We start from the raw sequence: 40,604 nt of genomic DNA on the forward strand, positions 1-40,604 counted from the left end.
TGGGCGTTGACGGAGTCGAACCGCCGACATTCTGCTTGTAAGGCAGACGCTCTACCAACTGAGCTAAACGCCCGAAAACTCGGTACTACTAAATTGTAGGTTGGCGGAGCGGACGGGACTCGAACCCGCGACCCCCGGCGTGACAGGCCGGTATTCTAACCAACTGAACTACCGCTCCAACCGTAAAACTTGGTGGGCGTTGACGGAGTCGAACCGCCGACATTCTGCTTGTAAGGCAGACGCTCTACCAACTGAGCTAAACGCCCTGAAATCTGGCTCATCTGAGACGCTGTTTTTGCTGCGTCGTTCAGCGAGGAGGCGAATTAAAACACAGGCTGGGCGGGGCTGCAAGGGGTTATTGCAAGAAAAATGCAGGTTTTCTACAAGCGTCTGTTTTTGCTGCACGTGATGCTTGCCGCATTTTGTCAGACAGAGTGATGCGTGATGTAAACCGCTCATGTATCATTGCCCGATTGTCCCTAATCGGAACCTAAGCATGAAGCCGACCTTTCTTGATTTTGAGCAGCCCATTGCCGAGCTCGAGAACAAGATAGAGGAACTGCGTTTCGTCCAAGACGATTCCGTCCTCGATATCTCGGAAGAGATTTCGCGCTTGCAGAAGAAGAGCCAAGAGCTGACAAAAACCTTGTACAGCAAATTGACCCCTTCCCAAATTGCAATTGTGGCGCGTCATCCGCAGCGTCCTTATACGCTGGATTACATTAACAGCCTGTTTACAGACTTTCAGGAGCTGCATGGTGACCGTTCTTTTGCCGATGACCCGGCAATTGTAGGTGGCCTGGCGCGCTTCAATGAACAGCCTGTCATGGTGATTGGCCACCAGAAAGGCCGCGATACCAAAGACAAGATCTACCGGAACTTCGGTATGCCGCGCCCGGAGGGCTACCGCAAGGCATTGCGCCTGATGCGCACAGCAGAGAAGTTTGGCTTGCCGGTGATTACTTTTGTCGATACCCCAGGTGCGTACCCAGGTATTGGTGCAGAAGAGCGTGGCCAGTCCGAAGCCATCGGCCGCAATCTGTACGAAATGGCGCGCTTGAAAGTACCGGTCATCGTCACCGTGATCGGTGAGGGCGGTTCCGGTGGTGCGCTGGCGATTGCCGTGGGCGACTATGTGAACATGCTGCAGTACTCTACCTACTCGGTGATTTCGCCGGAAGGCTGCGCTTCCATTCTGTGGAAAACCGCCGAACGCGCAGCGGATGCAGCCGAGGCGCTGGGTATTACGGCGCCGCGCCTGAAAACGCTGGGTCTGATCGACCGCGTAGTCAACGAGCCGCTGGGTGGCGCGCACCGCGATCACGCCGCCATGATGACGGCGCTGAAGCGCGTACTGCAAGACCAGCTGAAAGAGGCCAATGGCCGCGGCGTGGACGAGCTGCTGAAAACTCGCTTCGATCGCCTGATGAGCTACGGGCGCTTCAAGGAAAATGCAGCCTAATCTGCTGAATGCCTTGATCCAGAATTGGCCGGACACTTTGTCCGGCCATTCTCATTTGGACGTGGCCCTGTCCGGCGGGCTGGACTCCATGGTGTTGCTGGACTTGCTTTGCCGCTGGCGCGACGAGCAGGGTGGTCTGCAACTATCCGCCACCCACGTACATCATGGTATTAGCCTGCAGGCCGATGCGTGGCTGGTGCATTGCCAGCAGCAATGTGCCCTGAGGGGTGTGCCGCTGCGTACCGAGCGTGTGCGATTGCAACGGCAGGGGGGCGAGAGCCTGGAGGCGGTAGCACGCGATGCGCGCTATGCAGCTTTCGCTCGCTCGCCGCAGCAGGTGCTTGTGCTGGCGCATCATGCCGACGATCAAAGTGAAACGGCGCTGCTTCAGCTGCTGCGTGGTGGCGGGGTAAGAGCACTGGCTGCCATGCCAGTGCTGCGCCAGTGGCAGGGCAAGTGGCTGTGGCGCCCGCTGTTGACATTTAGTCGTGCCCAGTTGGCCGCCTATGCCCGGCAGCATAGCCTGCAGTGGGTAGAAGACGACAGCAATGCGGATGCGGCCAACTATCTGCGCAATTATCTGCGCCTGCACACCTTGCCCGCGTTGCGTCAGCGCGTAAGCGGGCTGGATGCCAGGCTGGCCCGCAGCGCGGCCCAGATGGCAGATGCAGCCAGTGTGCTGGATGAAATGGCAGCACTGGATGCCGCGCAGTGCCTGTCGGGTAATGTCCTGCAGCTGCCAGGCTGGCAGGCCTTGTCGGCGGCAAGGCAGCGCTTGTTGCTGTTGCATTGGCTAGGCCTGCTGGGCTGGTCCTCGCCGGCACCGGCTGCCATGCTGGCTTTTCAGCAGGCTGTGCTGGCGGGGGAGGCAGCCAGACTGCAGCTGCCACAGGGGCAAATACTACGCTACCGGCAGCAGCTGATGGCGGTGGCCTGGTACGATGGCCCGCTTGTCTTGCCCTTGGCTTGTCAGCCGGGCGAGCCCTTGGTGACACCACTGGGCAAGCTGGCGTGGGTGCGTAAGCAAGGTGGCTTGTTGGAAGGGTGCACAGGGCCGGCCATGTGGCTCGCGGCGCGCAAAGGGGGCGAAACCCTGCCACAGAAGGTTGGCCGCGTGGCGTTGAAAAAGCTGTTCCAGACGCATGCCGTCCCTGCTGCACTGCGCGACGCTTGGCCGCTACTGCATCATGCAGACGGCACATTGCTTGCCGTGCCAGGGCTCGGTATTAGTCTCAGCTATCAGGCGCAGGGGGAGGGGTGGTGGCCGCTGTGGCAGCCCACCGCGGTGTCCAGGCCGGCTAGCGGTTAAAAAAGCGGGTTGGCAATGAGCCAGCCCGCTTTTTTACGTGCGCGGTGTACCTAGCCCAGGTTTTTCGGGCCAAACGCGCCAGGTAGCAGGGCGTCCAGTGTGGTATCGATGATGTCGCTGCCATCGCAAATGGCGTGCACCTTCATGGTGGGGCCGAACTCGTTCAATACCTGGCGGCAGCCACCGCAGGGCGGGGTAGGTGTGGCGGTGGGCGTATAGATGCACACGGCCAGCACTTCTTCCATGCCTTCAGCTCGGGCCGTGAAAATGGCGGTACGCTCGGCGCAGTTGGTCAGGCCATACGAGGCATTCTCTACATTGCAGCCGCGCACGATCTTGCCGTCTGCCGTCAGGATGGCAGCGCCTACTGTAAAGCGGCTATAGGGCACATAGGCATGGCGTGCCGCTGCACGAGCTTCCTTGGCTAGGGTATCCCATGGGATGGTGTGTTCCATCAATGCTCTCCACGCAAAAGGGCGAGGGATAATCCTGCCGACGGGCAGGGCTGTCAATCATTTATTGCGATGAAACCAGCCGACAGCTTGCTGTGTTCGTCATGCCGAGCCTGACGTGCAGCCAGTAGCGCTTCGCCCAGCGCCCGGGCAATGGCTGGTTCGGCGCGCCAGTGGTGCCAGTAGAGGGGGAGGTGTAGCGGCGCACCGAGTGTCACCAATTCGGCATTCGCAGCCACATGGTCCAGAAAATCTTGTGGTATCAAGCCATAACCCAGCCCGGCCTGGATAAAGTCGAACATGGTATCTGGCGTGGGCATGCTGGAAAAGGGAAAGCTACCCTGATAGGCAGCGAGCGTTTGCAGGTAGTCCGCATGCCGCGCTTGCTGGCCATGTAAAACGACAGCGTGCGCATGGGGCAGCGAAGATGGGGTCACACCATCAGCGAAATGGCTTTCACGATAGGCGGGCGTACAGACGCACTGGTAGCGAATCATGCCCAAGTGCAGGCACTGGCTGCCATGTGTGGTTGTGCCGTCATGACTGAGCCAGCCGCACAAGTGGGTCGAGTTTTGGCGGGTGGCGGGGTCGGCCAGGTGTTCGCCAGGCAGGATGCGCAGCTGCAGCGCATGCTGCTTTATCAGCGGCAAAAGCGCCGGCATGAGCCAGCTAGACAGGCTGTCGGCATCGGCGCCGATGCTTAGCATATTCAGCGTACTGATACCTGCCTCTGGTTTCAGATGCTGCATCAAGTCCAGCTCCAGCAGCTTGATCTGTTTGTAGTGTTGCAGCAGTGTTTTTCCTGCGGCTGTCGGCTCCAGTGGCTGGCTGCGGACCAGCAAAGGCTGCCCCACCATCACTTCCAGCTGCTTTATCCGTTGCGATACCGCCGATTGGGTCACGCCCAGCTGTGCTGCCGCGCGTTCAAAACCATTGGTTTCTATGACGGAGGCCAGAGTCTGCAGAAGTTTGCTGTCAAGCATGGTGATATCGAGCCGTAGTTGTCATGTGTGAATAGAAGGTGCTTATGCAACAAGGTTAAATTGTTTGTCATTGATTGTTTGAAGTCAATCATTTACATGGCGAACGGCTTAAAGTTGGGTGGCAGTAGTGGTATTTGCTGAGTTCTATTTTACTGCCCGTGGTCATCTGATTGCTTTGATTGAAGGTGATAGGGTGCAGTTGGGTGAGGGGGATTGCATGCGCAGGCTCTAGCCAAGCTGGGAAAATATGCGTAATATGCGCAACTCTTGAAGGCGACAAGCCCAAGTAGGAAGCGTGGCCGAGTGGTTTAAGGCAGCGGTCTTGAAAACCGCCGAAGGTGTGAGCCTTCCGTGAGTTCGAATCTCACCGCTTCCGCCAAACATTTTTTGGTATGTGCTTGATTTTTAAGGCTGTTTTTCATTTTATCAGCCAGCAAAAAACAACGCAAATATCAAAGCTACTATCAAAAAAGCGATGCTACCGTGCATCGCTTTTTTGCTTTTCAGCCCCGGCACACGGATTGCGCACCGTCCGACACTGCAGGCTGCCAAAGTTTTACGCTCCTCGATCCAGGCTGTTTGCCGGTGATAACGTAAAAACGCCACCGTCCCTACTACCGGCCACGGCCCGGCACAACGCGCAGCCATCCTCCTCGCCCGTCTTGGGCACTCCGTGTTGATTTCGCCTTACTTGCCACATTGCGGGCAGGTGCCGCTGCGCCTTTTCTACCTGGATCAGGAGCTTCACCATGACGACCCCCACTTCTCTGCAGCCTTTGTTCAAACGCGTCGCCCAGCAAGACCGCCACGACGATCTGCTGGCCGTGATCGCCACCCTCAGCAGCAAACCTTTAGACACCGTGTACCAGCAGGCCGAAACGCTTGGTATGCCCAAGATCGGCCCGTTTTACCCGTGGCTGGATGAAACCTTGCTCGGCAAGCTGTTGGCGGCCAACAACCTGAAAGGCGGCGCATGGAAGCCGTGCACCAGCTACACGGAGCTACCGGAAATCGCCATCGTGATGACCGACTACCACACCGACTGGGAGGTAGGCCGGTGCGTGCTCTACCACCGCAACACGGGCCAGGACGGCAAATCGGCACAGCCCTACGTGATCGACCCTTACCCGCACGCCGACCCCAAGCTGTACCTGCGCAGCGGGGTGGGTGACATCGCCAAGCTGCGGCCCGCTTGGTATGTCGGGGTCACCGAACTCTATCGCGATGCCAAAGGCTAAGGACGTTGCACCATGCTGCTTGAAGACTTGTACTTCCAGCAGCTGCACCGCATCGAGCTGGTGGAACCGTGGCGTCTCGATAACGGGACGCCCGGCCTGCTAGCCGGTGCCGTGTTGCTGCACTTTGAGGATGGGGTGTTGGCGTGCTGGTCGCCGCTGCGCTACAGCATGCGGCCAAGCGGGACCGCACTAGGTATCGCGGCTAGTGGCGTGCTGACTTCGCCAGGCTACAGGCTGAGCGTGCTGCCAGTAGAGGCAGGCGATAAGCGATTCGACCTTTCTTTGCCACGCTACAGCATTAGCGGCCACGCGCTGCAAGACCTGCTGGGCACCGATACCGCGCCCAGATTGATGCTGGCGGACATGGTGCTAGACGACGCCATGATTGCCTTGCGGCTGCGTTTGGGCTTAGGTCAAAACAGCACGTGGCAGCTGGGCTACTTTCCGGCACTGGACGGCAGTGTTGGCTTCAGCCCACAGGGCTATACCCTTACGGTACGCACTTGGCGCGTTGAAAACGCCGACTCTCCCGCTAGCTGGTTACTGCCAGAAAGCCCTTATCCCTTCGTCTTGGCAGGCCGCATCTGGCCATCCGCCCATCCCAATCACTGGCCATTGGCCTTACGCAAAGCCTGGCAATCACAGCCAAACAGCATCACCTATCACACCATCCTGCGCGAAGCCCTGATCGCACGCTTTCAGCAACATGACCAGCTCAGGCGACGTTTACTCGCGATGAAGCTGCCGGAATCGGTCAAAGGACTGCCGGAAGGATTGCTGCTTGAGGTGATCGCGGCACTCAGGACTTGGCAGCGACAGATTGGGCAGCTTTAAGCAATGCCAGTGACACCAACAAGCCGTACAAGCCATTCGGAACGGCACAACGCCTTAACCAGGGTTATGCGACTGCTGCCCTTGCTACCACTAAAGAGCAGTTTCGAGGTCGATTATGAAGCTGCTGACCCGGATGTACTGGTAGAGATCGCCGAGCAAGGAGAACTGGTACTGCAGCATCTGGCGAAAGGCTTGTGTGCTGTGGGCAGCTACTTGGTTTATGTGGCCAACGCGGCGGAGAGCGAACCGGACCGTATTTCTGTGGCAGAACTCGGAGGGTTGACTGTCGAGCTATCCGAGCTGGTATCGACACTTTTGCCACTGGTGCAAGCATGTCGATATCACACAGTGGATTACGAACCAGACAGCCATAAGGCCTTATCTCCAGCCCACTTCCGCGCCCGATAGCAGCGAACAGCAAGTGCCAAACCCCGCTCAATGCTGTTGGGGTGGCTGCTCCAGCTCTGCTACCAACTCACTCATCGTCACGCCCAATGCACGCGCCAGCCTTTCGATGTTGCAGATCGATATATTGCGTAGCGCACGCTCTACAGAGCTGATGTAGTTGGGATGCAGCTCCGCAAGTTCTGCGAGCTTCTCTTGCGTTAGCTTCTTTTCCAGCCTGATTCGCTTGAGATTTGCAGCAAAAACAAACGGAGAGTTGCAGTTATCGGGGAAGTTTGGCATCCCCGGAGTCTTTGTTAACCCAACCCAAAGTTCCACACACTTTGAGTTCAGTCCGATACACTCGCCTTAAAACCAAACCCAAAGTGTTAGGACAGGAGAAAGCCATGCATCACTTCAATAGACTGATTTCACTCGCCGTCTGCAGTGCGGCGATCTTGCTCACCGCCTGCAGCAACAAGCCGGGGGATGCTGACATCCAGCAAGACCTGGCAGCCACTTACGAATGCCCGATTCTGCAAGTGTCGGATGTGAAGAAGGTGGATGGTGCGGAAACTGACGGCAAGGTGTATGAAGTAGCGTTTACCTACACCGTCAGCATCAAAGGCGGCGCCGAAGCAGCCGGGAAGATGTTTGCCGAATGGAGCCATCTGGATGCGCAGATGCACCCCACGCAGCTGGCATTGGAGAAGGCACAGTATGAAGCTGATGTGCGAATAGCGAGTGGGCAGATAGGTGGCGACCGCAACACCGACCCGGAAGTAAGACGGCTAAGCCAAGCCAAAGAACAACTAGAGAACCGGATCAACACGCTGGTGCCATGCCAGAGCTTGGAAGCCCTGTCCCGGCTGCAGATCATGCGCAGTGCCGCCGAAGAAGCTGCCAAATCCGGCCAAAGCCAGATAGCAGTGCCCGTCGCCATCAAGATGCGCGGTAACGGTCATATGGGCAAAGCAGAGAGCGGCTGGCATTTTGTAGATACCCCAGCCCTGAGTACCGTGGAAGTCGTCACCGAAACAGCCAACTACCCTCGCTTCAAACAGGCAGAAGCACCAGCCACAACACAGCCATCTACCGCCGAACTCGACCCGCCACCCGCACAGCTAGCCAGCATTGCCGCCACGCCAGGGTATGCCGACAGTACGGTAGATAACGGTCCTAGCTTTGACTGCGCCAAAGCCAGCACCACCGTGGAGAAGATGATCTGCACCGACCCGAAGTTGGCCGCAGCTGATAGAGATACCGCCGCAGCCTACAAGGTAAAACTGGCGGCGAGTGCAGATGAGAGTGGATTGAAACAGCAACAGGCGAACTGGCGCAGGTCAGTGCGGGATATTTGTACAGATACGGACTGCTTGGAGGGTGCTTACAAGCAAAGGCTGGCGGAGTTGCGCTAGTAGGACACAAGAGGTCAGAATCATCAAAGGAGCGATTCCTTCCAACTCCAAATCAACGGTGGCCGCTCCCAAACGAAAGCGGCCACAATCTTTCAACCAGCTCGACAGACTAGCGTGATTTAGTCAGTTACGTACAACCAAGCCTGCCGCCACATCCCGGAACGAAGCTAATGCCGCTTCGAGATGCTCAATGATCTCCTGCTGCAGCACATCCGGCGGTGGCAAATCATCGAAGTTATCTAGGCTGTCGTCCTTGAGCCAAAAAATGTCGAGGCTGGCCTTGTCACGCGCCATCAGCTCATCGTAGCTGTAGAACTTGAACCGTTCGGTAGCCACGCGCTCGTGACGATTTTCAGGGTTGTAGCAACTGATGAAATCCTGTAGATCGTCGAGCTTGAGCGTGCGCGTCTTCAGCGTGAAATGCTTGTTGGTGCGCAGATCGTAGAACCAGATGCCCTTGGTGTGGACCTTGCCGTCCTTGGGCTTAGCATCAAAGAATACCACGTTGGCTTTCACGCCCTGCGCATAGAAGATGCCGGTGGGCAGGCGCAAAATGGTGTGCACATCACAGTTCTGCAGTAGCTTGCGGCGAATTTTTTCGCCTGCGCCTCCTTCAAACAACACGTTGTCTGGTAGCACCACAGCTGCTTTGCCGTCCACCTTGAGCATGCTGACGATGTGTTGCAGGAAGTTGAGCTGCTTGTTGGACGTGGATTCCCAGAAGTCCTGCCGCTCGTAGGTCAGGGCTTCTTTGTCTTCCTCACCTTCCTCATTGGTGATGGTCATGCTGCTTTTCTTGCCGAAGGGCGGATTGGCGAGCACGTAATCCACTTTGCGTTTGGGCTCGGAGATCAGGGCATCAGCACGCTCAACTGACGGTTCCCCATCCAGTTCGCCAATGTTGTGCAAGAACAGGTTCATCAAGCACATACGGCGCGTATTCGGCACGATCTCGTTACCGTAAAAAGTTTCCTCACGTAGAAACTTTGCCTGTTTAGCATTGAGTTTTTGCAGATCACGATTAAGCCAATTGGCATTACTTTTAATCCACTCACCAGTACCGGAAAGCCATTCGTTAGCTATCAGGAAAAAACCGCCGGTGCCACACGCGGGATCCGCGATTGTTTTCATCGGTTGGGGACGCATGCAGACTACAATGGCCTGAATAACTGCCCGTGGTGTAAAGTACTGCCCAGCGCCACTTTTAGTATCTTCAGCATTCTTCTGCAACAGACCTTCGTACAGATCGCCTTTCGTATCTGCGTCCATACCGATCCAGCTTTCAGCATCAATAAGCTGAACCAGACGTGACAACTTCGCCGGATCTTGAATCTTGTTCTGCGCCTTGAAAAAGATCGCACCCAGCATACCGGACTCGTTACCCAGCTTGTGCAGGGTGGTGATGTATTGTGCTTCCAGCGGTTCTCCGACTTTGGAAGTAAGACTGGCCCAGTCATATCCTTTAGGAATGTGCGTCTCGCGGTTGTAAGGCTCTTGCGCATACTCATGTGCCAGCTTCAGAAACAGCAAATAGGTGAGCTGTTCAAGGTAATCACCATAACCCACACCATCGTCTCGAAGGGTGTGACAGAAACTCCAGACTTTCTGGACAAGGGTGCTTGTATTCATTCAATTCCCAATAAATATCTGGCTCTTTAGCCAAAAAAACCGACGGCGATTTAGGAGTTTACCGAGATCCCGCACACCATATCTTTGACAAACATTTTAACGCGCTCATTATTATCCACAAAATGATATATAAGCATTTCAAAAACTTTTGGCTTCAAAAAATCCAAGCCAACTGGATTTTCAATAATGGTATAACGGTGATAACTTTCCAGCGCATTAAGAATCTGATTATCGTCCAAGTCTTTTGAGTAACGTTTTGCCTTACAGTGATTCATAAAGCTTTCAATCCAACGATTGAATCCTTCATTAAGCAGGTCTCGAGAGTATCGAGTCCTAATGCAAAAAACTTGATCCCAAGTTTCCGTCTCCTCTGTATCTGGCTGAAAATCAATCCACCACGCCGGCAGCCTCAGTCCTAGCCCGGCAAAAGGTATGCTTCTGACCAGACTAATATCCGTTAGTGGAGCATCATATGGATCAAATGCTTTCCGCCTATCTCCGTTACAATCAGTAAGCACATCTATATCATGTTTGTAATCTCTGTTGCAGCAACGACACATCGGCACTAAGTTTTTCATATTAGCTGCTGCGAATGGATAAATACTCTTTGGCAAATAATGGTCCTGATCTTGTCGCGCCTCCTGCGGCGACATAACTCTTTCGAACCCGCAAAATATGCAAACTTTCACACTTAGCGAACGGAATATCAGACTATACTGTCGGTCCCGAATTCCAAGATCAGTAAGACTATCAAATGCAAAGACAAAAAGATCGTGCACAACTTTATAAACAGTCGGAAACGATGTCTTCAAAATTGGAAGGGGTACTGTACCATCAAGCAGGCCGTTCAGGTCATTTTGCCTAATAAGCTCTTGGTATATTTCAGCACGCTGAGCAATGCTCAGGGGTTTAACTTCGGACTCATAGATTTTGAGTCGATCTTTTATCCCGGAAAAATTTTTCAATCTGGAAGAATTATCTTTGCCAAGTGCAGAAGGAATTAATTTAGACCAGCTTGGAACTGTCTTTTTCTGGTCCAATTTATCGTGAATAGTTCTGATCATCTCAACCAGTGATTCATGCAGCCAGTTTTCATTGCTAGCTGCTACCGGATAGCTTCCTCGCATTTAGTGCGCACTCTTTGAATTTAGTTCTCTCATGCGATCAGCAAGAAATATTTTTTCGACAGAGTCCCCAATCCTCCCCATTGCACTCTTAATATCCTCAAGGCTACCAGAACGAATCAAATTTTCAATTTCATCTCTTGGGAGACTGGAAATGGGTGGGCTTATATCAAAACATTCGTCAAGGATCGCGTCAAATGTACTGCCATATGTCTGAATTCTTGGCTGTCTAATTTCTAATGTAACAGCATTCGTACTCTTGCTAAAAATCAACACATTCTCGCGTTTCATGTCCGATGGCACAAATGGCGAGTGTGTTGTTAATAAGCACTCTTGCTTCGCCGCCAATGAACGGACTGCTCTTGCCCCGTTATTTGTTGGCAAGTCACGTAGCATCTTAATAAACCGCACTCTCCATGCAGGATTAAAGTGGCTCTCTGGCTCATCTAGCAAGAAGAGAACATTAGGAAAAGAGGCCATGCAAGCAAACCCCAACAGCTGAGCAAGCTGGTGCTCACCATCCGAAAGGGAAACGTAGTCAACAGACTTACCACTCTTGTTTGATACGAACTCAACCTGCTCGAATCGAAACACCTTTTGCTCATCAATAGGCTCAGGCAATCGAGACGCAAAGCGACGATTCTTTACGCCTTTCTCGAATTTATCTCGTGCCGCTTTGGGGATAATCAAATCATTCAACATGGCTAGCTTATGGAAGCATGAATAAAGCTCGAGAGCACCATCTTTCCAGTAATGCTTGAAAGCTTCATGCGTTGCGCTATTCACAAAGAAATCAAAGATCCAAATGCCACTCTTTTCTATGTGGCCATAGCAAGTTGCACAGCATTTCAAGTAGTTGATGTAGTCCTCAAGCTCTTGAGTGAGCTTGACTCCTCCTGTTGGCGCAGCCGAGTGTTTAAGTTGAACGATGCAACGGAAAGATCTGAGGCTCTTGAGATTTGGCGTTTCTAACAACTTCAGTCCCACTTCCTCAGAACTCAAGAGCAGGTTCGCAACCAATACCTCAAGGTTTGTCCCATAATCAATCAATAAGAGTCGTGGGTCTCTTATTCGTTTGGATCTCTTGCGCTCATCCTGCGCACTGTTTCTAACTTGTCCGGCGTAACCTGCCCTGCTTGAAAAGAACGGAAGGCTCAATGTTTCGTTATCGCCAGATGTGTAGCCAATTACCTTGCTTGGTAACAAATCAGCAACATGCAATGGATCTTCAATGAGTTTCCATTTCTCCTGCAAATAAGCCTCAACTACAATTACCGGCTTCCGCTTACCCTCCTTGCGTCGATAGATTCGAACAGGTGTGGCAACATCACTTTCAGCGCCGGAATTAATCAGATATTTTATTTCAAACAAAAGCTCGTCGTTTGGTGTTCCATGCTCTTCTTCGAGTAAATATTTTCGAAACACCGTCTGAAATATCTCAGCAATTACTTGTAAAAGTTGTGACTTTCCTGTCCCATTAGGACCAACCAGACATATTGGGTCAAAAATCCCGCAATCTGCGCCCTCATCCCTAAATGAAATAAATAAGCCATCCAAGAGCCCGCCACAGGTGTCAGCTTTTTCTATTTTGAGAGACAGTAGTTTCATTGCTTCACTTTCCTGAACCGCAACTGACCAGTGTTGCCATCAAAAAATTGCTCAATAGCCGGGCTTTTATTTTCCAAAGATTCAAACAACAAATTCTTCAGCGTCTCATAATCGCCCGAAATTCCACTTCTTAGGTCGTCAAAAGAGAATTCGTCACTTTGGGAAGCCTTAATCCACTCACTGAGTGATGCAGAATTAGATAAATTCATGGATTTTGTCTTTTTAGTTTTAAGGAATCTTGGTTGCTTGGCGCGTTCCGCCCGTTCTCCGCGGATACGTTCCAGCAATGCCGAGGCGGACTCGTCGTTCGGGTCTTGCGGCACAAGTTGGCCAGCAAAGGCGGCGCGCAGGATGTTTTGGCGTTGGGCGGTGGATTGCTTGAGGGATAGTTCAATGGCTGTCCCTTGATCTTTAGCTGTCTCAAGTTGGGCGGATAAAGTGTCCGTTATCGCTTGCTGTTCATCGATTGGCGGGAATGGGATAGCAATCGAGCGAACAATCTGCAGATTCAGATTAGGCTGGACACCCCCAGATGCTTGGTTTCGCATGTCATCATAGCTCTTGAGCAGAAATGACTTCATATATGGCTTACAGACGATTGCTGTATCCTCAAGAACCAACGCCGCTATGGCTTGATTGATCGTAGCTGGAATAGCCAACTCTGAGCACTTGCCACGGGTTTTTCCTTCTCCATACATAGCCACCAACAAGGTGCCTGCGGGGTAGAGCTCTAGGCGACACTCTTTGAGCGCCAGGGGCGTAACGTATTCAATTGCTTCGGCAACCATTTCATTGTTTAAAGCACCGCTCGTAACCCATGGTATTTCGCCCCCCATGTAATACTGAGACTTGGATTTAAGCGGGGTAACGCCAGTACCTATCGCCGCGAGTTGGTCAATCGTCGCCCAAACCCACCCCTCCGGCAGCTCCGGCAAGTCCGCGGTATCCGGCCTCACCGGCTCGGGGTATTTCTTCTGCCAATCCTTGGGCGGAGTTTTGCCTTGTTCCTTGAACTTGGCCAGTTGCTTGGCTTCCCAGCGGGCGCGACGCTCGAGCAGGATGCGCTCCAGCAGTTGCGCGCCAGTTTCCGAAGGCGTGTTTTTGGTTCGCCACTCAGCGGTGAGCGCACCTTCCACGGCGGCTTTCAGAAGCGATTGGCGGTATTGCGCCAGCTTCTTTTGCGCGGCCTTGAGCTCAGCCACGCCGGCATCCAGGTCGGACAGCAGTTCTTCGAGTTTGGCAACAATTCGAGTTTGTTGCGCCGGTGTTTCGAAACCAAAGGTGAACGCAGCAATGTCTTTCGGTCGCACGGCGGGATACAGCGCGCCTTGAACCAGAGCCGACATTTCGTCGACAAAACGTTGCGATTGGACCAGACGAAGCAAGAACTCTGGGCGCAGCCAACGAGACCGGAGAACATGAAAGCCTGTGGAGCCGATTGCGCCATCAAGCTGCTCGGGAACAAGTGCTACTGCATTTAGATTGGGTCGAGTCATTGAAACCAGCACGTCACCAGTCCGAAGAACTTGCTTTGCACGACTCGGAGCCTGCGATAGAGTCAAGGCCTTGGCTTCGGTGATCTTTTTGGTTTCACGGTCAATGCTGCTGATATCAACATAAACGAAATCTCTAGTTGGACCAGTCTGTTCTACAGGCTCATCCGCTAATTCCCCAAGGGTTGCAAGGGGGCGTTGATTCAACTCACTCACGCCACCAACTCCATATTCATTTCATTCATCAATGTATCCAGTTCCTTGCCAAACAGGCCCCAAGCTTTTTGTAGCCCACCTTTGTCTGCCAGTTCGGCGTAATCAAAGTCGTCGCGGCTGATACTGCAGCTGCTGGCGATGTGATCTTTCATCAAGCGCAGCCATTCGGTCTGCTCTGATGTGAAGGCGGTGCCGCGCTGGGCATTGTGGCGAAAGATCCAAGCTTGGAAGCGTTTGTCGACTTCGTCAGCAAAGGGTTTGAGTTCGCCATCCAGCCCCAGCGCAAAACGCAGCAGCGACACCATGTCGGTGAGCTGGTGTTTGCGGTCTACGCCTTTCACCGCCGAAGTCTGCACGCGGGCATAGGCGCTCCACAGCCGTTCGGTGGTGAGCATCAGCGGTGGTTTGCTTAGGTGCTCGTGCAACTCCTCAAGCATGTCAAAGGTCAGTTGACGGCGCTGGTATGGCTGTTGGTAGAAAAAGTCCAGCGCAGCGATTTCATCCTTGTGCTGCGCGATGTAGTCGGTAAAAGTCTGGATCAGTGCTTTGGCCTGTGCTTCGGCTTGCTCGCTAAAGCCGCTGAAGGTGACCTGATCGAGATTGATGTGATCGATGATCTGTTCGCGCTCGCGTCGGGCGTTTTCGATTTCGTCGCGCAGCTCGGGCTTGTCAAAAGGTTCACAGGCTGCGGCCACGCGTTCGGTACGAACAGCTTCGATTTCTTCTGGCAGCAATGTATCCTCGGTACGGGTGATACCCTTGGCGTTGGCAGCAACCAGTGTGGCCTGGATAATTGCGTCCGGGTCCAGCGCAGCAATCAGGCCTTTGCCAAGCTCAGCCACCGAAATACCTCTGCTAGCCTTCTCGATGCGCGCCTTGGCCTTATCGTCCAGCTGCTTGGCCAGACGGACCAGGCGGTTGGCGAGTGAGAGCACGGTGTCGTCATCGCGGCTACCCATGGCCACGCCCTGTAGCAGGTCTTTCAGTGCCACCGTAGGTTTCTTTTCCAGCGGGCGGCTTTCGGTTTTGAGGCTTTTTTCCACGCCTACTGCATCGATCAACACAAAGCGGGTTTTAGCACCGTCGGCGCTGTTGCTCACGCGCTTGAGGCTCTCGCCATCAAGACTTCGCACACCACGCCCTTTCATTTGCTCGTAGTAGCCTTTCGAGCGGACATCTCGCATAAAAAGCAGCACCTCCAGCGGCTTCACGTCGGTGCCTGTGGCGATCATATCAACCGTAACGGCGATGCGCGGATTGTAGTCGTTTCGGAAGCTGGAAAGGACGCTATCTGCATCTTCTTCCGCACGGTAGGTAACCTTCTTGCAGAAGGCATTACCTTGACCGAACACCTCGCGGACGATGTTGATGATGTCGTCCGCGTGGCTGTCGGTCTTGGCGAAGATCAGGGTCTTGGGTGTTTCTTTTCGGGCCGGAAAGATTTGCGTTTCCAGCGCCGTTTTCATTGCCTGGATTACTTGTCGGATCTGGCTGGGGTTCACGACCGACTTATCCAGCTCCTTGCCGGTGTAGATGGTGTCTTCTTCGGTTTCGCCCCAGCGTTTCTTTCGAGTGGCTCGGTCGCGGTGGTCCACCCATTCTTTGGCCTTCAGTTCAGCGCCCTTTTGGGTGACTTCAGTCACGATCTCGTACACGTCGTACCCGACGTTGACGCCATCAGCGACCGATTGCTCGTAGGTGTACTCGGCCACGATGTTTTCGTTGAAGAAGCCGAAGGTGCGTTTATCGGGCGTGGCGGTGAGGCCGATCAAGCTGGCATCGAAGTAGTCCAGCACCTGCTTCCACAAATTATAGATGCTGCGGTGGCATTCATCGATGATGATGAAGTCGAACGTTTCCACCGGCACGGCCGGGTTGTAGCGCACCTGCTTTTGCTGCTTGGCCGTTTGCTGCACTTCGTTGAGCGAGACGTCTTCAGCGGATTCGTCAATCGGCTCACCAGAGAGGATAGAGTACATGCGCTGGATTGTGCTGATGCACACCTGCGAATGTGGATCTATGGTAGACGAGGCCAATCTCTGGACGTTATACAGCTCGGTGAACTTTCGAGCATCGTCCGGCGGCGTGTAGGCCATGAACTCCTGATGCGCTTGTTTACCAAGGTTGCGGGTATCAACCAAAAACAAAATGCGTTTCGCTCCACCAAACTTCAGCAGCCGGTAGACAGATGTAATAGCGGTGAAGGTTTTGCCCGCGCCTGTTGCCATATGCACCAAGGCGCGCGGTCTGTTCTGCGCCAGTGATTTTTCTAGACCAGTAACTGCGCTGATCTGGCAATCGCGTAGATTCAGCTCCGGTAGAGCAGGAATTTGCTCGGCTAAACGGCCGCGCAAGGTTTTAGGCTGAGTCAGCCATGCTGCGAGTGTTTCCGGCTTGAAAAAATGGAAAACCTCCCGAGAACGTGGGTATGGATCTTTACCATCAGTGAAGCGGATAATCTGACCAGTCGCCTCGAACAAAAAACGCAGCGGCGTATTGTCCTTACGCCACTTGAACGTCGCGTTAGCGTAACGTTCGGTCTGGCTCTCGGTTACCGTCAGATTTTTGCCGGTGCTATCTTTCTTGGCCTCAATGACGCCCACCGCGTTGCGGTTGACGAACAACACGTAGTCCGCTGGGCCGGTGTCTGTAGTGCATTCGCGCACGGCGACACCCACAGCTGCGCCGAGGTTGAACTGTTTCATATCCTGAATGACCCAGCCAGCCTGTTCCAGTTTCTGATCGATTTTTTGGCGTGCTTTGATTTCAGGCGTCATGCTTTCGCTCCTGCAGCTCTTCTTTAGCATTGCCTTCCAAATCCTCAATGGCACCACCAGCCCGCACCCATTCATCTACTTCGGACAACTGAAACTTCCACAGACGTCCGATTTTGTGTGCCGGGAGACTTTTACGCTCACGCCAACGATAGACAGTCTCTTTGACGACACCCAGATGCTGGGCAACTTCGCTTGCGGTAACCCAAGGTTCAGTTTTCATTGCATTGGCACTTAGATTGTTAAACAGGAAAAGTCGCCTAAAATTGCCTAAAGTCTAACAGAATGATGCCATAAGCACCAACCACTTAATGCCATTGGTCTTTATGGGATTCTGCATTAGTTTTTGCCAGACGAAGAGCACAAAGAGTCTCAGCAATGCCCAAAGTACCATTGGCAGCCTATATTCTTTGTCTGGGAACTTGCCATCACAACAAACTCGGTATCTTCCGCTTGGCCACCGGCCTGATGTACCTGGCCAGCATCAGGTCGCTGGTATGCCCGGTTTGCTCTCGTATTTGCCACGGCTGCAGGCCGGCGATGGCTGCCTGAGTGCAGTAGCCGGCCCGCAAGCTGTGGCCACTCACTTGGCTGGGGTCACCACCGGCCTTCTTCACCGCCTCTTTTAGTATCAGCGCCACGGACTGGGCACTAAGCGGCGTGCTGGACACGTTCTCGTGGCGGTCTACCGCCCGGAACAGCCAGCCGTCTTTAATCCCGGTCACTTCGCGGTAGTGCTTTAGGGCCAGCACTGGGCAACGGTTACCGCCCGCATATGGAATAAAGCACGTGCGGCCAACGCCTTCTTGGTCTGTCTTGGACCGCCTCAGCAGTATCTCCAGCCCGTCCGGGTACTCAGTCACATCCTCACACCGCAATGCCACCAGCTCCGAGCGCCGTAGCGCAGCCGCCCAGCCAACCAGTATTAAGGCTTGGTCTCGGGCTGCCCGTATTGGTCGTTGATCGCCCATCGCGAATAAAACTTCCAGCAAGTCATCGCGCACCAAGGCTTTGACGCGGCGCTGCCGTTTGCCAAAGGTACGCCGAATGCCCTGCATAGTGCGCTTCACCAAAGCGTGCTTTACCGGCGATGGGTAGCCTTGGTCGATGTGCGCCTTATGGATGGCCACCAGCCTGCGCTCTAGCGTAGCCACAGCCAGTTTACCGGCCACGGCTACCAGGTACTGCACCAGTTGCTCTGGCGTGGCCGGGATACTGCCACCGGCGCGGCAAAAGTACCGCACATCGTTGGCATACTCCCGTTTCGTTGAAAGGGACTGCGCTGCCGCCATCAACTCTTCGGCCGTATAGGCAGGCTGGGCAAAGGATTCATCTGTTGTATCCACCTGCTGGTCGGTGGTAAAAATCACGTTTTTCATGGCTTTGTCATCAATTCGAATGTTATGTTTGCGTTAGTCAGCGCATCGCAATAAAGCGGCACGCTGGCCGCTGGCTGGCTAGTACTCGCAAGGGAACAGCAAAGTGGTGACGCCGCGGTCGGCTTCGGTAATGACCCAAACGCGCTTTCCGGCCATCTGATAGCTGGAAAAGATGCGCAAGCCGTTCTTCACGGCAAAGTCGTTTTCGGCGGCATCTTCGGGCGGCACATCGCCCCAGTTGCCGCGCTGGTGACGCCGTAAGAATGGCTTGGCGTCGAGCTGATTGGCCATCAGGTGATCGAACACGGCGCTGGTGGCAACGACACTGCCGAGAGAGAAAAGTGGTGAGGCTTGGGGATGCTTGGCTTGCATGGCTGGCTCCTTGAAAGGTTGGCCGCCGTGCGGTACCGGCTGCAGAAATACAAAAAGCCAAGACGCGTGAACGTCTTGGCTTGTGGTGATGCGGTAACCGCTTGGCGGCGCGGCAAATGCTGCCGCAGCTTCAAGCTACCAGGCGATTAGCCATAGCGCGATGACGGTGTGACTTTGGTGAAGGCAATCGCGAGTGCCCGCTCATCGGCCGAAGCCGCCATTCAGACTTAAGCCATCATCTGTCCGTTAGCCGGCTAAAACCGGCCTCTTCGCCAGCTACCACCGAGTGTCTAGAAATGCTGGACAGATTCAGTGCTGAACAAGGCTTCGTTATAGCTGTCGGCTCCGCACATCCCACATCTTTCCATCCTGAGTGTTTGCCAGCACCCTCGCTGATCTGGGCTTGCTAGGACAGTATTTCAACCGCCTGTTAGGAGATGCATCTCAGCGACGGGGTTAATGTGAGTTTGATTAATCAAACCATGGCTTGTATTTTCTGTCGTAAAGATCGATTACTCAGCGTTAAGATAATTAAAAATCCAGCCGAAACAAAACACACAATACGAGGGTTAGCGACAGCCCATAATAGACATTGCGCCCCTGCTTCGCCGACGGCTCCAGCCACCCATATAAAACCAAAATAACGACTTTTAACATGAGCAGGCGCATAATTGGAGACAAAGCTATACAGTAACGGAATGGCCATCAATTCACCGATGCTAAGCAAGACAACACCCAACACAATAATTGATATATGAGTGGCAGCGCCAGTGCATAAAATGCCAACAATTGTGAGGCCAAGACCGATCAAGATTTTATTCCAAGCATTTATATTTCTTTGTGTAATTTTACTTCGCAAAGCACCCCAAATAAACGCGCAAAGCACAGTAAAAGAGTTTAGACCTAACCAGACATTACCCTCAAATTGACTGCCCAGTTGAGATGATATCAATGGCACACTAGAAAAAATCATTGTATAGCAAGCCCAAATACCAGAAAATATAAGTAGTATTTGAATAAACACATGGTCGCGTAAAGGCTCCATTAAGCCGCTAGACCCTGTTAGTTTTACAGTATGAAATTCCGACGATGTAGTCGTGACCATCCAGCCAAAAGCAACGGTCAAAAAAATCAATATGTATAAAGATTGACTAGCGAAGAGAGGCCAAATGACCAGCGGCCCTAACATTGCACCCAAATTTATCAACAGATAGTGAATAGAAAAAGCACGTTCACTTTTCGTGCCTGCAAGTTGACTGATACTTGTATAGATAGCGGGATTGAGAATGCCGCCCCCAATGCCAACAATTCCACCTGCAACTAATAATTGAACTGACGATGTTGTGACGCAGAGCAAGGCAAAACCTATTGCTTGCAACACTGAACCAAGTAATATAACGCGATATTTATCAAACCGATCAGCCAAAAAACCACCGATCAGGGGAAATAGCCTGTAACAAAATATTTGAATAACAAAATACAAAGCGAGATCTGATTCACTAAGCCATCCGTCCCTCAATGCAGAGTATGGTGCATTGGGTGTAATTGAAAAAAAAATTAACTTATCTAAGCCATGAAAAAATAACAATGGAAGCAAATTAGAATTCATTCGGCGCTTTCAAGGTAATAGAACGAATCTTTACCATAGACATTGCTGTCTTTAGATTTTTGACGGCCTGCTCATTATTATCACCGGTTACGATAATGTAGGCAACGCGATCTTCAGAGCTTTTCGGTGGTCGAATTGCAGCGCCTGGTTTCTTTTCTACAACACAACGTACTAAAAAAGGCAGTGCCGAAAGCTCTTCCATGCCTATGAGTTCTTGAAACTCACCAGCCTCAGTGGCCACAACAAATCCAACTGCAGCGCCTCGAATATTTTTTGTATTTGGCTTAATTGGCTTCTTTAGAAGTATATCGAGATGCATCTCAAAGAGTTGAACACCTGTAGCAAGTGGAACGAGATCAGTCGTAATATGATCGCCTCCGGGTCTCGGATTACACTCTATGATTTTAGGACCATTTTCCCCCAATTTGAGTTCAACGTGGAATACGCCGGTCTCTAATTCAAGCGCCTCGGCAGCTTGATGTGCTGCGCTGATGAGTGCATCAGCCTGGGCACTTGAAATACGAGCAGGATGCACATGGCCCAACTCTACAAAATATGGTGGCGCAGTGACCCATTTCTCTGTAACACCAGCAAAGCGAAGTTGTTTCTTCTCTAATGCAAGTTCAACACTAAATTCATTTCCATCTGCAAATTCTTCTAATAATATTTCGTTGCGATGTTGAAAGCCAAATACACCAAAATTCATTTCTGAAAGCACAGCAAAGGCGGCTCGTAGCTCGTTATCATCGTAAACCAAGGAAACGCCTTTGCTCGAGGCAGAGCTTGTCGGCTTTACAATTAGTGGATAGCCGATACGTTCTGACTCTAATAAGGCTTGTTGAACAGAATTTACCAAGCAAAACTGTAAAGACGGGGCCGCGCTACGTTGGTATGCAATGCGCGCCTTATCCTTGTGCACACCAAGGTTTGCAGACGATACAGTCAGGCCGAGCAAATCATGCTTGACTGCAAACCTGGCTGCAGACTCTGTAACAAATTGATTGCCAGGCACGACTGCCGAAATAAAATTCAGCTGATTAATCTCTTTTACAGCAGATTGAATTTCATTTGGATTGCTCACATCGCAGACAACCACGTGTTCAACCAAATCGCGATAGCCATGTATATCAGGAAAATTTGCATCGCTTGTGACAACAATACAGGAAATTGACATTTCCTTTAGCGCTCGAAGGTAGCCCAAACCAAAATAGCAAGGCTCAATCACTAATACTTTCATGAATACCCTTTTTGGCATTTTATATTTCAATCTCAACCTTGCAGTAAAGAGCAAGGTGATCAGCGAGTAGATCGACTTCCTCCAGCGTATTTTCATAAGAAAATGAAATGCGTATTGCAGATGTAATAATTTCATTAGGTAGACGCATTGCACTTAGTATGCGCGATGGCGCCATGCTATGGCTGCTGCAAGCAGAGCCTTGCGAGATATAGAAACCTGATGTAGTTAGGTCACGCATCATCGATGCAGATGATGTGCCTGGAAACGCCAAAGATAGAATATAAGGCGAGCTTTTTTCATCTGGAACTAAACGCACGTAATTAACTTGCAAAAAATCTAAGCGGCTAATTAAATGCCTAGCTAGTTGACGAACTTTTCCAATTGTAGAATCGTGGTTACGCAAACTCTCCATTAAAGCCTCACCTAACAATGCGATTCCATACACGTTTTCTGTACCTGGACGATATGATTGCTCTTGCACGCCACCATACATGAGCGGCAAAATTGGAAAACGATTACTCAAATAAAAGCATCCAATTCCTTTGTCTGCACCAATTTTATGCCCAGACATAAATAATGCATCAACAACTTGCAATTCAGGCTTGACGTCCAGTTTGGCAAACTGCTGTACAGCATCACACACAACAAAGACATCTGAATCAATCTTTTTAATCTGCCTAGCGATTTCATTCACCGGCTGAATTGCTCCTGTCTCATTGTTAACCGCCATTATGCATACCATTGCCGTTTTTTCATTGACCAGCCTTTCAATCTCGTTGCAATTGATCTCACCCCATTCATTGCATGAAATTTCACGAATTACAAAGCCCTTGCTTTGCATCGCATATGCCGTTTGAAATACCGCCGGATGCTCAATTGAAGATACGATTATCTCATTGCGAAAACTCGAATTATTAATCAAATATGAAATGTACCCCTGAATCAAAATATTCGCAGCCTCAGTCGCTCCTGATGTGAAATATATTTGATCTGGGTCTCCACCAATGTAATCAGCGATTTGCAAGCGTGTATTGTTTATAATTTTTTTCGCCTGCCTACCAGGAAGGTGCGCGCTTGAAGGGTTTCCATGATTTATTTTGGTCAAGGTATTTAGTAGGGCTCGGGGAAATATTGGCATCGAAGCTGCACTGTCGAAATAACCGCTCATGCTTCACCCTTATCAAGTTGAATTTGGTTGTTGTAAAACTTCATAAACTCAAAAATCCCTTTTTCCTGCATTTTTTTCAGAAAATCATCAAATGAGTTTTTTTGAGTTTTTAGCTCATCCGAATTAATAAACGACAATTCTGGCGTTCGTAGCATCTGAGGATAAACAATTTGCAAGCATTGTCGACTGAAGTCAACCTTTAATGCATTGCATGCAATCACTCCACGAATTATTTTTTCCCCAATGTAAGGATCATCATTGCGTGCATATACACAGATGTGATCATAGTTTTCCGGAAAATTTAAAAGCAAGCCCCCATAAGTTGCAGGACATAAAATTCCGCTGCTTTTCTCGTATAAGTTTATAATTCCACTGCGCTTTAGGCGTGTTAGCGGCATGGCGATAATGTCTTTTTCACGATCAACATAGGTGCTCTTTTGCCATATGGTATTTTGGTAATAAATATTTTCCCGCTCGTAATTCAAAAGATAGGACGTGCTAATAGAAAAAAGATCCTCATCCAGCGACGAGAGTAGGACAGCGCCTGTGTTGTGATAGTGAGTCTCGTTATTCCCCTCTCGAAGAATATTTACCTTAGATTTTTTGATGAGCGTGGAAAACCGATTGCTGTTGCGCGTTTGCAATGAGATAAGAACATCATCAAGCTCATTATCGCCAAGATAAGATTTATAAAGCTCCGGCAGACACTCCTGCCATCGCTTTGCATTAATGGCTTCAACTAGTTTGGCGCGTGCATCTGTATCGCCAAGCAAGCGCGAAGTATCTGAAAGACAGATGCTGATTTTTGCTTGCCGACCTTCTAATTTGTGATACTTGTATAGCGCCAGTCCAACATGAAAGCTGCGAATAATTGATTCGCTCATTCCTTCGGCATCACCAAATTGAAAACGTCCATCCCCATATCTCACCGGGACATGACCGCAATCTATGACAATATCTTTTCTAAGTTGGCGCATGAAATCAGTCATTTCATTCCAAAGTGGTAAATCTCGTAAGAGCATCATAGTTTTACTTGGCAATTAAAATAGCGATCAGAAAAGTTTGACCAAAAACGCAAAGCATTTTTAGGGCTTTAATACTGAATTATCGATTTACGCTCTACGACATAGTCGAGTTCAGGCAGGTTCGTTGAGTTTGAGTAAAACCCGCTCGCCAGAAGGCGAACTTACGTGATGATGACATGCTATTTTCTCCCTTGAAACTTCTACTAGCTGGCTGTTGAAATACGCACCAACTGGGCACACACCGTCCTCTGTGATGCCATGATCACGACCCCGCGAGCACCCAATGCACACGATTCTCGCCAGATCACTACAGAACTCGGCGTATGCAAGGCTCATTTACTGCCTTTTTTTACAGCGATCACCACCACCATTCCAACGCCGGATGCAATGCGGCCGACGTCCGCAGCCGCATCAGGTTGTAAGCCACCATCGTAAGTGTCAGCAACTGATCCACCTTGGCCAAACCCTAAACCATCACCTCACGATTCGGCCCTGTATTGATTAGCATCTAACCCAAAGGCATGCCATGATAAGAGCATGCATACTTGCCAGCATCAATAATTTATGTAATATTGATAAATGCCAATGGATTAATCGGTAAATTATTACATCGAAAAACAACAGGCTACCAACTACACGCAACTGAATCAGAAGTCAGGGAGAGTATTAAGCTGGTGCTGTGCATAGCTGCACATGTCAAGGGGCAATGTCACATCGCCCGCCCAGCTTAGAAGAATGGAGCCGCTTAATAGCAGCTTTGGAAGAGCCATCAGCACCGATGGCCAGAGAGAATACGGCCACTTCTGGTATGCGTGGCGGTGGCTGTGCGAGGTCATCCTTGATGCTTCGTACAAGTTGGTCGATCTAGTCTTTCATTTCTGCTCCTACGACGCGGAACCGCCGCAATAGCCTCGCATCACGACCAGCAATGATGCCCAACCAGAATTAATCACCCCCCAGGTGACCTCCTCCCAACTAACCGAGCGTCCCGGGCTGCAGACATGCCCCAAGCAAACAAACTGATGATTCAGATGCATGCAGTTATGTGAAGGGCCTGTCCGTAATTCTGTGTAAACCAGTCGTTTTCCACCTACCTGTCGATAGGCAGCTTTGGCCGACAACCAACCTACCAACACCTCTCCCCCACAAGCAGCAGTAACCACAAGCACAGGTAGCAGCAATACAACCCGGTACTGGCCTTGGTCGGTGCCGGGTTTGTTTTTGTCAGGCTTACCATTGGTCGCCTCCCCACTCTGCAGTGTCGGTTGTAGTGGCCGCGGGTTCAGTAGCCTCTGCGGGGCAAACAGGCCCTAGCGGTCGCACGCGAATGTCCCCGTTATCCAGCAAGCGGATGGAAACGTAGTGGCCTGCGGCCAACCCTGCTGCTTGTAGCAAGGCTGCGGGCAAGCGCAGGCCGGTTGAGTTGCCCCAGCGGCATAAGCGGACGGTCATGATTTTCTCCTTGTATCGCCAATGACAATCAGCAAATTGCGCTGGGGCGTGGCGGGCTGGCTTAGCCGAGTGGCGGTACGTAGCACGCGGTACCGTGCGACCAAGCAGGCACGGGCAGCACGTTACAGGGGCTGAACAACTCGGCCAGATCGACGGCGGGCAAGCGTTCTGGGCGGCGGTGGCTGAGGATGTTGATACCGGTTTTACGCTCGATGCTGCCAACGTACTTGTGCACGCTGCTGCGGCTACGGAACAAGGATTTGACGTCACGCCCGTGTAGCCAGGCTTCGTACACGTTGCGTTCGGGCAGGGTCAGCATGACAAGTTCGTCGTCAGTGAGCAGGCGCTGGATGGCGTGGCGAAGGCGGTAGTGGCGCAGGCCGCGAAAGTACAGCTCGGCGAGGTCGAGGTCCCACCACGCACGGCCACTTTGCAGCTGCAGGTACGCTAGCCCTTGCGAGTACAGCTTGAGTTCCACCCGCAGCGCATCGCGGAAGTCGGCCAGAATGCGCTGTTGCAGCGGGCCGGGCTTGCGCCAGTGTTGCTGCAGCTCTTGGTACTTGTCGTAGAGGGTGAGCACGTGGTGGGTGCTGCGGCGTTTGCGGGTAAAGCCCAGGCTGATTTCGCTGTCACCATTGCGGTGCTTGCCTTTGCCGTGGTGCTGGTCCACCGCGTCGATGATGGGCTGCAGCAGCTCGCGCTGGCAGGCAAAGTTGGCGGTGAGGTGGACTTCGGTAAGCCAGTACAAGCCGTCCAGCCAGTACTGCCGCTCTCGCGGGTCCACGGTGATGTGGTAGCGGTGGGTCAGCAGATCAAAGATGCGGCAGACGTAATCATGCAGATTGCCGTGCCCGAATACATTGTGACGCTGCAGCAGCTTGGGTGGGCACACGTGGATTTCCAGCTGGCTAGCCACGCCATTGCACACCTTGCGCGAGCGGACATAGAACTGGCTGTCGGGGTGATCGAGTTTGCCGTTTAACCCGTTGCCGGCGTGGCGGATCTCACCGCTGTCAAAGTCGATGTACTCCCACTGGCCACCGCCCAGCACGCTATGCGTGCAGGGTCCGGTAACGCGGAAACGGTCGATGTGGATATTGGCTGGCTGGGTGCTGGTAGTGCTGGTAGTGCTGGTAGTGCTGGTGATGCTGGGGGTAGAGGTGAACATGGCAGAGAGGGCTTGAGAGCCTGGTTGGTGAGTGACATGTTCAAATTGCGTACAAATCTGATGTGGTATAGCGGTTGGCATGCCAATGCGGCCAACCTCGCCGTGGTCCGTTTGATGCAAATATGCATGCATGCGGACGATGCATCAGACACCGCCGCATGCATCAACAGTGCTCAGCTTTGCCCGCCACGCGCCAACGTACGCGCCACCGTGGATTGATGAATGCCCAGGCACTTGGCGATTTCGCGCTGCCGCCAGCCCGCGGCGGCGTACTGGCGGATCAGCAACTGGCGCTCGGCCAACGCCACCTGTTTGGCGGTGCGCTCGTCTTCCGGCTCCGGAATCTGCCAGCCGGTGTGGAATTCGCCTTCTTTCACCAGCCACCACCACTGGATGCAACGCGGCAAGGGCTCGTGCAGGCCGCGATGGGTTCGCTGCAGACGCAAGCCGCCGCCAATCTCCGCCGGCGCACACGTATCGGGCGTCAGGCAGACCTCGTGCATGCGATGCGCCAGGTGTTGCTGACAAAAGCGGTCACCCGCTTTGCCGTTGGCCGCAAATAGCACCAAGGCGATACCGCGCTTGTCCAGGTCTTGCAGCACCAGCTCGACGCGCACCTTGTCATAAGGTGGCGACTTGCGGTCACTGAACCAGCTCAGCATGTCATCCACGATCACCGCCTTGGTGCCGGGCTGCAGCGAGGCCAGCAAGGCGTTGCGGCCTTCTGCGCTATCCAGCTGTATCGACTCGTCTTGTTGCTGGGCGCGGTGATAGAGATGTAAGTGCTGGCGCGTATCGGCAGCCGTCCAATCCGCATCGTAGCTTTGCAGGGCGGCCACGTAGGCCGCATCGGCAGGCAACAGGCCGTTACTTACCAGCAGCAATGTATCGACCGCGCCTTGGGTCTGAAACGGCCCCAGCTCGACGTCACTGGCCAGTGAACGCGCCAGCAGATACATGAACTCGCGCCACGCCGTACCCGGCTGGTGCCGGAACACGGTAATCTCGCCGGGGTAGATCAAACCCTGCATCAGGTACGGCGGGGTATGCTGGGCCAAGGCGGCCAACTCGTCCAGTGTGCTGAGTTGAAACTGGCTGACACGATGAAACTCGTCTTTGGGGGATGCCATCATGCGTCCTCCTGTGCGGTGGTGGCCTGCTGCGCGGCGGTACTACGACGTGCCATCAGCTTGGCCGCCCACGCGACCACCTCAGCTTCCACCCAGCGGACAGCCGCACGACGGCTGCTGCCCAAGCGAATCGGCTCCGGAAAGTCTGGCTGTTCGTACACAAAACTCTTTTTGAATCCGATGATCTCGGTGACGCGGGCCAAGGTAATCAGGCGCAAGGGCGGTGGCATGGCTGGTGCAAGCGGTGGTGCGCAGCTCACCGTCAGACGGCTGGCGTAACGCGGCGGCTTCTTGACCGGGGTGCCATCGTGGTGGCGGATGCGCACCGGCACGGCATGGCGATGCGAGTCCAGCACCGTGTGGCTACCATCCGCCGACACGTCATAGTGCAGGCCGGGGCGTACCGGGTCTTGCACGATATAGCGGCGACCATCTTGCGGTACAGGTTTGAACAGCGCCGCGTAGTCGGCACTCACCAGTACCAAAGTACCGGCAGGGCTTTGTGCAATACGGGCCATGATGACGTCGCGGCGCAAGGTTGGCCGCAAAACGGCGGGTTTGGCGGTATGGGACATGGTGTTTCCTTTGCAGTGGGGTTGCGGGGGCCGGAATGACAAACGCCAACCAGCCCGGTTAGGGTTAGTTGGCGTCATTCGGTCCTGCCCGCTACTGCAGCGGATTCAAGCCATGCTTCAGCGGTGCTGAAGGATCGCCTCGACAATAAAGCAGTGTCGATTCAAAGACATCCGTGTGGATGTCGGGAGTATTCTTTGCCCACGCAGGGCAGTTTGTCAATGCGTCCTCAGTGTGTCGATAAACAATACGCCTGCCAGTCCGCTAGCAAACTGACACGCTTGTCGTAGAAGTCAGAGCGCAGATACGCTGCCGCTACTGCATCCGGCAGCCGATGCGCCAAAGCTTGCTCGCAGACCTCAAACGGATAAGTCGTCTGCTCGCCCGCCCAGCAGCGGAAGGTCGATCTGAAACCGTGCACAGTGATATCCGCATAGCCCAGCCGCCGTAGCAGCATGGACATCGCCATATTCGACAGTGGCTTGTCCTTCCGAGTATTGCCAAACACAAACGTCGGGCCGCTAAAACCACGCACGCAATGCAAAATCTCCACGGCCCGTTCGCTCAGCGGCACCCGGTGGGCAACACCCGCCTTCATGCGCTGCTTGGGAATGGTCCACATTTTTTTATCGAAGTCGATTTCATCCCAACGTGCGCCAACTACCTCACCAGTGCGTGACGCACACAAAATCAAAAACTCCAGCGCAAGCCGGCTGACACCATCGTCTTCACGCAAGCGAGTCAGAAAACTGGGTAGCTCGTCGTAGGGCAGCGAGGCGAAATGCCTTCTACGATCAGCCCGCAGTTTGGGCAAACGATGCTCCAGCAAACCTTTATAACGAGCCGGATTGTCACCTTGGCGATAACCGTTAGCCGTAGCCCAATCCATGATGGTTTCGATGCGGCCCCGTAAACGGGTCGCAGTTTCGGTCTTGTCCTGCCAAATCGGCTCCAGCACCACAACCACCATACCGCTGTCGATGTCGGTAATGGGCAAGTCCCCAAATACCGGATAAGCATACTGGGCAAGGGAGTTTGTCCACTGCTGAGCATGCTTGGCATTGCGCCAGCCGGGCCGCGCCAACACGATATAGGCTTCGGCGCAGTCGCGAAACGTTCTCGAGGTCGATACGGGCGCGGCGGCGACAGGCTGGCTGGGCTTACGATGCGCAGCCAGGTCTTCACCCCGAGCTCGAGCTTCCCGCAACTGCTGCGCCAATTCGCGGGCTAACTGCAAAGTGGTTGCCGGGTACGCCCCCAGCCCCACCGATTTAGCCTTGCCAGTATCCATGTAGCGGAACAGCCAACTGGCTGCACCATTCTTATTGATACTGAGGTACAAGCCCTCGCCATCACCGAGCAAGGCGTTCTTTGGGGTAGAAAAAGCGAGTTGCTCAATCTGTTTGATCCGTGCGCGAATTCGGGTATCCGTGAGTTTGTTTCTGGCCATCTTTATCACCATGCCTGCAGGTTGAAAGGAGCGCCTTACTATCAAATCACATATCAAATCTGCACGGCTGGCGGCGGTTTCAGGCGGAAAATGGCGGACTCCATCCCCTGCGCAAGTTGTTGAATTTGCGCAACAAAACAGCAAAATGGATGATGGCGCACTTGAGTAAAATCGACACCGCTTCCGCCAGAATTCAACCCCCGCAAACATCAAGCCGGTATTGAGAAATCAAGCACTGGCAAGGGTTTGCGGGGGTTTTGCTTTGTGGCGTAGATTGGGTGGTGGCGCACTTTCTGGCGTTGTCATTTGCCCCGTATGCGCCCCATTTGGCTGCGGGAAAAACCTGTTGTTGCCGCGCTATCCGTGTCTGCTGATTTCTCAATTTCACAAACCATGCCCACATAGCCAGCGCTGCGGCGCTGTGCGTTGTCTGCTGTTTGTGGTGTCAGGCTTGAGTGAGGTAGGGCTGCAGGGCGGCGATGAGTGCATCGCTGCTGGTTTCCAGCTCGGGCAGGCAAGCGGCTGCGTCGGCGAGCCTGCCTTCGTTGGCGGCGGTTTCCATGCGGCGGCAGTGTGCGGCCAACTGCAGGGCGGCAACGGATAGGCAGCTGCCTTTCAGTGCGTGGGCGGCCATGATGATGGCGGGCAGGTCGCCTTGTTGCAGCCCTTGGCGCAAGTCGGCCAGGCGAACGGGTAGATCGTCCAAAAAGGCTGCTATCAGTAGCGGCAGGAAACTTTCGTCGCCATCACAGTTTTTCAGTGCCTGTTGGTACTGGAAGACGGGCGTGTTGTCTTGTTCTGGTTGCGTTGGGGTGGTGGCTGCTGGCGGGTGTTCGCCGAGTACGCGATGGATTTCTTCCAGGATGCGGGTGGCATCGATGGGTTTGCTGATGTAGCCATCCATGCCGGCCTGCAGATAGCGCTCGCGGTCGCCGCTCATGGCGTTGGCGGTAAGGGCAATGATAGGCAGCTTGCCTAGCTGGCCGGCTGCCTGCAGGGTACGGATATGCTGACAGGCTTCCAGGCCATCCATCACCGGCATCTGCATGTCCATCAGCACCAGGTCAAAGCGCGCGGCTTGCACGGCATCCAGCGCCTCTTGACCATTGTTGACCACGGTAACGTGGTAGCCGCGTCGGTTGAGGATGGTGACAGCCAGCTTCTGGTTTACCGGGTTGTCTTCTGCCAGCAGGATGCTCAGGCTGCGCCCCAGCTCGCGTACGGTGTGCCGTGTGATCAGTGCCGATGTGGTGGTGTTGTCCGGGTTTTGTAACAGGCGGATGGTGGTAAGCAGTTCGTCTTGTGACACGGGCTTGGTCAGGTAGCCGCGTATGCCTAGCGCCTGGCAGCGTTTGGCATCGCCGCGTTCACCGGACGAGGTCAGCATGATGACGGTGGCGCTGCGGCGGTCTTCCTGTATCTGCTGGGCAACGTCAAAGCCGGATAGCCCCGGCATGTGGCCATCCAGCAGGATAAGCGGGTAGGGCTGCTGCGCTAGCAGCTCGAGTGCTTCAAAACCGTCGGCCGCCAGGGTTGGCCGCATGGACCAGTTTTTCAGCATGGCTTCCAGCCAGCTACGGTTGGTGGGGTTGTCATCTACCACCAGCACAGGCATGTCGGCCAGCTCGGTGGGGCGGGGCTGGGCGGGTTGTTCGTCGGCCAGCTGTACCGGTACGCTGAAATGGAACTCCGAACCGCTACCCGGTGTGCTTTGCACGCAGATGTGGCCACCTAGCAGGTGTACCAGCTTTTGGGTGATGGAAAGGCCCAGGCCGGTGCCGCCGTAGCGCCGCGTGGTGCTGTTGTCTGCTTGGGCAAAGGCATCAAAGATAAGTTGCTGTTTTTCCGGGGGGATGCCGATGCCAGTGTCGCGCACGGAAAAACCCAGCAGCACATAACCATCGGGCTGGATGTCTCCACTGACCGTGAGTACCACTTCGCCGCTATGGGTGAATTTGATGGCATTGCCGATGAGGTTGTTCAGTATCTGCCGCAGACGGGAGGGGTCGGATATGACCCTGTCAGGCAGCTCGGGGCAGATGCGACAGACTACTTCCAGCTGCTGGCTGCTGGCGCGCAGGGCGAAGGGGTAGACGGTTTGCGTGATGAGGTCGCGTATCGAGAAGGGTACGGCCTCTGTGGTCATCTTGCCGGCTTCGATCTTGGAGAAGTCCAGGATGTCGTTGATGATGATCAGCAGGGCATCGGCTGACGATTTGACCAGCTCCAGGTACTCGCGCTGTTCTGCAGAAAGCTCGGTGTCCAGGGTGAGCTCGGTCATGCCGATGACGCCGTTCATCGGGGTGCGGATTTCATGGCTCATATTGGCCAGGAAAGCGCTCTTGGCCTCGTTGGCGGCCTCGGCCTGGGCCAGCGCCTGGTCCAGCTCGCGGCTGAGCTGTTCGGCCTCTTCGCGGCGCCTTTCGCTATGCGACAAGTTGCGGTAGGCCATGGCCGCCATCAGGCTGGCGACCAGCATGAGAATGGCGGCGGTGGCGGCGACGGTGGTATTGATGCTTTGCAGGCTGCGGTTGCTCTCGTTGGCCTGCTCGGTAAGGCGGGTATTGGCGCCGATGGTGAGCTCGCGCACGTTTTCGACGATGGCATGGAGGTCTTGCACCAGCTCGCCTGCCGTGCGCTGGGTAAAGTAGCCATCACCTGCAGCCAGCTTTTTGTCGGTAAGGGCCACCAGCCGGCTAAGGGCGGCCATTTGGGTGTTGTACCAGTTGCCATTCTTGAACAGCAGGCTGTAGCGGTATTCGCCCAGCAGGGTAATGCGCGATACCAGAATGTCGTAGCGTAGCTGTAGCTCGTCCAGGTCTTGCAGTTGGCCGGTAGCAGCCGCCACTTTGGCGGCGCCCAGGGTGCGGTAGTAATCGATACCCAGCTGCGAGTAAACCCAGACGACATTGTCTTCGCCCTGTTCGGCGAAGTGCTGCATTTCGGACTGCTGCCGGTGGTAAAGCATGCCTACTACCAGCAGGGCTGCGGCCATGAGAATGGCGAGCAGCCATAGCTGGTTACTGACGCGGCGGTTGGCGGGGCGTAGGGTCACCTGCGTTACTCCGGCAGCGGCGCGGGTTTATTCCACACGGATGCGGTTTACCTGCCATACGCAGCGCGAGTAGATGTCTTTGGTGCGCAGCTCAGGTTTCTTGTCAAAAGGATACATGATGAATAACGGGCCTTTGTCTCGTACATTCAATACTTTGCCGTCGATTTTGCGGGCCAGGATCACATCGTATTTTTCCAGGTCGGCTAGCGGGATTTCGGCGGCATAGTCGTTTAGTGCCACCACATAAAGCTTCTTGCCCTTGGCACCGGTGGCTTTCAGCACATCACGGAATAGCGGGCCTTCAAAGGTTTGTGCCGCCTTGTACCACGGCGTTTCTACCGTCATTTTATGCTGCGGCAGCTTGTCCAGCATGGCGGCATCAAACTGGGCATCGTTGCCGGCATTCTTTTCTGCAATCAGGCCAGACACGGTAAGGATGGGGCGCCCTGCCGCTTTATCCAGTGCGAATGCATTGGCAGAGAATACCGCGATCAGAGAAAATGCCAATAAACTACGTGCAGATTTCAGCATGCTTGTGCTCCTTGCTTGTGAATAGACACTTCATTATGAATGCTGGCTACTAAAATGCACCTCGCGAGTGAGGGGGTCAACCACTGTTAGCACAGGCAAGCGCAGCGAGCTGCATGGTGGTGTGGTTGACATTGCACGGTATTATCATATTGTTGTAATTGTGCATTGTTTCGATAAATTTTAACGTATAGCAAGGTTTGCCATGAGAATGACGGTGTTGATTGTCGATGACAATCCAGCCAACTTGATGGTGCTGCGCCATCTGGTTGGCCGCATAGACAATTGCGAGCCTGTCACGATGCAAGACGCACTCGCTGCGTTGGCATGGTGCCGCAATAACACCCCTGATCTCATTCTGACGGACTACATGATGCCTGGCATGGATGGCTTGGCGTTAATCCAGGCCCTGCGCGCCATGCCACATATTCACGACATCCCCATCATCATGGTGACCACCAGTGATATGAAAGGGGTGCGCCAAAGTGCGTTGGAGGGCGGGTCTACCGATTTTCTGACCAAGCCGGTAGACCCGCCGGAAACGCGTGCCCGCATCCAGAACCTGCTGAAGCTGCGCCGTGCCCAGCGCCAGCTGCGCGAGGTGGCGGCGCAAGACCTGGTGATTCGCCTGTCGCACATTGCCGAATCGCGCGACCCGGAGACCGGGCGTCACATCGAGCGCATGGCCTACTACGCCCGCATTATTGCCAGTGGCTTGCAGCTGGGGCCGGAAATCGAAGAGCGCATCTTTCTGGCAGCGCCCATGCACGATATCGGCAAGGTGGCGATCCCGGACCATATCCTGCTCAAGCCGGGCAAGCTCACCCCGGAAGAATTCGACATCATGAAAACCCACCCCACGCGGGGGGCCGAGTTCTTGCAGGGCAGCGAGCTGCCGCTACTGTGCATGGCATACGATATTGCCCTGGGTCACCATGAAAAGTTTGACGGCACGGGTTACCCGCAAGGCCTGTGTGGCGACACCATACCGTTGGCCGCACGCATCGTGGCGGTGGCCGACGTGTTTGATGCGCTGACATCAGCCCGACCTTACAAGCCGGCGTGGGAAATGAGCCGGGCACTGGATTTCATGCAGAGCCAGCGTGGCCTGCATTTTGACCCGGTGGTGCTGGATGCCTTTATGGCCAGCCTGGAGCAGGTGCTGGATATCCATACCCGCCTGCGTGACGACCCGCTGCCGCCCGCGTAGGCGCGTGTTGTGGCCTGCGGCAAAAAGCCACCCTTAGCCGGGTGGCTTTTTACTTTTGGGTTTATCCATATGCCGGCAATATGGCTACTGGGTATTATTGCCGCTGTGCTAATAACTTTTTGAAATAAAGATTTCGCATTATATTATTTTTTGTATCCAATCGATCGCTATAGACTACGCCCATATTTATCAAAACCAGCCGTCGTTGCGGCAGCTGGGCTAGGGCAAGGCATGATCGAAGTACAAAACATCAGCAAACATTACCAGCATGGCGGCAAGAGCGTGGCGGCGCTGGACAACGTTAGCCTGCAGATTGCCAGCGGCGAGATCTACGGCATTATCGGCCGCTCCGGCGCCGGCAAGAGCACGCTGATCCGTTGCCTGAATCTGCTGGAGCGGCCGGACAGCGGCCACGTCAGCCTGCACGGCGAAGACATCACCCGCTTTGACGAGCGCGCCCTGCAGCAGCGCCGCCAGCGCATCGGCATGGTGTTTCAGCACTTTAACCTACTGCGTTCGCGCACTGTTGCGGCCAACGTACGCTTCCCGCTGGAGCTGGCCGGTGGCCTGAGCGCGGCGCAGATGGATGCCCGCGTGGACGAGCTGCTGGCGCTGGTAGGGCTGCAGGATCACAAGCACAAGCGCCCGTCGCAGCTGTCCGGCGGCCAGAAACAGCGCGTCGGTATTGCCCGTGCGCTGGCCAACCACCCCGACCTGTTGCTGTGCGACGAGGCCACCAGCGCGCTGGACCCGGAAACCACCGACGCCATCCTGGCGCTGCTGGCCGATATCAACCGCCAGCTAGGCCTGACCATCGTGCTGATTACCCACGACATGCGCGTTATCCGCCAGCTGTGCGACAGCGTGGCGGTGCTGGACCACGGTCGCGTGGTGGAGCAAGGCAAGGTGCTGGACGTGTTCCTGGCGCCGCAGCATGCGGTCACGCAAAGCCTGCTGGCCGAAACCGGCATGGGGCAGGGCGCGCTGCAGGGTGTCTGGCGCCAGCGCGTGGCCACGCCGGTGATCAAGCTCACCTTTGTCGGCGAGCCTACGCTACAGCCGGTGCTGGACAAGGTTGGCCGCGAGGCTGGCCTGCGCGTTAACCTGCTGTCCGGCACGCTGTCGGAAATCAAGGACACCCCGTTTGGCCAGCTGCTGGCCGGCGTGGTGGCGTCGGATGTAGACGTGTCGGCACTGCCGGCCATCTTTGCCCGCGAGGGTGTGCGTTGCGAGGTGCTGTAAATGCTGGATTTTGACTGGAACCTGCTACTGGACATCGACTGGGTCGAAATCGGCGAAGCCACGCTGGATACCCTCACCATGCTGGGCGTGTCCATGCTGTTTACCGTACTGGCCGGCCTGCCGCTGGGCGTGCTGCTGTTCGTTTCTGCGCCTGGGCAGCTGCGTGCCCGCCCGCGCCTGTACGCGGTGCTGTCTTTCTTGGTAAACGTGCTGCGTTCGCTGCCGTTTGTCATCCTGCTGATCGTGCTGATGCCGTTCACCCTGCTGCTGGTGGGGACCTCTATCGGCGTAGCCGGTGCCATCGTGCCGCTGGTGGTGGGCGCGGTGCCGTTTTTTGCCCGCCTGGTAGAAAACGTGCTGCGCGAAGTAGACCGCGGCGTGATTGAAGCCAGCCAGTCCATGGGGGCGCGCCTGCCGCACATCGTGTTCAAGGTGCTGCTGCCAGAATCGCTGCCGGGCCTGATTGGTGCCGCCACCGTGACTGCCGTGGCGCTGGTGGGTTACACCGCCATGTCTGGTGTGATTGGCGGCGGTGGCCTGGGCGACCTGGCTATCCGCTACGGCTACCAGCGCTTTCAGACCGAAATCATGATCGTCACCGTGGTACTGCTGCTGGCGCTGGTGCAAGGCCTGCAATCGGCCGGTGACAGCCTGGTACGCCGCTGTCGCTTCGACTAAGACATCCCCCTGTTAATCATGCTGTGCCCCGTATGCCCGCGCCAAACCGGCCGGGCAGGGGAAAGACTTTCTCTCAAAAAGGAAAAACCATGACCCGCATCAGCAAACTGGCCGCCGCCGTTGGCCTGGCCGCCATCGCCTTTGCCGCCCACGCACAAAACGTGAAACTGACCGTGGCTGCGTCGCCAGTACCCCATGCCGAAATCCTGGAAGCGCTGAAACCTGCGCTGGCCAAACAGGGCGTGGACCTGGAAGTAAAAGTATTCAACGACTATGTACTGCCGAATACCCAGGTGCAGGAAAAACAGCTGGACGCCAACTTCTTCCAGCACATCCCTTACCTGGACAAGTTCAATAAAGACCGTGGCACCACCCTGGTCGTTGCCAGCAAGCCGGTACACATCGAGCCGTTTGCTGCCTACTCTGCCAAGTTCAAGAAAGTAGCCGACCTGCCCAAGGGCGCGACCGTGGCCATTCCGAACGACCCGACCAACGCCGGCCGCGCGCTGCTGCTGCTGGATCAGGGTGGCGTGATCAAGCTGAAAGACCGCAAGAACCTGTACCCCACCAAGAAAGACATTGCGGCCAACCCGAAAGACCTGAAGCTGAAAGAACTGGAAGCCGCCACCCTGCCGCGCGTACTGAATCAGGTAGACCTGGCGCTGATTAACGCCAACTACGCGCTGGAAGCCAAGCTGAACCCGAAAAAAGACGGCCTGTTTACCGAAACCACCTCGCCGTACGCCAACCTGCTGGTGGCCCGCAAAGACAACGTAAACAGCCCTGCCATGAAGAAACTGGCCGCCGCGCTGACCAGCCCGGAAGCCAAGAAGTTCATCGAGACCAAGTACCAGGGCGCCGTCGTACCGGCATTCTGATACTGAGGTAGACGGCTAGCCAGCTGGCTGCCTGTCACGGTTGAATGAATAGTAGGCTGCAAGGGCCTGTCGCCAAGCGACAGGCCCTTGCGCTTTGTACTGCCGGGCACGCTGGTTGCCGGCCAGCAGGCGCGCCATGGCCGATGGCCCCGGTGTAACCAAACGCTTATCGTAAAGGCGGCATGCCCCCCGGTTAATGGCGGCATTGCACCTCATTAAATGCATGCTGTTTGTGGTATGGTACGGATGCGAAAAAATACAGGACGACGCGATGCTTGCTGCTTGATGGGGTACAGCCCTGACGGTAAAAATATCGGGCTCCAAAGCGGGTGTCAAAACGGCAAAAGCATGGCGAAGTCCTTTAGAAACAAGGGTTTAAAATATCATGCTATTAATGATTGATTAACACTAGCAGCCTTGCATCCATTCGCATGCCTTCGCGCAAGAGCCTTGTAAAGCAAGGCTCTAATCATTTCAGCATCGCATGGTATTGCATCTTTTCGCATGCCTTCGCGCTCAATTGTGAGTAAGATTGTGAGTAACACTTACTCACTGCTTTACTCACATCCAATGTTGTCAGACACCAAAATCAGGCAGTCAAAACCGCAGGACAAGGTCTACCGGATAGCAGACCAAAAAGGTCTGTGCATTGAGATCAGGCCATCTGGTCAGAAGATATGGCGCTACCGGTATAGGCTTGCAGGCAAAGCCAGCATGTACACAATAGGTGAGTACCCTGCCGTGACGCTTGCTGCAGCTAGGGCTATGGTGGACGAAGCTCGGCTGATGGTAGCCCAGGGACTAAACCCGAATGTTCAAAAGCGGGTGATGGTAGCTAACCAGATAACGACTGATCAGAACACCTTTCAGGCAGTGGCCGAACGCTGGATGGGCATGGGCCATACTTGGTCATCTCGGTACCAGAAGCACGTCAGACAGGTGATGGAAGACGATATCTTCCCCGAGATTGGCAGTCTTCCAATAGACAAAATCACATCCCAAGCGTGCATGCGCGTTATCCAGAAAATTGCTGACCGTGGCGCGCTAACCGTAGCCGGTCTTGCCAGGATGTGGATGGGCGCAATTTTTCGGCATGGTATCACCACGCTTTGCTGTGAAAATGATCCAACTTTACCGCTAACAGGACTTGTGAAGCGCAAACCGGTGCAGCACCACCAGCCATTGAAGCCAGTAGATATGCCGCGATTTCTGGCGGCATTAGATGCGTACAAGGGGCTGGGCTTTGTGAAGCCTGCCACTAAGCTGATGATGTTGACGTTTGTACGTACTGCAGAGATTTGCTCGGCTGCCTGGGAGGATGTCGATCTTGATAAGGCTGTGTGGCGCATCCCAGCTGAAAAGATGAAGATGCGAACAGAGCATATCGTGCCGTTGTCTCGTCAGGCAGTTGAGCTGCTCACCGAACTTCGCCAGCGTAGCGGTCACCGTCACCACATCTTTCCGAATACAAGAAGGCCCATGGTTGGGATTAGCAACACGTCTATCAATCGGCTTATCGAGTCCATTGGCTTTAGCGGCATCATTTCGGGGCATAGCTTTAGATCCACAGCGGCAACCATGCTACGCGAACTCGGCTTTGCAGATCATCTAGTGGAGCTGCAGCTGGCACACACCGACCGAAATAAGGTGCGCGCCAGCTACAACCACGCTAAGCACATCGAGGAACGCCGCGCCATGATGCAAGACTGGGCGGACTACATCGACAGCATCACACCAAAAGATACACCCATCAGCGCTGCTTAAAAAGCCTCGCCACCATCACAGCGCCTGCCGCATAGCCGTACCACGCCGGGGGCAGCACTGCCTTCAGCGTCGGCAGATACGGCTCTGCCGCAGCGACTGCCACAATGCCCGCCGACAGGCGAACACTCCAAAAGCGCCATGCCGCGCCCGCGTTCTCGATCAATTCCAGCTTCATCTTCATTCCTTCCCTGGCAGTTCCAGTGTTTGCTGTGCGTACCTGGGTAACGTTGGCCGCATACCCCGCACGGTTTGAACTCACGAAACATCGTCATCAGCCCCACGAACGAAGGCCACAATGCAGGCCGCGCAAGCTAGCCAGAGCACAGCCAAAATCGGTACCGGCATCACGTCACCCCACAATGAAAAACCCCCGACACGGTGAATGTATCGGGGGCGGTGGCGGGTTTTCGCGGTACTACTGTAGCGGCGGCTCGATGGTCATGCTGGCCGCCTGGCAAAACGTCTCGATGGCCTTCAGGTCTGGCGGTACCAGCTCCGGCCAGCGTGCCCCGTAGTCTGTGGCCACTGCCATATACAGCGCCTCGGGTCGTGCAATCAGGTATTCGAACATTGTGGCGAATTCTGCACTCGCCCACGTCCTGGCTGCCAGCACGCCGTCGGTTTCGATGAAGCTGTCAGCCCCGCCCACATCGATATCCATGGCCCTGCCTATGGCGCTGGCGGTGTCGCGGTGATCGACCGGCACGGTCACGGTTACGCGGTAGTCGCTCATCAGATGGTCACTCCGGCAAGTTGGGCCATGGCGCGTTCGATGATAAGCAGCTCGGCGTCAGTTGGCGTGCCTGGGATGTAGGCGGCGGCGAATACGTAACCGCTCCACTGTGTGCCGGAATCCGTCCCTTTTTCAGAGCCAACACCCAGCGGGCCAGCCCAGCCTGCGTACACGCCAGCAGTGGTTGCCTTTTGCGTACCATTTAACCGGCCCCTACTCGCGCCAGACTTGGCGGATACGGTCGCCACGAACGGCGAGAAATTCACATGTGGGGTTTCTAGTGTCATCGGGCCAAAACCACTTCCGGTCATGGCATTGCCGTTCAGGGCACCGCCAGATTCACGACGCAAGAACAGGCCATTATTCAGGTTGCGCTTGCCTATAGGTGCACGCGCAGTCCCAGCATTGGTAAGGGATGTGGCGCAAACCATGATGGTTTCGTCTGTTCCAGCTGGTAGCGAGGCCGTGGATAGAATGTCATCCACCCCATCGAACACCCAAGCCCAGCCCCATTCGAGGACTTCGCGGACGCTGGCCTGCGTAAAGGTGTTCTGCACGCCGGATGTGGAGCTGCCAGTAAGGGTAATGTATGCCTGATCGGCGGTGGCCACCCAGTTCACGGCGGTGTAGCCAGCAGGCAGAACAGGGCTTGAATAAAGCTGTGCCAGCCCCTGCGTTGAGCCAAGGCGGAAAGAGCCGCCACTTGGCGTATTCACAGCCAGAACATAGGTGGCGCCGACATTTAGGTTCATCGGCATAGCAGCCATGGCCCTAGCAGCAAAACCTACGCCGGTACTAGTTAGCGTCAGCACGCCGCCAGAAATTGCCACAGTGCCGCCAGACCCAACCCAGTCAGAGTTAGCGGCAAAGTTGCCATTCGTCACCAGCTCCTGCCCCAGCCGCTTCGGCACGCGGCGCAGCTTGGGCTTGAAGCCTGTGGTTGGCTGGGTGAGTGGGCGGCCAATGATTTCCTTCACCGACACGCGGTCGATAGTAAATGAGCCAACACCGCCACCAATACGCTTTATC

General features: G+C 54.4%; 36 protein-coding genes, 4 tRNA genes and 1 pseudogene. 13 read left to right on the top strand and 28 right to left on the bottom strand.

The window, feature by feature from the left end:
- The 3 genes from FLQ44_RS01770 to FLQ44_RS01780 form a co-directional block, all read right to left on the bottom strand.
- Nucleotides 1-73: transfer RNA gene (locus FLQ44_RS01770), tRNA-Val, on the bottom strand.
- A gap of 28 nt (nt 74-101) precedes the next feature.
- Nucleotides 102-178 (bottom strand) — tRNA-Asp (locus FLQ44_RS01775).
- Between the two features lie 12 nt (nt 179-190).
- Nucleotides 191-266 (bottom strand) — tRNA-Val (locus tag FLQ44_RS01780).
- Between the two features lie 230 nt (nt 267-496).
- On the opposite strand from FLQ44_RS01780, the gene FLQ44_RS01785 reads away from it, so the two are divergent.
- Both FLQ44_RS01785 and tilS read left to right on the top strand, forming a co-directional pair.
- On the top strand, nt 497-1,462 hold the full coding sequence (locus tag FLQ44_RS01785; protein ID WP_147692789.1) for an acetyl-CoA carboxylase carboxyltransferase subunit alpha: 966 nt from the start codon (nt 497-499) through the stop codon (nt 1,460-1,462).
- Nucleotides 1,452-2,771: a tRNA lysidine(34) synthetase TilS gene (tilS, locus tag FLQ44_RS01790; RefSeq protein WP_240801160.1), complete on the top strand. Its 1,320-nt coding sequence runs from the start codon at nt 1,452-1,454 to the stop codon at nt 2,769-2,771. Before FLQ44_RS01785 ends, tilS begins: the two co-directional genes overlap by 11 nt.
- A gap of 50 nt (nt 2,772-2,821) precedes the next feature.
- Here tilS and FLQ44_RS01795 read toward each other — a convergent pair whose 3' ends face one another.
- Both FLQ44_RS01795 and FLQ44_RS01800 read right to left on the bottom strand, forming a co-directional pair.
- The gene (locus tag FLQ44_RS01795) at nt 2,822-3,226 is read right to left on the bottom strand and encodes a cytidine deaminase (RefSeq protein ID WP_147692790.1); all 405 of its coding nucleotides are present in this window, start codon (nt 3,224-3,226) and stop codon (nt 2,822-2,824) included.
- Between the two features lie 53 nt (nt 3,227-3,279).
- Nucleotides 3,280-4,206 carry an ArgP/LysG family DNA-binding transcriptional regulator gene (locus tag FLQ44_RS01800; protein ID WP_147692791.1) on the bottom strand — a complete coding sequence of 309 codons (927 nt, stop codon included), beginning with the start codon at nt 4,204-4,206 and terminating at the stop codon, nt 3,280-3,282.
- 289 nt (nt 4,207-4,495) lie between these two features.
- Between FLQ44_RS01800 and FLQ44_RS01805 the strand changes: the two genes are divergently transcribed.
- The 4 genes from FLQ44_RS01805 (at nt 4,496) to FLQ44_RS01820 (ending at nt 6,686) form a co-directional block, all read left to right on the top strand.
- A tRNA-Ser gene (locus FLQ44_RS01805) sits at nt 4,496-4,585 on the top strand.
- 370 nt (nt 4,586-4,955) lie between these two features.
- Nucleotides 4,956-5,444, top strand: coding sequence for a hypothetical protein (locus FLQ44_RS01810; protein ID WP_147692792.1), 489 nt, complete (start codon nt 4,956-4,958; stop codon nt 5,442-5,444).
- Between the two features lie 12 nt (nt 5,445-5,456).
- Nucleotides 5,457-6,278, top strand: coding sequence for a hypothetical protein (locus FLQ44_RS01815; protein ID WP_147692793.1), 822 nt, complete (start codon nt 5,457-5,459; stop codon nt 6,276-6,278).
- A gap of 66 nt (nt 6,279-6,344) precedes the next feature.
- A complete protein-coding gene (locus tag FLQ44_RS01820; protein ID WP_147692794.1) occupies nt 6,345-6,686 on the top strand; it encodes a hypothetical protein in 342 nt (113 codons plus the stop codon).
- 27 nt (nt 6,687-6,713) lie between these two features.
- Here the strand turns inward: FLQ44_RS01820 and FLQ44_RS01825 are convergent, their stop codons facing one another.
- The gene (locus FLQ44_RS01825; protein WP_147692795.1) at nt 6,714-6,965 is read right to left on the bottom strand and encodes a helix-turn-helix domain-containing protein; all 252 of its coding nucleotides are present in this window, start codon (nt 6,963-6,965) and stop codon (nt 6,714-6,716) included.
- A 104-nt stretch (nt 6,966-7,069) separates the two neighbouring features.
- Between FLQ44_RS01825 and FLQ44_RS01830 the strand changes: the two genes are divergently transcribed.
- On the top strand, nt 7,070-8,080 hold the full coding sequence (locus FLQ44_RS01830; RefSeq protein ID WP_147692796.1) for a lysozyme inhibitor LprI family protein: 1,011 nt from the start codon (nt 7,070-7,072) through the stop codon (nt 8,078-8,080).
- A gap of 123 nt (nt 8,081-8,203) precedes the next feature.
- Here the strand turns inward: FLQ44_RS01830 and FLQ44_RS01835 are convergent, their stop codons facing one another.
- The 19 genes from FLQ44_RS01835 to FLQ44_RS01925 all read right to left on the bottom strand — a co-directional run bounded on the left by FLQ44_RS01835 (nt 8,204) and on the right by FLQ44_RS01925 (nt 33,073).
- Complete coding sequence (locus FLQ44_RS01835; protein WP_147692797.1) at nt 8,204-9,709, bottom strand: class I SAM-dependent DNA methyltransferase; 1,506 nt, start codon at nt 9,707-9,709, stop codon at nt 8,204-8,206.
- Between the two features lie 50 nt (nt 9,710-9,759).
- Nucleotides 9,760-10,836: a hypothetical protein gene (locus FLQ44_RS01840; RefSeq protein ID WP_147692798.1), complete on the bottom strand. Its 1,077-nt coding sequence runs from the start codon at nt 10,834-10,836 to the stop codon at nt 9,760-9,762.
- Nucleotides 10,837-12,441 (bottom strand): restriction system-associated AAA family ATPase, encoded by a 1,605-nt coding sequence (locus FLQ44_RS01845; RefSeq protein ID WP_147692799.1) that lies wholly within the window; start codon nt 12,439-12,441, stop codon nt 10,837-10,839.
- Nucleotides 12,438-14,150 carry a restriction endonuclease subunit S gene (locus FLQ44_RS01850; protein ID WP_147692800.1) on the bottom strand — a complete coding sequence of 571 codons (1,713 nt, stop codon included), beginning with the start codon at nt 14,148-14,150 and terminating at the stop codon, nt 12,438-12,440. The genes FLQ44_RS01845 and FLQ44_RS01850 overlap by 4 nt, the downstream gene beginning before the upstream one ends.
- Nucleotides 14,147-16,927, bottom strand: coding sequence for a type I restriction endonuclease subunit R (locus FLQ44_RS01855; protein ID WP_147692801.1), 2,781 nt, complete (start codon nt 16,925-16,927; stop codon nt 14,147-14,149). The genes FLQ44_RS01850 and FLQ44_RS01855 overlap by 4 nt, the downstream gene beginning before the upstream one ends.
- Nucleotides 16,917-17,147: a helix-turn-helix domain-containing protein gene (locus FLQ44_RS01860; protein WP_147692802.1), complete on the bottom strand. Its 231-nt coding sequence runs from the start codon at nt 17,145-17,147 to the stop codon at nt 16,917-16,919. Before FLQ44_RS01860 ends, FLQ44_RS01855 begins: the two co-directional genes overlap by 11 nt.
- Before the next feature lie 205 nt (nt 17,148-17,352).
- Entirely contained in the window at nt 17,353-18,303 is a 951-nt protein-coding gene (locus FLQ44_RS01865; protein ID WP_240801161.1) for a site-specific integrase, read from the bottom strand.
- A 78-nt stretch (nt 18,304-18,381) separates the two neighbouring features.
- Nucleotides 18,382-18,675, bottom strand: coding sequence for a hypothetical protein (locus tag FLQ44_RS01870; RefSeq protein WP_147692803.1), 294 nt, complete (start codon nt 18,673-18,675; stop codon nt 18,382-18,384).
- A 475-nt stretch (nt 18,676-19,150) separates the two neighbouring features.
- Entirely contained in the window at nt 19,151-20,284 is a 1,134-nt protein-coding gene (locus FLQ44_RS01875; protein WP_147692804.1) for an MFS transporter, read from the bottom strand.
- Entirely contained in the window at nt 20,274-21,521 is a 1,248-nt protein-coding gene (locus FLQ44_RS01880) for an ATP-grasp domain-containing protein (protein ID WP_170252713.1), read from the bottom strand. Before FLQ44_RS01880 ends, FLQ44_RS01875 begins: the two co-directional genes overlap by 11 nt.
- A 19-nt stretch (nt 21,522-21,540) precedes the next feature.
- On the bottom strand, nt 21,541-22,689 hold the full coding sequence (locus FLQ44_RS01885; RefSeq protein WP_147692806.1) for a cysteine desulfurase family protein: 1,149 nt from the start codon (nt 22,687-22,689) through the stop codon (nt 21,541-21,543).
- Nucleotides 22,686-23,678, bottom strand: coding sequence for a hypothetical protein (locus tag FLQ44_RS01890; RefSeq protein ID WP_147692807.1), 993 nt, complete (start codon nt 23,676-23,678; stop codon nt 22,686-22,688). The genes FLQ44_RS01885 and FLQ44_RS01890 overlap by 4 nt, the downstream gene beginning before the upstream one ends.
- A 1,266-nt stretch (nt 23,679-24,944) precedes the next feature.
- Nucleotides 24,945-25,166, bottom strand: coding sequence for an AbrB/MazE/SpoVT family DNA-binding domain-containing protein (locus FLQ44_RS24770; RefSeq protein WP_369126590.1), 222 nt, complete (start codon nt 25,164-25,166; stop codon nt 24,945-24,947).
- A gap of 61 nt (nt 25,167-25,227) precedes the next feature.
- Nucleotides 25,228-26,334, bottom strand: a complete 1,107-nt coding sequence (locus FLQ44_RS01900) for a phage/plasmid replication protein, II/X family (protein WP_170252714.1) — start codon at nt 26,332-26,334, stop codon at nt 25,228-25,230.
- Between the two features lie 173 nt (nt 26,335-26,507).
- Entirely contained in the window at nt 26,508-27,467 is a 960-nt protein-coding gene (locus FLQ44_RS01905) for a helix-turn-helix domain-containing protein (protein WP_147692809.1), read from the bottom strand.
- Nucleotides 27,464-28,039: a helix-turn-helix transcriptional regulator gene (locus FLQ44_RS01910; RefSeq protein ID WP_170252715.1), complete on the bottom strand. Its 576-nt coding sequence runs from the start codon at nt 28,037-28,039 to the stop codon at nt 27,464-27,466. The genes FLQ44_RS01905 and FLQ44_RS01910 overlap by 4 nt, the downstream gene beginning before the upstream one ends.
- A 227-nt stretch (nt 28,040-28,266) precedes the next feature.
- Nucleotides 28,267-29,487 (bottom strand): tyrosine-type recombinase/integrase, encoded by a 1,221-nt coding sequence (locus FLQ44_RS01915; protein WP_147692811.1) that lies wholly within the window; start codon nt 29,485-29,487, stop codon nt 28,267-28,269.
- 445 nt (nt 29,488-29,932) lie between these two features.
- On the bottom strand, nt 29,933-32,542 hold the full coding sequence (locus tag FLQ44_RS01920) for a response regulator (protein WP_147692812.1): 2,610 nt from the start codon (nt 32,540-32,542) through the stop codon (nt 29,933-29,935).
- A gap of 27 nt (nt 32,543-32,569) precedes the next feature.
- Nucleotides 32,570-33,073 carry a putative pterin-binding protein gene (locus FLQ44_RS01925; protein WP_147692813.1) on the bottom strand — a complete coding sequence of 168 codons (504 nt, stop codon included), beginning with the start codon at nt 33,071-33,073 and terminating at the stop codon, nt 32,570-32,572.
- 208 nt (nt 33,074-33,281) lie between these two features.
- On the opposite strand from FLQ44_RS01925, the gene FLQ44_RS01930 reads away from it, so the two are divergent.
- The 6 genes and pseudogenes from FLQ44_RS01930 to FLQ44_RS01950 all read left to right on the top strand — a co-directional run bounded on the left by FLQ44_RS01930 (nt 33,282) and on the right by FLQ44_RS01950 (nt 38,842).
- Nucleotides 33,282-34,280 (top strand): HD domain-containing phosphohydrolase, encoded by a 999-nt coding sequence (locus tag FLQ44_RS01930; protein ID WP_147692814.1) that lies wholly within the window; start codon nt 33,282-33,284, stop codon nt 34,278-34,280.
- 231 nt (nt 34,281-34,511) lie between these two features.
- A pseudogene (locus FLQ44_RS01935) lies at nt 34,512-35,243 on the top strand (methionine ABC transporter ATP-binding protein); the annotation flags it as partial.
- Between the two features lie 6 nt (nt 35,244-35,249).
- Entirely contained in the window at nt 35,250-35,522 is a 273-nt protein-coding gene (locus tag FLQ44_RS25190) for an NIL domain-containing protein (protein ID WP_439144893.1), read from the top strand.
- A complete protein-coding gene (locus tag FLQ44_RS01940; protein ID WP_147688731.1) occupies nt 35,523-36,200 on the top strand; it encodes a methionine ABC transporter permease in 678 nt (225 codons plus the stop codon).
- A gap of 89 nt (nt 36,201-36,289) precedes the next feature.
- Entirely contained in the window at nt 36,290-37,078 is a 789-nt protein-coding gene (locus tag FLQ44_RS01945; protein WP_147692816.1) for a MetQ/NlpA family ABC transporter substrate-binding protein, read from the top strand.
- Between the two features lie 570 nt (nt 37,079-37,648).
- Complete coding sequence (locus FLQ44_RS01950) at nt 37,649-38,842, top strand: tyrosine-type recombinase/integrase (RefSeq protein ID WP_147692820.1); 1,194 nt, start codon at nt 37,649-37,651, stop codon at nt 38,840-38,842.
- On the opposite strand, the gene FLQ44_RS01955 is transcribed toward FLQ44_RS01950, so the two are convergent.
- The 3 genes from FLQ44_RS01955 to FLQ44_RS23470 form a co-directional block, all read right to left on the bottom strand.
- Nucleotides 38,829-39,017 carry a DUF7940 domain-containing protein gene (locus tag FLQ44_RS01955; RefSeq protein WP_147688735.1) on the bottom strand — a complete coding sequence of 63 codons (189 nt, stop codon included), beginning with the start codon at nt 39,015-39,017 and terminating at the stop codon, nt 38,829-38,831. The two genes, FLQ44_RS01950 and FLQ44_RS01955, sit on opposite strands and share 14 nt — an antisense overlap.
- A 240-nt stretch (nt 39,018-39,257) precedes the next feature.
- The gene (locus FLQ44_RS01960; protein WP_147692817.1) at nt 39,258-39,575 is read right to left on the bottom strand and encodes a hypothetical protein; all 318 of its coding nucleotides are present in this window, start codon (nt 39,573-39,575) and stop codon (nt 39,258-39,260) included.
- On the bottom strand, nt 39,575-40,604 hold a 1,030-nt coding region (locus FLQ44_RS23470; protein WP_170252716.1), incomplete at its 5' end, for a hypothetical protein. The genes FLQ44_RS23470 and FLQ44_RS01960, both read right to left, overlap by 1 nt.

The organism is Vogesella mureinivorans (assembly GCF_007644035.1).
Lineage (GTDB): Bacteria > Pseudomonadota > Gammaproteobacteria > Burkholderiales > Chromobacteriaceae > Vogesella > Vogesella mureinivorans.

Excerpts from the sequence above, each read along its gene's own strand:
- FLQ44_RS01785 (WP_147692789.1), top strand. The coding sequence starts at position 497 with ATGAAGCCGACCTTTCTTGATTTTGAGCAGCCCATTGCCGAGCTCGAG.
- tilS (WP_240801160.1), top strand. The coding sequence starts at position 1,452 with ATGCAGCCTAATCTGCTGAATGCCTTGATCCAGAATTGGCCGGACACT.
- FLQ44_RS01795 (WP_147692790.1), bottom strand. The coding sequence starts at position 3,226 with ATGGAACACACCATCCCATGGGATACCCTAGCCAAGGAAGCTCGTGCA.
- FLQ44_RS01800 (WP_147692791.1), bottom strand. The coding sequence starts at position 4,206 with ATGCTTGACAGCAAACTTCTGCAGACTCTGGCCTCCGTCATAGAAACC.
- FLQ44_RS01810 (WP_147692792.1), top strand. The coding sequence starts at position 4,956 with ATGACGACCCCCACTTCTCTGCAGCCTTTGTTCAAACGCGTCGCCCAG.
- FLQ44_RS01815 (WP_147692793.1), top strand. The coding sequence starts at position 5,457 with ATGCTGCTTGAAGACTTGTACTTCCAGCAGCTGCACCGCATCGAGCTG.
- FLQ44_RS01820 (WP_147692794.1), top strand. The coding sequence starts at position 6,345 with ATGCGACTGCTGCCCTTGCTACCACTAAAGAGCAGTTTCGAGGTCGAT.
- FLQ44_RS01825 (WP_147692795.1), bottom strand. The coding sequence starts at position 6,965 with ATGCCAAACTTCCCCGATAACTGCAACTCTCCGTTTGTTTTTGCTGCA.
- FLQ44_RS01830 (WP_147692796.1), top strand. The coding sequence starts at position 7,070 with ATGCATCACTTCAATAGACTGATTTCACTCGCCGTCTGCAGTGCGGCG.
- FLQ44_RS01835 (WP_147692797.1), bottom strand. The coding sequence starts at position 9,709 with ATGAATACAAGCACCCTTGTCCAGAAAGTCTGGAGTTTCTGTCACACC.
- FLQ44_RS01840 (WP_147692798.1), bottom strand. The coding sequence starts at position 10,836 with ATGCGAGGAAGCTATCCGGTAGCAGCTAGCAATGAAAACTGGCTGCAT.
- FLQ44_RS01845 (WP_147692799.1), bottom strand. The coding sequence starts at position 12,441 with ATGAAACTACTGTCTCTCAAAATAGAAAAAGCTGACACCTGTGGCGGG.
- FLQ44_RS01855 (WP_147692801.1), bottom strand. The coding sequence starts at position 16,927 with ATGACGCCTGAAATCAAAGCACGCCAAAAAATCGATCAGAAACTGGAA.
- FLQ44_RS01860 (WP_147692802.1), bottom strand. The coding sequence starts at position 17,147 with ATGAAAACTGAACCTTGGGTTACCGCAAGCGAAGTTGCCCAGCATCTG.
- FLQ44_RS01865 (WP_240801161.1), bottom strand. The coding sequence starts at position 18,303 with ATGAAAAACGTGATTTTTACCACCGACCAGCAGGTGGATACAACAGAT.
- FLQ44_RS01870 (WP_147692803.1), bottom strand. The coding sequence starts at position 18,675 with ATGCAAGCCAAGCATCCCCAAGCCTCACCACTTTTCTCTCTCGGCAGT.
- FLQ44_RS01875 (WP_147692804.1), bottom strand. The coding sequence starts at position 20,284 with ATGAATTCTAATTTGCTTCCATTGTTATTTTTTCATGGCTTAGATAAG.
- FLQ44_RS01880 (WP_170252713.1), bottom strand. The coding sequence starts at position 21,521 with ATGAAAGTATTAGTGATTGAGCCTTGCTATTTTGGTTTGGGCTACCTT.
- FLQ44_RS01885 (WP_147692806.1), bottom strand. The coding sequence starts at position 22,689 with ATGAGCGGTTATTTCGACAGTGCAGCTTCGATGCCAATATTTCCCCGA.
- FLQ44_RS01890 (WP_147692807.1), bottom strand. The coding sequence starts at position 23,678 with ATGACTGATTTCATGCGCCAACTTAGAAAAGATATTGTCATAGATTGC.
- FLQ44_RS24770 (WP_369126590.1), bottom strand. The coding sequence starts at position 25,166 with ATGACCGTCCGCTTATGCCGCTGGGGCAACTCAACCGGCCTGCGCTTG.
- FLQ44_RS01900 (WP_170252714.1), bottom strand. The coding sequence starts at position 26,334 with ATGTTCACCTCTACCCCCAGCATCACCAGCACTACCAGCACTACCAGC.
- FLQ44_RS01905 (WP_147692809.1), bottom strand. The coding sequence starts at position 27,467 with ATGATGGCATCCCCCAAAGACGAGTTTCATCGTGTCAGCCAGTTTCAA.
- FLQ44_RS01910 (WP_170252715.1), bottom strand. The coding sequence starts at position 28,039 with ATGTCCCATACCGCCAAACCCGCCGTTTTGCGGCCAACCTTGCGCCGC.
- FLQ44_RS01915 (WP_147692811.1), bottom strand. The coding sequence starts at position 29,487 with ATGGCCAGAAACAAACTCACGGATACCCGAATTCGCGCACGGATCAAA.
- FLQ44_RS01925 (WP_147692813.1), bottom strand. The coding sequence starts at position 33,073 with ATGCTGAAATCTGCACGTAGTTTATTGGCATTTTCTCTGATCGCGGTA.
- FLQ44_RS01930 (WP_147692814.1), top strand. The coding sequence starts at position 33,282 with ATGACGGTGTTGATTGTCGATGACAATCCAGCCAACTTGATGGTGCTG.
- FLQ44_RS25190 (WP_439144893.1), top strand. The coding sequence starts at position 35,250 with ATGGGGCAGGGCGCGCTGCAGGGTGTCTGGCGCCAGCGCGTGGCCACG.
- FLQ44_RS01940 (WP_147688731.1), top strand. The coding sequence starts at position 35,523 with ATGCTGGATTTTGACTGGAACCTGCTACTGGACATCGACTGGGTCGAA.
- FLQ44_RS01945 (WP_147692816.1), top strand. The coding sequence starts at position 36,290 with ATGACCCGCATCAGCAAACTGGCCGCCGCCGTTGGCCTGGCCGCCATC.
- FLQ44_RS01950 (WP_147692820.1), top strand. The coding sequence starts at position 37,649 with ATGTTGTCAGACACCAAAATCAGGCAGTCAAAACCGCAGGACAAGGTC.
- FLQ44_RS01955 (WP_147688735.1), bottom strand. The coding sequence starts at position 39,017 with ATGAAGCTGGAATTGATCGAGAACGCGGGCGCGGCATGGCGCTTTTGG.
- FLQ44_RS01960 (WP_147692817.1), bottom strand. The coding sequence starts at position 39,575 with ATGAGCGACTACCGCGTAACCGTGACCGTGCCGGTCGATCACCGCGAC.